This is a genomic window from Pedobacter nototheniae, assembly GCF_004335085.1.
GTDB classification, from domain to species: domain Bacteria; phylum Bacteroidota; class Bacteroidia; order Sphingobacteriales; family Sphingobacteriaceae; genus Pedobacter; species Pedobacter nototheniae.
The window spans coordinates 173,015-227,745 of the sequence record NZ_RQRS01000005.1 but is presented as its reverse complement, the minus strand read 5'-3'; the positions used below and the strand labels follow the sequence as shown (position 1 = coordinate 227,745).

General features: G+C 34.9%; 59 protein-coding genes. 31 read left to right on the top strand and 28 right to left on the bottom strand.

Translation table 11 applies throughout. The features are described 5' to 3' along the window. Positions 1-145: 145 nt before the first annotated feature. From EHC72_RS07000 to EHC72_RS06965, 8 genes are all read right to left on the bottom strand, one after another. Complete coding sequence (locus EHC72_RS07000) at positions 146-706, bottom strand: GNAT family N-acetyltransferase (protein WP_131536956.1); 561 nt, start codon at positions 704-706, stop codon at positions 146-148. Between the two features lie 9 nt (positions 707-715). After that, a complete protein-coding gene (locus tag EHC72_RS06995) occupies positions 716-1,348 on the bottom strand; it encodes an alpha/beta hydrolase (RefSeq protein WP_131536955.1) in 633 nt (210 codons plus the stop codon). 4 nt (positions 1,349-1,352) lie between these two features. Then, positions 1,353-1,916, bottom strand: coding sequence for a YdcF family protein (locus EHC72_RS06990; protein WP_131536954.1), 564 nt, complete (start codon positions 1,914-1,916; stop codon positions 1,353-1,355). Positions 1,917-2,445: 529 nt separating this feature from the next. Next, the gene (locus EHC72_RS06985) at positions 2,446-3,054 is read right to left on the bottom strand and encodes an alpha-ketoglutarate-dependent dioxygenase AlkB family protein (protein WP_131536953.1); all 609 of its coding nucleotides are present in this window, start codon (positions 3,052-3,054) and stop codon (positions 2,446-2,448) included. After that, entirely contained in the window at positions 3,041-3,322 is a 282-nt protein-coding gene (locus tag EHC72_RS23175; protein ID WP_211660287.1) for an Ada metal-binding domain-containing protein, read from the bottom strand. Before EHC72_RS23175 ends, EHC72_RS06985 begins: the two co-directional genes overlap by 14 nt. Beyond that, positions 3,297-4,145 carry a bifunctional helix-turn-helix domain-containing protein/methylated-DNA--[protein]-cysteine S-methyltransferase gene (locus EHC72_RS06975; protein ID WP_131536951.1) on the bottom strand — a complete coding sequence of 283 codons (849 nt, stop codon included), beginning with the start codon at positions 4,143-4,145 and terminating at the stop codon, positions 3,297-3,299. Before EHC72_RS06975 ends, EHC72_RS23175 begins: the two co-directional genes overlap by 26 nt. 189 nt (positions 4,146-4,334) lie before the next feature. Next, entirely contained in the window at positions 4,335-6,191 is a 1,857-nt protein-coding gene (gene dnaK, locus EHC72_RS06970; protein WP_131536950.1) for a molecular chaperone DnaK, read from the bottom strand. Positions 6,192-6,263: 72 nt separating this feature from the next. Further along, entirely contained in the window at positions 6,264-7,520 is a 1,257-nt protein-coding gene (locus EHC72_RS06965; protein ID WP_246029390.1) for a glycosyltransferase, read from the bottom strand. A gap of 77 nt (positions 7,521-7,597) precedes the next feature. On the opposite strand from EHC72_RS06965, the gene miaE reads away from it, so the two are divergent. After that, the gene (gene miaE / locus EHC72_RS06960; RefSeq protein WP_131536949.1) at positions 7,598-8,179 is read left to right on the top strand and encodes a tRNA-(ms[2]io[6]A)-hydroxylase; all 582 of its coding nucleotides are present in this window, start codon (positions 7,598-7,600) and stop codon (positions 8,177-8,179) included. 46 nt (positions 8,180-8,225) lie between these two features. Here miaE and EHC72_RS06955 read toward each other — a convergent pair whose 3' ends face one another. Genes EHC72_RS06955 through EHC72_RS06940 form a run of 4 tightly spaced genes read right to left on the bottom strand, consistent with a single transcriptional unit; the run spans position 8,226 to position 11,299 of the window. Next, positions 8,226-9,293, bottom strand: a complete 1,068-nt coding sequence (locus EHC72_RS06955; RefSeq protein ID WP_131536948.1) for a DUF3810 domain-containing protein — start codon at positions 9,291-9,293, stop codon at positions 8,226-8,228. 39 nt (positions 9,294-9,332) lie between these two features. Further along, positions 9,333-9,692, bottom strand: a complete 360-nt coding sequence (locus EHC72_RS06950) for a type II toxin-antitoxin system VapC family toxin (RefSeq protein WP_131536947.1) — start codon at positions 9,690-9,692, stop codon at positions 9,333-9,335. After that, positions 9,677-9,931, bottom strand: a complete 255-nt coding sequence (locus EHC72_RS06945; RefSeq protein WP_131536946.1) for a DUF2281 domain-containing protein — start codon at positions 9,929-9,931, stop codon at positions 9,677-9,679. Before EHC72_RS06945 ends, EHC72_RS06950 begins: the two co-directional genes overlap by 16 nt. A gap of 33 nt (positions 9,932-9,964) precedes the next feature. After that, entirely contained in the window at positions 9,965-11,299 is a 1,335-nt protein-coding gene (locus tag EHC72_RS06940; protein WP_131536945.1) for a dihydroorotase, read from the bottom strand. Positions 11,300-11,589: 290 nt separating this feature from the next. On the opposite strand from EHC72_RS06940, the gene EHC72_RS06935 reads away from it, so the two are divergent. The 5 genes from EHC72_RS06935 (at position 11,590) to EHC72_RS06915 (ending at position 15,353) form a co-directional block, all read left to right on the top strand. Then, positions 11,590-12,936, top strand: coding sequence for a DEAD/DEAH box helicase (locus EHC72_RS06935; protein ID WP_131536944.1), 1,347 nt, complete (start codon positions 11,590-11,592; stop codon positions 12,934-12,936). Further along, entirely contained in the window at positions 12,936-13,208 is a 273-nt protein-coding gene (locus EHC72_RS06930; protein WP_131536943.1) for a hypothetical protein, read from the top strand. Before EHC72_RS06935 ends, EHC72_RS06930 begins: the two co-directional genes overlap by 1 nt. A 93-nt stretch (positions 13,209-13,301) precedes the next feature. Beyond that, positions 13,302-13,637: a gliding motility protein GldC gene (gene gldC / locus EHC72_RS06925; protein ID WP_131536942.1), complete on the top strand. Its 336-nt coding sequence runs from the start codon at positions 13,302-13,304 to the stop codon at positions 13,635-13,637. A gap of 9 nt (positions 13,638-13,646) precedes the next feature. After that, positions 13,647-14,054, top strand: a complete 408-nt coding sequence (locus EHC72_RS06920; RefSeq protein ID WP_131536941.1) for a hypothetical protein — start codon at positions 13,647-13,649, stop codon at positions 14,052-14,054. Positions 14,055-14,315: 261 nt separating this feature from the next. Then, complete coding sequence (locus EHC72_RS06915) at positions 14,316-15,353, top strand: aldo/keto reductase (protein ID WP_131536940.1); 1,038 nt, start codon at positions 14,316-14,318, stop codon at positions 15,351-15,353. Between the two features lie 21 nt (positions 15,354-15,374). Here the strand turns inward: EHC72_RS06915 and EHC72_RS06910 are convergent, their stop codons facing one another. The 11 genes from EHC72_RS06910 to EHC72_RS06865 all read right to left on the bottom strand — a co-directional run bounded on the left by EHC72_RS06910 (position 15,375) and on the right by EHC72_RS06865 (position 23,736). Then, positions 15,375-15,878 carry a lipocalin family protein gene (locus EHC72_RS06910; RefSeq protein WP_131536939.1) on the bottom strand — a complete coding sequence of 168 codons (504 nt, stop codon included), beginning with the start codon at positions 15,876-15,878 and terminating at the stop codon, positions 15,375-15,377. A gap of 57 nt (positions 15,879-15,935) precedes the next feature. Continuing rightward, positions 15,936-16,994, bottom strand: coding sequence for a hypothetical protein (locus EHC72_RS06905; RefSeq protein ID WP_131536938.1), 1,059 nt, complete (start codon positions 16,992-16,994; stop codon positions 15,936-15,938). Next, positions 16,987-18,651, bottom strand: a complete 1,665-nt coding sequence (locus EHC72_RS06900; protein WP_246029389.1) for an NAD(P)-binding protein — start codon at positions 18,649-18,651, stop codon at positions 16,987-16,989. Before EHC72_RS06900 ends, EHC72_RS06905 begins: the two co-directional genes overlap by 8 nt. Next, the gene (locus EHC72_RS06895) at positions 18,623-20,134 is read right to left on the bottom strand and encodes a polyamine aminopropyltransferase (RefSeq protein WP_131536937.1); all 1,512 of its coding nucleotides are present in this window, start codon (positions 20,132-20,134) and stop codon (positions 18,623-18,625) included. Before EHC72_RS06895 ends, EHC72_RS06900 begins: the two co-directional genes overlap by 29 nt. Before the next feature lies 1 nt (position 20,135). Next, positions 20,136-20,360: a DUF350 domain-containing protein gene (locus EHC72_RS06890; protein ID WP_131536936.1), complete on the bottom strand. Its 225-nt coding sequence runs from the start codon at positions 20,358-20,360 to the stop codon at positions 20,136-20,138. A 6-nt stretch (positions 20,361-20,366) separates the two neighbouring features. Continuing rightward, a complete protein-coding gene (locus tag EHC72_RS22625) occupies positions 20,367-20,540 on the bottom strand; it encodes a hypothetical protein (protein ID WP_165585777.1) in 174 nt (57 codons plus the stop codon). After that, entirely contained in the window at positions 20,541-21,857 is a 1,317-nt protein-coding gene (locus EHC72_RS06885) for a DUF4178 domain-containing protein (RefSeq protein WP_131536935.1), read from the bottom strand. Then, positions 21,857-22,210 carry an S-adenosylmethionine decarboxylase family protein gene (locus tag EHC72_RS06880; protein ID WP_131536934.1) on the bottom strand — a complete coding sequence of 118 codons (354 nt, stop codon included), beginning with the start codon at positions 22,208-22,210 and terminating at the stop codon, positions 21,857-21,859. The genes EHC72_RS06885 and EHC72_RS06880 overlap by 1 nt, the downstream gene beginning before the upstream one ends. Before the next feature lie 102 nt (positions 22,211-22,312). Then, positions 22,313-22,687 (bottom strand): cupin domain-containing protein, encoded by a 375-nt coding sequence (locus tag EHC72_RS06875; protein ID WP_131536933.1) that lies wholly within the window; start codon positions 22,685-22,687, stop codon positions 22,313-22,315. A gap of 44 nt (positions 22,688-22,731) precedes the next feature. After that, on the bottom strand, positions 22,732-23,247 hold the full coding sequence (locus EHC72_RS06870) for a DUF421 domain-containing protein (RefSeq protein WP_131536932.1): 516 nt from the start codon (positions 23,245-23,247) through the stop codon (positions 22,732-22,734). 3 nt (positions 23,248-23,250) lie between these two features. Beyond that, entirely contained in the window at positions 23,251-23,736 is a 486-nt protein-coding gene (locus EHC72_RS06865; protein WP_131536931.1) for a methylated-DNA--[protein]-cysteine S-methyltransferase, read from the bottom strand. 161 nt (positions 23,737-23,897) lie between these two features. Between EHC72_RS06865 and EHC72_RS06860 the strand changes: the two genes are divergently transcribed. The 4 genes from EHC72_RS06860 (at position 23,898) to EHC72_RS06845 (ending at position 27,201) form a co-directional block, all read left to right on the top strand. Further along, positions 23,898-24,563, top strand: a complete 666-nt coding sequence (locus EHC72_RS06860) for a heme exporter protein CcmB (RefSeq protein WP_131536930.1) — start codon at positions 23,898-23,900, stop codon at positions 24,561-24,563. Between the two features lie 142 nt (positions 24,564-24,705). After that, on the top strand, positions 24,706-25,368 hold the full coding sequence (ccsA, locus tag EHC72_RS06855; RefSeq protein WP_131536929.1) for a cytochrome c biogenesis protein CcsA: 663 nt from the start codon (positions 24,706-24,708) through the stop codon (positions 25,366-25,368). Positions 25,369-25,427: 59 nt separating this feature from the next. Continuing rightward, positions 25,428-25,646 carry a CcmD family protein gene (locus EHC72_RS06850; protein WP_165585776.1) on the top strand — a complete coding sequence of 73 codons (219 nt, stop codon included), beginning with the start codon at positions 25,428-25,430 and terminating at the stop codon, positions 25,644-25,646. A gap of 133 nt (positions 25,647-25,779) precedes the next feature. Then, complete coding sequence (locus EHC72_RS06845; RefSeq protein WP_131536928.1) at positions 25,780-27,201, top strand: Glu/Leu/Phe/Val family dehydrogenase; 1,422 nt, start codon at positions 25,780-25,782, stop codon at positions 27,199-27,201. Between the two features lie 283 nt (positions 27,202-27,484). On the opposite strand, the gene EHC72_RS06840 is transcribed toward EHC72_RS06845, so the two are convergent. The 4 genes from EHC72_RS06840 to EHC72_RS06825 all read right to left on the bottom strand — a co-directional run bounded on the left by EHC72_RS06840 (position 27,485) and on the right by EHC72_RS06825 (position 33,398). Next, positions 27,485-29,095, bottom strand: coding sequence for a Na+/H+ antiporter (locus EHC72_RS06840; RefSeq protein ID WP_131536927.1), 1,611 nt, complete (start codon positions 29,093-29,095; stop codon positions 27,485-27,487). 126 nt (positions 29,096-29,221) lie between these two features. Beyond that, positions 29,222-30,574, bottom strand: coding sequence for a hypothetical protein (locus tag EHC72_RS06835; protein WP_131536926.1), 1,353 nt, complete (start codon positions 30,572-30,574; stop codon positions 29,222-29,224). A 60-nt stretch (positions 30,575-30,634) separates the two neighbouring features. Then, on the bottom strand, positions 30,635-32,662 hold the full coding sequence (locus EHC72_RS06830; protein ID WP_131536925.1) for a hypothetical protein: 2,028 nt from the start codon (positions 32,660-32,662) through the stop codon (positions 30,635-30,637). Between the two features lie 55 nt (positions 32,663-32,717). Continuing rightward, positions 32,718-33,398: a hypothetical protein gene (locus EHC72_RS06825; protein WP_131536924.1), complete on the bottom strand. Its 681-nt coding sequence runs from the start codon at positions 33,396-33,398 to the stop codon at positions 32,718-32,720. Positions 33,399-33,712: 314 nt separating this feature from the next. Between EHC72_RS06825 and EHC72_RS06820 the strand changes: the two genes are divergently transcribed. From EHC72_RS06820 to EHC72_RS06775, 10 genes are all read left to right on the top strand, one after another. Beyond that, a complete protein-coding gene (locus tag EHC72_RS06820; RefSeq protein ID WP_131536923.1) occupies positions 33,713-34,150 on the top strand; it encodes a cytochrome c maturation protein CcmE domain-containing protein in 438 nt (145 codons plus the stop codon). Positions 34,151-34,155: 5 nt separating this feature from the next. Next, entirely contained in the window at positions 34,156-36,621 is a 2,466-nt protein-coding gene (locus tag EHC72_RS06815; protein ID WP_131536922.1) for a heme lyase CcmF/NrfE family subunit, read from the top strand. Between the two features lies 1 nt (position 36,622). Continuing rightward, the gene (locus tag EHC72_RS06810; RefSeq protein ID WP_131536921.1) at positions 36,623-37,387 is read left to right on the top strand and encodes a Rossmann-like and DUF2520 domain-containing protein; all 765 of its coding nucleotides are present in this window, start codon (positions 36,623-36,625) and stop codon (positions 37,385-37,387) included. Between the two features lie 39 nt (positions 37,388-37,426). Then, complete coding sequence (locus tag EHC72_RS06805; RefSeq protein WP_131536920.1) at positions 37,427-37,759, top strand: 2Fe-2S iron-sulfur cluster-binding protein; 333 nt, start codon at positions 37,427-37,429, stop codon at positions 37,757-37,759. Between the two features lie 65 nt (positions 37,760-37,824). Continuing rightward, on the top strand, positions 37,825-38,067 hold the full coding sequence (iscX, locus tag EHC72_RS06800) for a Fe-S cluster assembly protein IscX (protein ID WP_131536919.1): 243 nt from the start codon (positions 37,825-37,827) through the stop codon (positions 38,065-38,067). Positions 38,068-38,154: 87 nt separating this feature from the next. Continuing rightward, positions 38,155-38,682 (top strand): KdsC family phosphatase, encoded by a 528-nt coding sequence (locus EHC72_RS06795; RefSeq protein WP_131536918.1) that lies wholly within the window; start codon positions 38,155-38,157, stop codon positions 38,680-38,682. A 494-nt stretch (positions 38,683-39,176) separates the two neighbouring features. Continuing rightward, positions 39,177-40,007, top strand: coding sequence for a universal stress protein (locus tag EHC72_RS06790; RefSeq protein ID WP_131536917.1), 831 nt, complete (start codon positions 39,177-39,179; stop codon positions 40,005-40,007). A gap of 127 nt (positions 40,008-40,134) precedes the next feature. Then, complete coding sequence (locus EHC72_RS06785; protein ID WP_131536916.1) at positions 40,135-40,518, top strand: hypothetical protein; 384 nt, start codon at positions 40,135-40,137, stop codon at positions 40,516-40,518. 79 nt (positions 40,519-40,597) lie between these two features. After that, positions 40,598-41,167: a Maf family protein gene (locus EHC72_RS06780; protein WP_131536915.1), complete on the top strand. Its 570-nt coding sequence runs from the start codon at positions 40,598-40,600 to the stop codon at positions 41,165-41,167. Positions 41,168-41,274: 107 nt separating this feature from the next. Beyond that, positions 41,275-41,946 (top strand): peptidase associated/transthyretin-like domain-containing protein, encoded by a 672-nt coding sequence (locus EHC72_RS06775; RefSeq protein ID WP_199158823.1) that lies wholly within the window; start codon positions 41,275-41,277, stop codon positions 41,944-41,946. Positions 41,947-41,950: 4 nt separating this feature from the next. On the opposite strand, the gene EHC72_RS06770 is transcribed toward EHC72_RS06775, so the two are convergent. Beyond that, the gene (locus EHC72_RS06770) at positions 41,951-42,814 is read right to left on the bottom strand and encodes an AraC family transcriptional regulator (protein ID WP_131536913.1); all 864 of its coding nucleotides are present in this window, start codon (positions 42,812-42,814) and stop codon (positions 41,951-41,953) included. A gap of 165 nt (positions 42,815-42,979) precedes the next feature. Between EHC72_RS06770 and EHC72_RS06765 the strand changes: the two genes are divergently transcribed. The 11 genes from EHC72_RS06765 (at position 42,980) to EHC72_RS06715 (ending at position 54,666) form a co-directional block, all read left to right on the top strand. Next, positions 42,980-43,714, top strand: coding sequence for a (Fe-S)-binding protein (locus EHC72_RS06765; RefSeq protein ID WP_131536912.1), 735 nt, complete (start codon positions 42,980-42,982; stop codon positions 43,712-43,714). 1 nt (position 43,715) lies between these two features. Then, entirely contained in the window at positions 43,716-45,089 is a 1,374-nt protein-coding gene (locus EHC72_RS06760; RefSeq protein ID WP_131536911.1) for a lactate utilization protein B, read from the top strand. Continuing rightward, positions 45,082-45,681, top strand: coding sequence for a LutC/YkgG family protein (locus EHC72_RS06755; protein WP_131536910.1), 600 nt, complete (start codon positions 45,082-45,084; stop codon positions 45,679-45,681). Before EHC72_RS06760 ends, EHC72_RS06755 begins: the two co-directional genes overlap by 8 nt. Positions 45,682-45,704: 23 nt before the next feature. Beyond that, positions 45,705-46,988 (top strand): L-fucose:H+ symporter permease, encoded by a 1,284-nt coding sequence (gene fucP / locus EHC72_RS06750; RefSeq protein ID WP_131536909.1) that lies wholly within the window; start codon positions 45,705-45,707, stop codon positions 46,986-46,988. A 6-nt stretch (positions 46,989-46,994) separates the two neighbouring features. Then, positions 46,995-48,632 (top strand): UxaA family hydrolase, encoded by a 1,638-nt coding sequence (locus EHC72_RS06745; RefSeq protein WP_131536908.1) that lies wholly within the window; start codon positions 46,995-46,997, stop codon positions 48,630-48,632. Positions 48,633-48,647: 15 nt separating this feature from the next. Further along, complete coding sequence (locus tag EHC72_RS06740) at positions 48,648-49,412, top strand: SDR family NAD(P)-dependent oxidoreductase (protein ID WP_131536907.1); 765 nt, start codon at positions 48,648-48,650, stop codon at positions 49,410-49,412. 11 nt (positions 49,413-49,423) lie between these two features. Continuing rightward, positions 49,424-51,772 carry a glycoside hydrolase family 95 protein gene (locus EHC72_RS06735; RefSeq protein WP_211660286.1) on the top strand — a complete coding sequence of 783 codons (2,349 nt, stop codon included), beginning with the start codon at positions 49,424-49,426 and terminating at the stop codon, positions 51,770-51,772. Further along, complete coding sequence (locus EHC72_RS06730; protein ID WP_131536906.1) at positions 51,769-52,617, top strand: fumarylacetoacetate hydrolase family protein; 849 nt, start codon at positions 51,769-51,771, stop codon at positions 52,615-52,617. The genes EHC72_RS06735 and EHC72_RS06730 overlap by 4 nt, the downstream gene beginning before the upstream one ends. Positions 52,618-52,620: 3 nt before the next feature. Further along, complete coding sequence (locus tag EHC72_RS06725) at positions 52,621-52,950, top strand: L-rhamnose mutarotase (protein ID WP_131536905.1); 330 nt, start codon at positions 52,621-52,623, stop codon at positions 52,948-52,950. Between the two features lie 103 nt (positions 52,951-53,053). Further along, a complete protein-coding gene (locus EHC72_RS06720; protein ID WP_170311717.1) occupies positions 53,054-53,878 on the top strand; it encodes an amidohydrolase family protein in 825 nt (274 codons plus the stop codon). A gap of 5 nt (positions 53,879-53,883) precedes the next feature. After that, a complete protein-coding gene (locus EHC72_RS06715) occupies positions 53,884-54,666 on the top strand; it encodes an L-fucose dehydrogenase (RefSeq protein WP_131536904.1) in 783 nt (260 codons plus the stop codon). Positions 54,667-54,731: the final 65 nt, after the last annotated feature.

The window sequence follows — 54,731 nt, the reverse complement described above, 5'->3', positions numbered from 1 at the left end:
CTTGTATTTATTAATCATAGAAATGGATGGATAAATCCTGTGACTGGATGGAAAATTATGCAAGCACAAATTGCTATATTTTTTGAGGACAGATTTAATCAATGACACAGTTTATTGAACAGACCCTAATAGAACCTACTGAAGCTTAAATATTACGCCAGTCCCACAGTACCATGCTCCACTCGATTCCATCGGGAGCCACAAACCTATAAATTTCTTTAAAGCCTATTCTGTTATGTGCCTTCATCGACCTTAGGTTTTTGGTTGCAACCTCCGTAATAGCGAAATCAAATTTATTTTGATATTGTTTTTTGTAAGCGTGATATACTTCATCAAAAATTCCTTGCCCACGATAATCTTTATCTACGCAAACCTGCCCAACAACAAGGTAATTATAATCCGTAATAAGCTTGTTTTGATAAGAAATTGAGGCAAACATCTCAAACATGGGAATTAAAATAGGAAGATCGAACTTAGATTCAGCCGTCATGGTTAAAACATATGCCGCAACCTTATCACCATCCTTGGCAACTACATGTGGTTCAATATTATTAAGCTTATTTAACTGGGCTAGGGTATGGTAGGCAGTAACAAAACCTTGCTCCATTGCCTCTTCGGCAGTTAAATTAGTCCCTAAATTTGCCTTTTGTAAATCTAAAATCGCTAAAAGCTCCTGTTCCGTGTTGGCTGTTTTATACTGTATCACGCTGTATTGTTATTTGTAGTTTTGCTTTGCCCATTGCATGGCGGGCAACATCCACTCTTTCATAGGTTTAAATAAAAAGCCATGCTTTAGCCCTGTATTTAACTCAATTTCTTTAAAATTATTGATCTTAAGGTTAGTCGTTTCTTTTCTTTTTATAGCAGAAACACCAAATTCATCTGTTTTTTCATAAATGGTTAAAATATTACCGCAATAGTTAATTCCAGGAAAAGCAGTAAGGTCTTTATCACGGTAGCAACCAATAAAAACGAAGTTAACATCAGGGTTTTTTAAATTGCTGGAAACATACTGAGCAATGTAACCACCCTTTGATGTGCCAATTACTGTAATATGATTGGGTTTTACCCCAAGTTTTAATAAACTATCTATTTGGGCAACAACTTTCTTACTGTAAGCGCCAACATCGGTATTTATAGCTCTTTTTTCACTAATCACTTGAAAACCATTTGCCTTAAATTCATTTAAAATCTCCAGGTATTCTGTTTTTCCATATTCAGGATGAGCATCAGAAAGGGGATGATCTTCTGCAAATTTATTGTGTAAAAAGAAGATATAATTCTGTGCAGAACTATAAAAAGAGCAGGCAATAAGGAGTAACAGTAATAAAGATTTTTTGATGTTCATGGTTTTAAATTAGTTCTTTGTAATACGCTGCAAACTCACGAATTAAGGAGTATAAATCTCGCCATTCGAAATATTTTGGACTAGCACTGCCCAAGTTATTAAAACCATTCTTTCTAAAAAGCATTTTAATTCTGCTAATGTGGTAATATTGAGAAACCACAATTACGCTATTAAAGTGAAGCTTGCCTCTTAAAGCCAATGTGTTTTGTACTGTTTTTAAGGTATTATCACCATAGTTATCAACCGTAATAACAGCAGCTGGTACATTGTGGGTTATTAAAAATGCCTTCATCTTTTCTGCCTCATAAAATCCCTCTTTTCCTAATCCACCACTTACAATAATGCTTTTAACCTGTTTGGCTTTGTAAAGTGCCAACCCACAGTTCATTCTTTCCATTAACCGGTTAGAAAGTGTACCATCAGTATTTACTTTATTCCCTAATATTACGGCTACATCTGCCTTGTTATTCGAGTGTTTAAGGCCATCAACAATTGTAAAAACAATATGCAATACAAACCACGATAACAGAAGTATAAAAATTGTTTTAAATAGCTTTTTGGCTTTCATTACAGTTTGCTTTCGGTTAGGTAAAGTTAAAACATCTAGGCATAAATAAAACCAGCCTGCCAATTGCTAGGGTCAAATAAAAAGTTGAGGAGCATAATTATCTAATAGCTGCTGTTCCTTACCCTAAGTTTTGCCTGTTCTCGCCAAGGAGCTGATTATTTTTGTTAATTATTAGAATTTGGAAATGAACGCTTCGGTGTATATGGCAATTGAAGCCACGCTTTACACTATATCCCGATAGAAAAATCGGGATGCCGTTTCAATCCTGTTTAGATACAAAGCTGGTGCCCTTTGATTTGACAAATTTCTTGCTGTTCTTGTTAAATAAACCAGACCGACAGCGTATCCCCGATTTTTTTATCGGGATTTAGCAAAGGGCGAGCCTGCATGAGCCAAAAGCTACTGACATTGGTTTCCAAAAAAATAACTCGTTTCTAACCTTAGTTTCAATAAGGGTTTCAATCCTGTTTAGATTAGGAAATTTTTCACATCATAGCGCCTCCCTAAAAAAAATGACCTTACACAATTGCTAGCCCACAATTGTTCTGAAAGTTAGGTTAATTCTAGGCTTATTAATTGTTTTAGTGGGGGGTAAACGATGTAGCCAATGGGTTTGTGTAGTACCCTTCATTACCAATAAACTTCCATGCTCTAACACTAATGAAATGGTTTTTTTATTCACTTTATGTTTAAAAGCAAACTTACGCTCAGCACCAAAACTTACTGAACCAATGGCACCATTTTTCTTTAAATCTTTTTCTCCATCACTATGCCACGCCATTCCTTCATCACCACTGTGGTATAAATTAAGCAGGCAAGAGTTAAAGGTTTCACCAGTTCGCTGCTCAATTTTTAATTTTAATTCAAGCAATTCATTAGTCCACGGTAAGGCCTGTTTTGTAGTGTTGGAGTAGGTATATTCAAAAGGCTTTTCGCCATACCAAGCCACCTTGCGTTTGGTTAAAATGTGCTTACCAAAAATAATTGCCTCATCGTTTTTCCATTCAATTGAGCTTAGCAAAACATCATAATAATGATTGGCTTCTGCTATATTAAACAACCTGCCGTAGTAATTTACAGTACCATCCTCTGGCAGCAGGTTAATATCTTCAGTTTTGTTGTTGTTAAATAAATCCATTCTTCCAATTTTGATATTTTGCAGGCATACAGTTACCGCAAGGGCGAAATCCATTTTGAAGTGCTTCCGTTTCTGATGAAAAGAAAACCCTATTTAACATATTCATTCTCTTGCCCGATTTGCAATGCAAAGTTCCGTAAATCTTTAATTTTAAATTTCCACCATAGCAAATCTGTTTTCGCTTAATGGCATTTTGTAATTCTATTGCAGAGATTTTTTTGTGTAAAATCACGATCAAGCACTTAAATTGATGGTAACGTTTGTGCATTTTCCCATCCTATAATGGCGGTTTTTCGGGTATTACCCCACATATAACCACCAAAATGACCTGTAGATTGTATAACCCTGTGGCATGGAATTAAAAAAGCAATAGGATTGCTGCCTATAGCCGTACCAACAGCCCGTGATGCATTTGGGTTATCTAACTTTTTAGCAATTGATCCATAAGTAGAAAGCCTACCCATAGGGATTTTTAATAGCGTTTCCCAAACCTTAAGCTGAAAATCAGTTCCTTTTAAATGGAGCTTTACTTCATGCAACTTACTCCAGTCGTTCTGAAAAATAAACAAGGCATTTTGCTGTAGCAGGTCGAGTTTTCTATTAAATGAAGCATTAGGGAATTTCATTTTTAAATCTTCCAGGCCTCGTTCTTCAAATTCGTTAAAAGCCATATAACAAATGCCTTTACTGGTAGCTGCTACAATTATATTTCCAAAAGGACTTTCGGCATAACTGTAATTTATACTCAGGTTTTTGCCTCCGTTTTTATATTCAGCAGGGGTCATGCCTTCAATATTTACAAAAAGATCATGCAATCTACTCGTACCCGAAAGTCCGGTTTCATAAGCAGTATCAAATAAGGTACTTTGTGTATCGCTTAAAATTTTCTTAGCATGCTCTACACTAATATATTGAAGAAATTTTTTGGGGCTTGTACCTGCCCATTCACTAAATAAACGCTGAAAGTGAAAAGGACTGAGGTGTACTTTTTCAGCAACCTCATCTAAATTAGGTTGCGCTTTAAAGTTTGTTTTAATATAATCGATGGCACTTGCAATGCGATTGTAATTAATTTGTTCCTGCTCATTCATTAGCTTAAATTTTATAGTACAAATATCTGCAGTGCAGGGCAGCTATAAAATCCGAAACTTGCTGATAATTTCCTCAAAGGGAATAATTATCATTTATAGGAACGGAGCAATTTTATAACGACGGATTTTACTTTCTAACGCTTTAAAATTGCCTCGTACCTTATAATAACGACCCTCTTCTTAAGGATTTTATTCTATTTTCTTGCCCTTCATAGCGGTAGATATGGCTGCATCCATAACACGCTCAGCAAAAGGACGGGTAAATTCATTTAATTCATCCGCTTTTTTAAGGATATTATCTTTTTCGGCAGTTGCCAAAGCTGTTCTAAGCGACTCTATATGGGTTTTGGTATCCGTAATTTCTGCTTCTGTTAAGTGTTCAGCATGTTTTTCTATAAAGCGCTCTGCGGTGTAAAGCAATTGCTCGCCTTCGCTACGCGCTTCAATCAGCATACGTTGCTCTACGTCGCTTTTTGCGTGTGTAATGCTATCAATTAACATTTTTTCTACCGTATCATCACTTAAACCGTAGCTTGGTGTAATTTCAATTTCCTGTTTTACACCTGAGCGAAGTTCAATTGCCTGTACAGTTAAAATGCCATCTGCATTAAGTAAAAAGTTAATATCTACTTTAGGTAAGCCGGCAGGCATCGCAGGAATGCCTTTTAAATCAAACTCCGCAAGTTTACGGTTCTCCTTTACCAAATCTCGCTCCCCTTGAAAAACAGAAATTTTCATGTTTACTTGTCCATCAATAGAAGTGGTATATTGCCTGCCAGCCTTAGTTGGTACTTTACTGTTTCTGGCAATAATGGTATCCATTAAGCCACCCATAGTTTCAATACCTAAAGAAAGTGGTGTAACATCAAGCAATAAAATATCAGAACGGTTTCCTGCTAAAACATCAGCCTGAATTGCAGCACCAAGGGCAACAACTTCATCAGGATTGATATTATCCTGAGGTTTTTTACCAAAGAAATTTTCTACCTGTTGCTTAACAAAAGGCGTACGGGTAGAGCCGCCAACTAAAATTACTTCATCTATATCAGTAGCACTTAAACCAGCATCAGTTAAAGCATTTTTACAAGCGGTAATGGTTTCTTCTACCTTGGCAGAAATTAATTGCTCAAAGGTTTGTTTATCTAGCGTGCACCATATTTCGCCAACTTGCTCATTGTATAAGTTTTGTGTTGATAACGCTTTTTTTGCGGCTTCTGCTTGTAAGCGCAATGTTTGCATTAAAATATTGTTTTGGGCAACTTCAGATGCATTTAGGTTATTTTTATCAAACCAGTAGTTTAAAATAGCCCTATCAAAATCATCACCACCTAAATAGGTATTACCATTGGTAGCTAAAACTTCGAAGATTCCATTTTGAATTTGAAGAATAGAAACATCAAAAGTACCGCCACCTAAATCGTATACGGCAATTGTTTTTTGTTGTGATGGATCTAAACCAATTCCATAAGCTAAACTTGCTGCTGTTGGCTCGTTAACAATCCGCATTACATCTAAACCGGCAAGCTTACCAGCATCACGTGTGGCTTGGCGTTGGCTATCATTAAAGTAAGCAGGCACGGTAATTACTGCACGGTTTACAGGTGTTTTTAGGGCATGCTCTGCTCTAGCTTTTAATTCTTTTAAAATTTCTGCTGAAAGCTCAATAGGTGTGTAGAAACGATTTCCGGCTTGAATTTTTACAAGGGCATCGGTATCGTCATCAATTATTTTATAAGAGAAAATGTCTTTATGTTCTGCAACGTCTTTATAAGAACGACCTAGCAAACGCTTTACAGAGAAAATTGTATTGGCAGGGTCTGTTGTTAAAAACTCTTTGGCTTCGTTACCAACAATGGCTTCACTTTGGCTGTTAAAATATACCACCGAAGGCACTAAAAGCCCTTTACCGGTATCGTTTATCACTTGTGGGTTTTTATCCGGATTGATAAAAGCCACCAAACTATTGGTTGTACCTAAATCTATACCGACTATAATTTCTTCTTTTTGAAACGAACCTGTGGCCAGGTTGATTGATATTTTTGCCATAGGTGGCAAATTTACAACATTGTTATAAGGTTTTAAGGGGTAGAATGTTGTAATGTTGTCAGGATTGAAGATTTACTTGTTTTTATTCTTTTCTTCAATCCATAGCGACATATATTTTGTGCTTTGCAAGCTGTGGTGTTGTAATATTTGCCCAATAAAATTATGCTGGCGGTGGTTGTTTAAGTTATGCATTAAAGCCTGAACCTTTTCTGCAAATAGGTTTTCAAATTTTCCTTTAGCATAATGTTCGTTTAGCAGTTTAATACCATTTTGTTGTGCTTGTAGCCAGCTGTTTTTATTTTGATACAGCTCTACAGCTTGCTGAATAAAAAGTTCAGGATCATCTTCAATAAATCCATTCCAATCTAAATTCTCTCTCATTGCCTCGGCACCAACTGTTGTAGTAATAGATGGGGTACCAACTTGCATAGCATCAACAAATTTGCCTTTTACACCAGCACCAAACTGAATAGGGGCAAGCAATACTTTATGTTTTGAAATAGTTGCTCTAGCATCTTCGGCACGACCGTGTACGTAAAACTTATCCTGCTTATTATTTAGCTGAAGTACTTTTTGAGATGGGTAAGCACCATAAATATTCATGGTTACACCAGGAAGCTTTTTCTTTAATTGAGGCCAAATTTGCGTTTTGATAAACTGAACGGTATGCCAATTCGGTTCGTGCAAAAAGTTGCCGATAAATACAAAACCTTCACGATCTTCAAATGCTTTCCAACTTTTAGTGCTTTCCGGTGTAAGCTCTTCCTCCAAAAATGGAAGGTAATAAATTAAGGATGGATCAACATTAAATTGATTTAAAAGGATGTCCATCTCAACTTTAGAGATTATTAAAGATAAATCGCAACGCAATATGGAAGCAATTTCACGCTTCGCCATATCTGTAAATATATTTATTGGTTTTGTTTCGTTTTTCTTCGCCTGTTCTTGTCGGGCGTGCCTTAAAGCATGTAAATCTTCTGTATCCAATAGTTTTAAAGCATCTGGGCATTCCTGCTGTACCCTCCAGCCGTATTGTTCTTCAATCATAAAACGATCAAACATCACTATTTGCGGGTTAATCTCTTTTAAAAAAGTATTAAAGCTTTCGTCGTTTAGTTTAATTTCTCTTTCCGTTACGCCAATACTTTTTAGATTAAAACTAAAATCACTTTTAGAAGCCGCTGATGCAAATACAATTTCGAAACCTGCGGATAAGAATAAATTAATTAGCTGAATCATTCTGGTTCCAGCTGCCGATGATGTTGGTTCGGGCCAAACTAATCCAATTATTAATATTCTTTTAGGGTTCATGCTTAAAAATTTCTGCAAAATAAGCTGTTTTTAGCACACAATTTTAAAAGCGTGCCGATTATTTCTAATTTTGGACTTTGAATTTTTAAATAACCATGCTAGGATTAAAATTATTAACAGACCCGCGTTGGGCAAATATTGCTGAATCTAACTTAGAAGAAATTTTATCCGATCATGCATGGTGTGAACAAAAGGCGGCAAGCAATGCTATTACTTTAATTACGCAAAATTCTGAACATCAGGATTTAGTTGATGAACTAACGGCGATTGCCATTGAGGAAATGCAGCATTTTCAAATGGTTATTGAAATTATAAAGCAACGTGGTTATACTTTGAGCCGCGAGCGTAAAGATGATTATGTTGGGCGCCTGGTTAAGTTTAGTAAGAAGGATGGAAGCCGCAATATGGCTTTTATTGATAGACTTTTATTTGCAGCAATGATTGAAGCCAGAAGCTGCGAGCGTTTCAGGGTATTATCGTTAAATATTAAAGATCAGGAACTGGCTAAATTTTATCATGAACTAATGGTATCCGAAGCTGGACATTATACTACATTTTTAAACTTTGCCCGTAAATATAGTACTGATGTTGATGTGGATAAACGTTGGAAGGAGTGGTTGGATTTTGAAGGAGAATTAATTCAGAGTTTCGGCACTAAAGAAGCCATTCATGGTTAATTAGGGTTTTCAGTTAAAAGTTTTTAGTTTGCAGTTATTTAAACGGCTAATTAACAACTGTTAACTTTTTACTGTGTATGTTCCAAAGCCAAATTACAATATCCTGGTAGCTATCAATCCCTTTTTTCTGGTTGTTGAGTTTTAAAAAACGATCGAATGCGGCATCCATATAACCGAACATTTCGCCATTGTATTTACGCCAAAATTCTTTTTCTGTTTTAAAATCGGCTAAAACCTGTGGCAAAAGTTTGTTGTAAAGTGCTTTATAATCTTCAGGAGATTTCATCCTGATTTCGAATAAAATATAACGTAACATTTCGTAATTGGCAGAGTACTGGAAATTTAAATCCGGACTATGGGCTGCGGTTAAATAGCCTAATAAATTGGCTTCATCTTCATAAGCTATACCCAGTTGATGACCAATTTCATGGCAGGTAACATAAGGTTTAACAAAATCTGGAAGACTTGTGTTAATATTTGCTTCGCCAGATAACGGCGCATAATAACCTTCAACACCCATTTTGCTGGTTAACCACGAACTTAAAACGGCCTTAACAGAAGGGTTTTGGTAGTTGAAAACTTTATTTCTATTCTCCATCAAGGCATAAGCGGCTGCAGATTTTGTTGCTAAATCTTTTACCGTGTAAGTAGGGGTTTTGGTTGTTTGTAGTTTTAATGCATTTGTTTTCTTTATGAAGTAATTGCCAAGTAAAACCAATTCTTTAACATTATACTTCTTATTTCCAATGCCTAATTCTTGTGCTACACTTGGGCGACTGTAATTAAGCCCCCAAACAATTTTGAAGAGAATATAAAGAATCAGAAAAAAGTTAAGTACTTTCAGTGGAACTATAAACCTGTTTTGACCTTTTAGTCTCTTCCTGTTTTTAAAGAATTTAACAATTTTATAAACTGCAAATCCAATAAGTAAGGCGTAAATAATATCGCCTATGGCAAAAGGAAATATGGAAGATATAAATCTTAACGCCGAAGATATGTATGGATAAAAACCTGTAGAGTAATATTTTTGGACGAGTGAAGGAGATAAACCGAATAAAAAGATTAGTAGAGTGAGTACAAATGTTATTATTGACTTTGTGAAAATGGACTTCATAACTAATCAACATTGAGTAATTTCAAGTCTTCAATATTATTAAAATGTTTTTGATTTAGGGTATCGAAAGTTAAAATTATGATTTACGGCAATTGCAGCAATAAATAAATCGGCCTTATCAATAACTTTTCTTAATTTTTTTAATTTGTTTTGAATTTTCACTGCAACTAATGCAGCATCACTATCAAATGGAAAAGTTATAAAATTGGATAACATCATTTTCCAAAAATCCAGTTGTTCGCCACTTGCACCAGTATAAATTTCAAATTCTGTTATGCTCGAAATGCATAAGTTTTCAAATTTTTGGGATAAACTAAAGAGCTTAGTTTTTGATTTGTCTTTTTTACGAAAGTAATCTATCAATATAGACGTATCAACCATTATTATTTGGTTCGCCATTTATTTATTGATTTCCTTGTTTCTTCAATGGTTTGAATTTGCTCGTCAGAAAAGACTGGACCGTTTAATAAAATATCAGAAAATTTAGAAGTATAAGCAACCATTGGTTCTTCTACCAAATTTTCTGATACTCTTTTTTGCTTAGATTTTTGTTTTAAAAACTCGACAAAATCAGAAACTTCCTCTTTTAAATTTGAAGGCAGAGATGAAATATCTAAATATAATTTTAAGTCTTTCATTTTTAATTTGTTAATCTAAGTAAATGTAACAAATTATCTCGTAAATGCCAATCGTTTCCCAATTTGATCTGTAGTGAAACGACCATTTAAATAAGCTAAATTACCCGATACAAATGTGTGCGTAATACTGGCTTGAAAAGTTTGCCCATCAAACGGACTCCAGCCACATTTATAAAAATTATTAAGCTTTATTACTTTCCAGGGATCATTAAGATTAACCAAAACTAAATCTGCCCAATAACCTTCTCTAATAAAACCGCGTTTTTCAATATCAAAACAAATAGCGAGGTTATGCGCTGTTTTCTCTACAATTTTTTCGAGGGAAATTTTGCCTTGTAAATGCATTTCTAATAAAGCAGGTAGAGCATGTTGCACCAATGGCCCACCAGATGGAGCTTGTGAATATGGTTGCTGTTTTTCTTCCAAAGTATGCGGAGCGTGGTCTGTTGCAATTACATCTATATGGTTATCTAAAACGCCCTGTAAAACTCCAGCCTGATCTGCCGCTGTTTTTACCGCAGGATTCCATTTGATAAAGTTTCCCTTTTCGGCATAATCACTATCATTAAACCAAAGGTGATGAACGCAAGCCTCGGCGGTAATTTTTTTATCCTTTAAATCGGTTTTGTTATCAAATAAGGCAATTTCCTTCGCGGTAGAAATGTGTAAAATGTGTAAACGAGTTTGATAGCTTTTAGCTAGTTCAACAGCCAATGAAGAAGATTTGTAGCAAGCCTCGGCACTTCTAATTAGCGGGTGCATATCAATAGTTAAATCCTCTCCATATTTTGCCTTAAACTCTGCCAGGTTATGGCGAATAGTAGCTTCATCTTCACAGTGTGTGGCTACTAAAATAGGTGCTTTACTAAAAATATTCTCTAAAGTTTTTTCATTATCTACCAGCATATTTCCGGTTGATGAGCCCATAAAAACCTTAATGCCGCAAACGTTTTTAGCATCTGTTTTTAATACTTCTTCAATATTATCATTGCTGGCGCCCATGTAAAACGAGTAATTTGCTAATGATGTGTGAGAAGCAATATCATACTTATCCTTTAATAATTCTTGAGTTAAAGTGTTAGGAACCGTATTTGGCATTTCCATAAATGAGGTAATTCCTCCGGCAACAGCCGCCATACTTTCTGTAAAAATATCAGCTTTATGGGTTAATCCTGGTTCGCGGAAATGAACCTGATCGTCAATCATTCCAGGTAATAGGTATTGTCCTTCAGCATTTATTTCCTGAGCACCATTTGCAGATAAATTTTGCCCTATTTTGGCAATAATTCCATCTTTAATTAAAACATCAGCAATATATTTTTGGCCTTCATTTACTATTGTAGCCGCTTTTATCAGATAAGTGTTCATAGTTTCAAAGGTAGTAAATTAGTATTAAGTAGGGAGAAACAAGTATCAAGATTTAAGCAGATTAAAACTGTGAAATAGGTTTTTAGTTGTTGCTTTATTAAGTTAAATAAACCTGATAGTAGCGAGCACTGAGTGTAACGAGGTAAAGCAAATAGCAGGACTTTCGAAACCGATAACCACTGAAATTGCTTTACTAATAATTATTTAATGCCGATTTTCCTTTACGCTAAAGCTTAAACGTTCATCTCATGGCTTCAAACCCTCAACCTTAATCACTATCTTTGTACGCTATGGCAAAATCGTTCGAAGAATTTAAATTAAACAGGCAAATATTAAATGCAGTAGCCGAAGCGGGTTATACCGTTGCAACGCCGATACAGGAAAAAGCAATAGCACCAGTTTTATCAGGACAGGATATTTTCGGGATAGCCGAAACCGGAACAGGAAAAACTGCCGCGTTTGTGTTGCCTATGTTAATGCAATTAAAATATGCGCAGGGCGAAAACCCCAGAGCATTAATTTTATCGCCAACCCGAGAGCTTGCCATGCAAATTGCTGAAGAAGTGAAACGTTTTTCGGTTTATACAGATATTCGTTCGGTTGTAATTTTTGGAGGAGTTGGTCCTAAAACCCAGAAAGAACAAATTGCAAAAGGCGTTGATATTATTATTGCAACGCCTGGGCGCTTTTTAGATTTATATTTATCAGGAGATATAAATACCCAAAGTCTTAAATTTTTAGTGCTGGATGAAGCCGATAAAATGATGGATATGGGTTTTATAGGTTCTATTCACAGGATACTGGAAATTGTACCACGCAAACGCCAAAACTTGCTTTTTTCTGCAACGATGAGCGAACTGGTACAAAAAATTGCTGGCGATTTCTTGAAAAATCCAACCATAATAGAAACTTCGCAACAGGCTACACCAGCAGCAAACGTAACACAAACGCTGTATTATGTGCCAAACTTTAAAACCAAAATCAACTTATTACAGCACCTGCTAAAAAACGATGAAGCGTTTAATCGCTTAATTATTTTCTGCAAAACCAAAACGGTAGCCGATAATATTTACAGCTTCATTGAGCGTAGGTATGGTGCAGCAAATGTGCGTGTTATTCATGCTAATAAAGGTCAAAACACGAGAATTAACTCTATTAACAGCTTTAAAGAAGGTAATATTAGAGTTTTGGTTGCAACTGATGTGGCCAGTAGAGGTATAGATGTAAGTGATGTGAGCCATGTAATTAACTTTGATGTGCCAATTATCATCGAAGATTATGTACACCGTATTGGGCGTACAGGTAGAGCTTTTGCAAAAGGTGATGCCATTACATTTGCTACCGATGCCGAGAAATATTATATCCGCAAAATTGAAAAATTAATCCGTCAGTATATTCCTGTAGCCGAAATTCCAGAAGGCGTTTATATTGATGAAACCCCATACGAAGAACGTCAACACATTGCTAAAGAAATAGATTTGCAAAAACGTAAGGAAGATCCTGATTTTAAAGGTGCTTTCCACGAAAAGAAACATGCCAAAGCTATTGAACAAAAAGAACGGGATAAAGCGAAGGCAAAAGCAGGAAAAACGATTAAGACATTTAAAAAGGGTAAACGTTTCGATAAGAAAAAGTAATGAAACTTCGAATTACACCATTAAATATTGTTGGGGCAGCAAGTTTAGGTTTAGTTGTAGTAAATCTATTCTCAACCAATGAGCACGCAGCAAAACGAGTAGATTTTAGTAGTTTTTACTTACTTATTTTGGGTTGTTTGATTGTAGTTACTTTTATAACTGATTTAATTTTTCGCTTTACGCTAAAAGATTTGAAAAGGATTTGGATTGTAGAATTGGTATTTATTTTTATTGCAGCAATTCTGATGTTAATTTTACAAAAAGTAACTTAATGCCAAATAGAAATACCTTTTAAATTAAGCATATTTGCAGCCGTAAAATACAGAAGAAAAGGAATCCCTTAAAACGGTGAAATCAATTTTAAAATGAGAAAAGCAGAAATAAAAATAACTGTAGAGTTAGATGATAATAACATGCCAGAGAATATTCTTTGGGAAAGTACTGATGCAAAAACAACAGATCAGGTGCCTGTAAAATCAATGATTTTGGCACTTTGGGATCATAATTATAAAAATTCAATGCGTATTGATCTTTGGACAAAAGATATGCCCGTTGATGAAATGAAACGCTTTTTCTACGAAACCCTTCAAACCATGGGCGATAGCTTTTTAAAGGCTACAGGAGAAAATTTAATTGTTGAAGATTTACGAGATTATTGTGCTCATTTTGCTGATAAAATGGGTATCGACATGAAAAAATAAAATATTAATATGTTGGTTTTAAATAAATTTTATGCTTGGTTAGGGATTTTACTTTGTGTAATTGCAGGGTTTTGCCCAATGTTAAAAGTGCCCATAAAAGGCAACTGGAATCTGTATCAGTCTGATGCCCGCTTGTTTTTTATTACCTACGCAATAATTGCAATTTCTGTACTTATCCTATTTATAAGAAAGGTTGGCGCATTTAAATTTATGAGTTTTGTAATGGCAATTTGGTACATTTTAGCCGTTATTGCTGTTTATTTTACAGCGCATAATTATACCAAGTATGGTTTCGCCAATAAACTAATTGGTAAAGTGGTTCACTTTCAATGGGGGTGGATTGTGCTTTTGGTGGGCGTATTATTTATGCTTTTTAGCACATCCAAACTAAAACCTGCCAAACAGGAAAGTTTATAAAAAAAAATAATTGAAAGGGCTAATATTAATTTATTAGCCCTTTTTCATTTAATTATAAATTAGCCAATAATTCATTTATTTAGATGTTTTAATACCTAATCTGCTGGTAATTTCTCATAAAAGCTAATTGTCTTTTCCTTATCCTTTTTTCAATTAATTTTAATTTAAAGAAACTTAGTTGGCATTTTTAATCATCTCAATCGTTATAAATGTGATTGATAAATAATTTGAATTACCCAATTAAACAAAAAGAATTATAATATGGAATACAGACAATTAGGTGCCTCGGGACTTTTTGTGCCCGCATTAACATTTGGAACCGCAACCTTTGGTGGAAGCAATGAGTTTTTTAAAGCATGGGGTAGTACACAAGCTGATGAAGCCACGCAGATGGTTAACCTTTGCCTTGATGCAGGAGTGAATCTTTTTGATACTGCAGATATTTATTCGGATGGCTTATCCGAAGAAATTTTAGGAAAGGCAATTGCCGGACGTAGAGATAAAGTTTTAATTTCAACCAAAGCAACTTTTACATTTGGCGAAGGACCAAACAATCAAGGTTCATCCCGTTTTCATCTTTTAAAACAACTGGAAGGAAGTTTAAAACGATTAAATACCGATTATATTGATATTTACCATATGCACGGTTTTGATGGTAATACCCCTGTTGAAGAAACCCTAAGAACGCTTGATGATATGATAGAAAGCGGAAAGGTTAGATATATTGCCTGTTCAAATTTTTCGGGCTGGGGATTGATGAAATCTTTAGCGATTTCTGAAAAATACGGCTGGAATAAATATGTAGCGCACCAAGTTTATTATTCGCTTGCAAATAGAGAATATGAGTGGGAACTAATGCCTTTAGGTATAGATCAAAATGTAGGTGCATTTATTTGGAGTCCTTTAGCTGCAGGCCGTTTAGGTGGTAAATATGGTAGAAATAAACCTGTTCCTCAAGATGGTAGGATAGCACAGGGTGGAAGTCCGGTACCTGAAGCTGCCTTTAACGAAGAAGTATTTTACAATATTACCGATGCTTTAGATGAAATTGCCGAAGAAACAGGCAAAACAGTAGCTCAGGTTTCGTTGAATTGGTTACTGCAGCGCCCAACAGTTTCAAGTATTATTATTGGAGCCAGAAATGAAGAGCAACTAAAACAAAATTTAGGTGCTGTAGGTTGGAATTTAACCACAGAACAGATTAAAAAGCTCGATGCAGCCAGCGAAGTGCCAACCATTTATCCATACTGGCACCAGCGCCAAAATACCAGCTTAAATCCCCTACCAAAATTTTATTAAGGTTTAAAGCCGTTTTAAAATCTACGGAGTAAACTGAGCGGTAAGCTTGTTTACTTCGTAACCTTTTGCTTTACACCTTAAGGCAATTTCTTCGTATTTCTTCTTATCTATTTTAGGCGTTCTGCTCATAATAAATAAAAATTTCCTGTCGGGATGACCAACTACCACATAAGAATAATCTTCTGCAAGCTCAATAATCCAGTAGTCAACTTTAATGGGCCAAATAAATTGCGCTTTTAACTCGGCAGGATGATTAACATCCGTAGGGAAAATTTTGGAGCTCATGGAATGAATTTCCTCATCCCCTGGTTTTTTATAAGTGGTAATTACATTATAATATCCATCCTTATTTAAGGTATATTTTGTGGTTGTTTCGCGACTGCCTTTATCAAATACAGTTGGAATGGAATATAAAGAATACCAAGTGCCTGCATATTTTTTTAAATCTACTTTTGCCACCGGAACATTTTTGTCCATTGGTAAAAGACTTAATACAACAAAAAATAGGCTGCAAAGAATTTTCATAACATCATTTTAGGTTGATGTTATTTACGATATGTAGTAAAGTATGGTTTTTAAAAATTAAAAATGACGGTTCTTACGCCAAATAAAGCCATCTAAAACATAATGGGTAGATTGGGGCAAGGCAAGTAATGGAATAATAAGAGCCAGCAGATATTGATTGTTAATTTGCGGTAAACCAGCAAAAATACTGAATACAGTTTGATGTTCTTTCCATATAAAACCATCCCACAAACCTTCCTCGAGATAAGCAAATGCAATTAAAATAATTATGAAATAAAACAAACCATATTTGCCAAAAGAAAGCTGCACAATTTTACTCCTTTCAGTGAGGGTGCCGTTCTTCTTTTTCTCAAAAAACCATATCAGCGCCATATAAGGAATGCCATGTGAAATTACGTTAATGGTTGTAAACGCAAAATCTCCGTTAAAATATACAATGCCGAAATACCAGGATAAAAAAGTGCCAAATACGAGAAAATTGCGTGGAATATTAAACTTTCTTTCTTTAAGGATTAGTATAATTTCTTTAACAAGATAGATAGTAATAATTGCAAAGTATATATAAGTACTGATTTGAAGTAAGAGATCATTTTTAAAGCTTAAAAAATCACCTTCTACAAACCAATTAAAATTTCGGCTTCCTTTTAAATGCCAAAAAATTAAAGGATAAACAGTTGCTGTGTAAATACTTATCAAGTCAATTGTTTTAAAGTACTTGGGTAAACGCTCATTACGGGAATACAATCTCATAAAACCATATTGCTGTTTGATGAAATGGTAAACAGCCAAATAGGCTAGCAAACGCCAAAAAAGTAAACCATCATATGAATAAACCAGTACGCCGGCTATATAACATAATATTGGGATAGCAGTAAGCAATACATATTCCTTTTTTAAATTTCTAGTGTTGAAATAAGTGCGGTAAAGCGTACTGTAAACATGCGCTACATCGATAAAAACGATTAAAAATAACCAGTGCACAACAGGAATGCCTTCTGCTTTTTGAAACTGACCAGGGAAAACTAAAATTAAAAGCAAGGAGAAAAATGGAGGCGATAAGATGAAAATAGAATCACTTATTGCAGAATTTAACCACGGTTGCCTTTGTTTATCCATTTTTTGTTAAAACTTCTTTAGCTGCTCTTACTCCCTGGTGGAAAGCTTCTTCAAAAATAGATATTCCACTCAAATCAGTATGAGCGAAGAAAATTTTATTATCAATGGAGCGTCTGGCAGTTTGTAAATTCTCGCTCCAAATAAAGTCCGTTACTGGCGATATCATTCCATGTCCCCATACCCAAAGGTCTATATTTTCAATTGCTTTTGTAATTTCTGGATGGATATATTCTAATTCTGGTAAAATAATATCCAACCACTGATTGTAACTTCTGGAGTAGGCTGCAAGCCTGGCCACTGCAGGTTCAAATTTACACAGCGGGAGATAGTAAGTAATTACCTTTTTATCTTCTGATAAACTAATATGCTGTTGATTTGCATTTACATAACCAACCGAAGGAGTGTTATAAGCCACATTGTCCCAACATAAGGTTAAACCTTTGGCATCTGGAAGCTGATTAATTGTAATGTTCGCAACCAGCCAAGGCGCATAATTAAATTTACTATAATCGATTTTCGGCCTGTTTATATTTTTTAAAATTTTATTATTTACAAATTGCGGGCTACTTAAAATAACCTTCTCCGCAATTATTGTTTCCGTTAATTTTTTCTCAGGATGATAAACGGTAACTTCTACATTTCCGGCAGCTGTAATCTCTAAATTGGTACACATAGCGCCTGTAGTAATATGATTTTTAAGGCGCTCAGAAAGATTTTTCATTAACCAACCGTTGCCTTCAGGCCATGTAAGTACGGCATTATTTTCTGCATTGGCAGCTTTTCCCCTTCGGGAGGCAAAATAATGCAAGCCAGCCCACGCAGATATTTTATCAATTTCCTGCCCATAATCATCCTTGCAAGAATAATTTAAGTACCAAAGAAGGTAAGGCGAAGTGTAATTATTTTTTTCAAGATAAGATTTGAAAGAAATCTGATCTAATTTTTTATAGTTTTCATCTGAAGAACAGGAACTAATTGGAATATTAAAAATATACTTCCCATCATCACCAACGGTTAATTTAAGTTTTTCAGCTTCAGCTAAAAATCTTTTAATTTGAAGTTTGTCAGCTACGGGCACACCAAATTCCGGGATTAAACCCTCTTGCCATTCTCCATTAATTAAAAGTCGTTCTTCTGGATCAAACGTTAAATAATAATCATTATAATAAGGCAAGCCTTTTTCGAAATGAGTAATGACATTAATTTCTTTTAAAAAATCAATAAGTAAATCATCGTCATTATTGGCAATAGTAACGTAATGAGCGGCTAAGGGGTAAGAAGAAATTTTATTTGTTCCAAAGTATGAGTTTCCACCAGCATGATTTTCTAGTTCCAGAATCTCAAAATCAGTTTCTCCTTCTTTTTTTAACCATCTTCCGGCAGATAAACCAGAAATACCACTCCCAATAATTAGAGTTTTAACCTTTCTGCTTGATGATGCTTTTTCAATTACAGTTTTATTACGAAGGATGTGCCCGGCTTTTACATTTGGACCTAATAATTTTCCCGGAAAATTATATGTTCCAGCTTTAATTTTTTTATAACAACCGTTTAAAAAAATACCGCCAGTAATTAAGCCCACTCGAAGTAAGAAGGAACGCCTTTGAATGTAGTTTGAAAAATTATCTTTATAAGACATTTGCCCATTCTTCTTCAAAATACTTAACCAGTATTTGATTGTTAAGTTTATTTACTTCAGTTTCTACCTTCGCCATATCTTTAGGGAAATAAAGCATTAAATCTAAACTCTCTTTAGACATAAACCTTAAGCCTGGTAAATAGTGTACTGGTTTTTTATAGATATTATCTGGATTTGTAGCCATTATATATCCCCATTCGCCAAAAGATGGCACATAATTATGATATGGTATGGTTTTTAAACCAACACTTTCCAAGGTTTTATTAACGGTCCAAAAAGATTTTGGTGCAACATAAGGAGAGGTAGATTGAATAACCATTAATCCGTTTGGAGCCAAAATATTTTTAACAAGATTATAAAAGGAGTTGGTATACAGCTTACCTACAGCATAATTGGAAGGATCCGGAAAGTCAATTACAATAAAATCGAATTTTCTTTTCTCTGCTTTAACCCAGCTAAAAGCATCGGCATTAACAATCTTTACCTTTGGCGAAAGTAATGAGCCTTTATTTAAACCCAGCAAAATTTTGTTGGATTGAAAAAGAGAAGTCATTCCCTTATCCAAATCAACCAAGGTTACGGTTTCTACCTGAGGATATTTTAAGATTTCGCGAACAGCCAAACCATCACCACCACCCATTACCAAAATGTTTTTCGCATTGGGCAGTTCCTGTAAACCTGGATGGACTAATGCTTCATGATAACGATATTCATCATCAGAACTAAATTGTAGGTTTCCATTTAGGAAAAGCCTTAATACTTTCCCCTTTTTTGTTAATATAATACGTTGGTATGGAGTGCTTTTTGAATAAATAATGGTATCGCTATAGGTGAGGCTTTCTGAGAAACTTGTTATTTTATTAGCGTAAATAAAGCCTATAATTAATGCAACAATACTTACAAATGAGGCTGTTTGAAGGTAAAGTGCTGCTTTAATTTCTTTTTTAAAATTAACACAAACAATTAATGCGACTGCAACATTTAGCAATCCAAATAAATAGGCTGTTTTAACTAAACCGAGGTGCGGAATTAAGACCAACGGGAAGATTAAAGAAGCGAGTAAAGCACCAATATAATCGAATGTAAATACTTTGGAAACAAGGTCTTTAAATTCAAATCTATCTTTTAGGATACGCATTAACAAAGGAATTTCAAGGCCAACTAAAATTCCTGTTAAACTAACCAGGCCATAAAGCACAATTCGGAAAGAGGCTATGTTTTCAAACACCAGAAATAAAATGGTAGAACTAAAACCGCCAACCAAGCCTACCAAAATTTCGATTTGGATAAACCAGGATAGGATATTTTTATCGAAATACTTGGAAATCCAGGAGCCAATACCCATTGAAAACAGATAAACACCTATTATAGTAGAAAACTGGGTAACAGAATCTCCCAATAAATAACTAGCTAGAGTACCCGCAATAAGTTCGTAAATCAGACCACAGGTTGCAACTACAAAAACTGAAATCAGCAATAAAGCTGGTAATCTTTTATTCATTTTAACTGTGTATGGCCGAGCTTATAATCATGGCGATTGCGATAATAAAGGCTGCAAAAACAATTGCTAGAGCTATATTTTTCTTTTCTAAAATCTCCTTCCAAAGGTTTTCAGGAGTAATTCTTTCTATGATCCAAAAAGAGAGGAAAAGAACAATAATTCCAATCAGTGAGAAAACAACAGAGGCAATAATGTACTTGATGTTAATTAATTCGTTTAAGCTCATGTTTCTTTATTTATGATAAAATCTGTTTGTATAACCAGAATGGACTCTATTTCCATTAAATTCAGTGTTTTTTTCTACCTTATCCGTATAGTAAGCAATGCCATTTAAACCAGCATAACTGTAAAAACCGATAATAATGACGAGTATAATCAGGTAGAATTTAATAGGTTTTAATTTCATTTAATCCGCATTTACAAAAGGTGAATAATCGCTGTTTGACCAACGGTTTTTTTCAAAATTTCTCATCATATACCAGCAAAATGCAGGGTATAAAAGCAATGCAAGCATGGTTAAAATAATATTTCGCCACATGGTTACATTGGCTACAGCTTTAATGTAAAGATTATTTCTATTGGCATCACCCGATGATGGGTAAACATTTAAGTGGTATTTTCCAGATGGTATGCCTGATAAAATTATCGATTCTTTGGTAGAGCCTTCTGACCATGATTCTCCATCCTCATAACCATGATAATATTCAATTCCTTTACTTACTTCCCATGTGCGGTTGCTTTTTTCATTAACCAAAATAATACTCGTTTCCAACCAATTATTATCTACTGCTGATGCAATTTCAAACTCTACATTGGAAGAGTAATCCTCTAAGGTAAATGATGGCGTTACAAAAGATTTAAAAGCATTATCAGTACTGCCAGCAATTGACGAAATCAGAAAATCATCATTAATTAACTCCTTTTCAGGTTTTATTTGATTAAACACCAATTGCAACATTAAAATTAAAATAATTGCAATACTTGTAATCTGGTAGGAGCTTGTCCAACGATCATAGTGCTTGGATGGCTGAATAGCGCCAATGCCAACTTTAGAAGGAAATAAAGTTTCGTTTAAATTAAAGGCGCTGGCAATTTCATTTATTTCAATGTATTCACCTATAAAATAATCTGTTATCAGAACCGAATTATTAATGATCTCCTTTACAATCATAAAGGGAGGGGCGATAAATTCTGTTGTTTTAACCTTTTCATTTACTACATCCCAATCCAGTTCGCCCATCATTGCGGTTACAATAGGTGTATATTTATTAAATAATCTGTATGGTACATCTTTAAATGATACACTATCGCCGTAAGAGAAAGGGGTTTTAAAATCAGGATAAAAATTATGATCAACAATAAAACTCCAGTGCCCATCAAATTCTGCCAAAGTTACGTACCCCTTTTTATAGCTGTATAAAATATATTCACGCCAGTTATAGGTAGTGCCTAATTCTTTTTTCTCCAGATAAGCTATAACTTTAAATTCTTCATTTTTTACAATTCCTTTACTGCCAATTTTTAAGAGAGGTTGAAGTACCGGAGCTTGTAATTTTTTATAGGTTCGGTTGGGTTCATTTCTAAATAATTGTAAATAAGAAAGGCAGTTTCTACATACCGCATATTCACTGCCTGCGGGATCATAAAGTACAACTTCCTGTTGGCATTTGGGGCATGCAGTTGTGCCTGATAACGGGAAAGAGATATTATTTATCGTTGCCATTACCTAACAATTTCTGTTTTTTGTTTCTCGGTGCCTTCAAAAAAGTTCAGTACAGCATTATAAATATCCTTAACTTTTTGAGTGTTATCTTTCTGATAATTGGATAGAAAAATATCAAAAGTTGCCAAATTATATTCAGGCCAGGTATGGATGGACAAATGTGATTCTGTTAAACAAATTACAGCAGTAAATCCGCCATTTGGGAAATCATGGTATACTTCGCCAACTTTTTCTAACCCATTAATGGTAATTAAATCATTAAATAAATCTTTTGCGTAAGAGAAAGAAGAAAGTTGTTGTGTACGATTGGTTGTAAATTCAGAGAGAATGTGTAATCCAGGATTGTAATTCATTGAGCGTTTAGTAGTCCTTATCTATCAAAAATATAAATTATTTTAAAATTAGAATGTATTTCCCATAGTTTTTGAAGATAAAAATGCTTTACCCGATTATCTTTAATCTGCAATAAAATAATCTTCCGCATTTTCTTCCAATGGGATATAAATACGTTGCCATTCCTCACCATCAATAAGCTCCCAGCTATGACCAGGACCGGCTGTATCTGCAGCAATTAAAACAATGCCTGGTTCTACAATAAAAGTTTCGCCATTGCTTACCCGAAACCTTAATTTGCCCTTAAGCGTTATTACATATTGCCTGCGTGGCGCAGGATGCGGGATTTTCTCGTAAGCATCAACTGCAGTTTGAGCAAAAAAGTAATTTACATTTATATGTTGCCTAACCGGAATTTTACCTACCTCAAATGCACATTGTTCATCTTCTATATTTATTAAGCGAATTGCTTTTAAGTAACCGTTATCATTTATCATGAAGGAATTGTCTTGATTAAAAAGGAGCGTAAATTATTAAGGTTTCAATTGTTTAAACCTAATGTTTTATGCTGGCGTTTTCTTTTCCAGTGTGTTTGTTTTAAGGTTTTGTCGCCAGTTATAATACTAATATTGCCATCTACTTCCAACATAGCCAATTTAACATCTCTAAAATGATCTACACCATGCTCTCTCATGGCTTCCTGCAATTCTTCATTAGAAATGCCAAGCTTGCTGAGCATGGTGAAATCCATTTTCCCATCGTGAATTAAAATTTCAGGCTTATCATAAATTAAATCGCGAAGTTTCTGACTTTTAAACAGAAATTTTTTCAAAATGTAATTGAGTATAAAAAGCACGGCAGCTGCAGCAATCCCACCTAAAAGACTAGTATCTTGACCAACCATTGCATTTTGAACGGCATTACTAATCAATAATATTAAAACCACATCGGTGGTGTTTAGCTGCGAAAGTTCTTTTTTGCCAGTAAGTCTTATAGCTACAAGCATAAAAACATAAACTGCAGCACTGCGTAAAGCGATATCTAAAAATGGATTCATGTTTTAAAACTTTAATTCTGTTTGTCCTGTTTTGGTCACTTCTCTTTCATGTTGTAAAAGCCATTGTTTGCGCCACAAGCCACCCGCGTAGCCAACCAATTTGCCGCTACTACCAATCACTCTGTGGCAAGGTACAACAATGGCTAAGTCGTTTTTGCCATTTGCAGATGCAATTGCCCGTATGGCTAAAGGCTTGTGTTCAGAAAATTTTGCATATGAAATTGTTGTACCATATGGAATTTTTAAAAGGTTTTGCCACACTTCCTGTTGAAATTCGGTGCCATTTTGCTTTATTGGAAAATCGAAAGTTTGCAGATTACCATCAAAATAAGCTTTTAACTGTTGAGCCACCTCAAGGGTTAGTGTATTTTCTGAAAGTGATTCAATATCTTTTTCAGAAAAGGTAATTTCGTACACCGCTTCATCATCAGCCAGTATGGTTAATTTGCCTACAGGCGAATCAATAACCGAAGCATACCTATTTTCCATAATACAATATTAGTCATTTACATGGAACTGCAGTACCGAAACTCCAATTTCATGATAGCACAATTTCGCGATTAATCAGTTTCTACTTTCTGGTTAAAAACATTACAACAATTCAACACTACAACATTAAACAATTAAACAATAAAAGTATCTTTGCGGTTATGCAATTGGCCAAAGAGGTTAAATATTTAATCCACAAGGAAGTACTGTTAGAATGGCGTTCTAAATACACCATTAACGGCGTTTTATTATATGTGGTTTCCACTATTTTTACTTGTTATTTATCATTTGTAAGCCTTGGCGATAAGCTAACCTGGAATGCTCTATTTTGGGTAATTATGCTTTTTGCATCTATCAATGGCGTATCTAAAAGTTTTTTACAAGAGAATAAGGGCCAACAATTATACAGTTATATTTTAGCAAGCCCAGCGGCTATTCTTATCTCAAAAACAATTTACAATACCTTATTAATGCTGGTGCTAACCACTATTGCTTTAGGTTTTTATACTTTAGTTTTCGATACCTTTACCCCACCAGATTTGGTGATGTATTATATTGCCGTAATTTTAGGTGCCATTAGCTTTTCAACAGTTTTTACAATGGTTTCTGCTATTGCAAGTAAAGCTGGAAATGGAGGCATGTTAATGGCTATTTTAAGTTTCCCAATTATTATTCCCGTATTAATACTACTAATTAAACTGGCTAAAAATGCAGTTGATGGTTTACCATGGGAAAATAGTTTGGATGATATTGGAATGCTAGTAATTGTTAACGTAATGACTGTTGCGGCGTCGTTATTGTTATTTCCTTACCTTTGGAGAGATTAAAATAATAGAATTAGTGAATTGAGATTGATTGAATTAATGAATAGACAATTTTAAAAAAATGAATTGTTAAAAGTTATAAGGTGATAGAAAAGCAAATATTCACTCATTCAAAAATCACTCACTCAAAATTAAATAAATATATATGCGTAAAACTTGGTGGAAAATTTTAGGTTCGGTTTTAGTGGTTTACACCGCAATTGCAGGCTTACTTTTAGGCGTACCACATCTAGCCATTTTAAATGAAACAATCAGGAATTTATATTTCCATGTACCCATGTGGTTTGCCATGATTGTACTTTTCTCTATCTCTGTATTTTACAGTGTGAAATCATTAAGCAGCAAAAGTGAAATAGATGATTTAAAAGCCGTAGAAAGTGTAAATGCCGGTATTATATTCGGTATTTTAGGTTTAATTACCGGTGCAATATGGGCTAAATATACCTGGGGGCAGTTTTGGAGTTTTGATCCAAAGCAAAACTTTGCAGCAATTTCAATCTTATTGTATTTTGCTTACTTAATTCTTCGCAATGCGATAGATGAAGAGCAAAAAAGAGCCAAGCTATCTGCTATTTACAACATTTTCGCTTTCCCGATGATGGTGGTTTTGTTATTCGTTTTACCAAGACTAAAAGATTCTTTGCACCCAGGGAATGGAGGTAATCCAGGTTTTAATAGCTACGATTTAGATAGCCGTATGCGCATGGTATTTTATCCGGCGTGCTTAGGATGGATTTTAATCGGATATTGGGTATACACAATTCGTTTTAGAATACGCACTTTAGAAAATAAACAACAACAAAACTAAAAACAATTGATGCACTATATGCGCTGTAGATTTATAACAGTGTAGAAATAAATAAAACAATGAAAAAAATTACTTTCTCCTTAATCCTAATGATGGCAACATTGCAGTTATTTGCACAAGATAATGGTGTAGAAATGGCTGATGCCTTACGTAGCAACGGCAAAATTTATGTTGTAGTGATCTGTATTGTGATTATTTTGATCGGTTTAATCCTATATCTATTCTCGTTGGATAAAAGATTAAAAAAAATTGAAAAAGAAAATACGACTAAAAACTAAGTTTAAACCATTTAAACGTGTTTTTCGCTTAAACTCACAAATGTGTTAGCTGTACACTAAGTCTTTTTTGATTTGCATATATGCGGTTTTTTTAGGCAATTTTGCAGCATACTAAATTCATAAAAATTATATAATGGCTAATCTAGCAGACGAGAACAAGTTTTTTGCAGATGTTTGTAAAAACTTTGACAGTGCGGCTCAATTTACCAACCATCCAGAAGGTTTATTGAACCAGATTAAAACATGTAACAGTGTATATCGTTTCCAATTTCCTATTCGCCGTGGAAATGGTTTTGAAGTAATTGATGCATGGCGTGTGGAGCACTCACACCATATGAGTCCTACAAAAGGTGGTATCCGTTATAGTGAAATGGTTAATGAAGATGAGGTTATGGCCTTAGCTGCATTAATGACTTATAAATGTGCGATTGTAAACGTTCCTTTTGGCGGTGCAAAAGGTGGTATCAAAATCAACACAAAACAATATAGTGTTGCCGAATTAGAAACCATTACCCGTCGTTATACTACAGAATTAATTAAGAAAAACTTTATCGGTCCTGGTATCGACGTTCCTGCACCAGATTATGGATCAGGTGAACGCGAAATGAGTTGGATTGCCGATACATATATGACCATGAATCCTGGTCAGTTAGATGCTTTAGGATGTGTTACTGGTAAGCCAATTGCTTTACACGGTATCCGTGGCCGTAAAGAAGCTACAGGTCGTGGTGTTGCTTATGCAGTACGTGAATGCGTTGAAGTTGCTGAAGATATGGCTAAATTAGGCTTTAAAGCTGGTTTAGGTGATAAAAGAGTAATTGTTCAAGGTTTAGGTAACGTAGGTTACCACTCAGCTAAATTCTTAGCAGAATTTGGTGCAACAATTGTTGGTTTATGCGAGTACGAGGGTGCCATTTATAATCCAAACGGATTAAATGTTGATGAGGTTTTTGCTCACCGCAAAAATACTGGTTCAATTTTAGGTTTCCCTGGAGCTACAGATTTCAAAAACTCAATGGAAGGTTTGGAGCAAGATTGTGATATCATCGTTCCTGCTGCATTAGAAAACCAGTTTACTGAAGCTAATATCCGTAACATTAAGGCAAAAATTATTGCTGAAGGTGCAAACGGACCAACTACTCCTGAAGCGGAAACTATCTTTACTGAAATGGGAGGGATTATTATTCCTGATATGTATTGTAATGCTGGTGGTGTAACTGTATCATATTTTGAGTGGTTAAAAAACCTTTCGCACGTAGCTTTTGGCCGTATGGAAAACCGTTACGCAGCAAACTCAAATGCAAACTTAATTGCAACTTTAGAAAACTTAACTGGTAAAACCATTTTACCTGAACACCGCTTAATGATTGTTAAAGGTGCATCAGAAATGGAGTTGGTAAACTCTGGTTTAGAAGATACCATGATTCATTCTTACCACGAAATTAGAGAAACTTTGAAAAATAAACCAGCAACTCAAACCTTGAGAACCGCTGCATTTGTTAATTCAATTGATAAAATTGCTGTTTCTTACATGAACTTAGGTGTTTGGCCTTAATCAAGAAAAGAAGTGTAAAACTAAACCCTTGCAGATAAAATTTGCAAGGGTTTTTTTATTTAAATTAACCCTTTCGCATGTCAAATGAAAAGGTTACGGAGCGTAATTAAAGAGCAGCGGCTGAGTATTCTAGCTCCCGCAGTTAGTATTCTTGCCTCTCGCTACCGCAAGCGGCGGGGCTGCATTAGCCAAAAGCTACTGACAATGGTTTCCAAAATAATTCGCTTCTAACCTTAGTTAAAATAATGGTTGAAGAAAAATTAGAATTTTATCCTAGCACTTATTAATCAGATGAAGAAATACTTAGTTCTTCCAAATCTAAACGCCATTCTTCTTTCCTTATCACATCATCATCATAATTTTTATTGCTTTTAAGATGGTGTAATTCATCACGCTGTGTTTGTATTAGGGCCAGCATAATTTCATGATAAGCCTTTAAATCCTGTTGATCTATTTCGCCAGTTTTTATAGCCTGTAAAGTATCTTTTTGTTCTACTAGTGAATGCTGAAGTTCGGCCTTTAAATTTACCATAAGTTCATTATGAGTGCATTGATATTGATAATCAGCCTTTAATTTATCTAATGAAAGATCTATTAATTTTAACTTAATCTGTGTGGCCTGTTCCTGCTCAGAAAGTCTGTGCTTTATTACCGGAATTTTTAATAATTTAATAACAAGCGGTAAAGATAGTCCCTGGATAACCAGTGTAACCAATATAACCACGAAGGTGATAAATAGGATTAGATTTCTTAAAGGAAAAGCCAATTGATCTGAAATCATAATTGGAATAGAAAGTGCTGCAGCTAATGAAACCACGCCACGCATACCCGCCCAAACTACAACAATTGATGAGTGCCATGTGATGCCCTGATAACGCACTCTGGTTCTTTTATTTACTAAGCTGGTTAATCTGCTTGTAGAAAATATCCAGAAGAAACGTACAAATAATGCTAAAATACTTATTCCAACACCATAACCAATCGCTGTAGGTAGTGGATATTCTGGCCCCAAGCCATGTACAATATCAGGAAGTGCTAAACCTATTAAGATAAAAACGACACCATTTAGCATAAAGGTAACGGCAGACCATACCGAAACGGCTTTAACCCTTGAGCTTGATGTTAAAATTACATGCGATTGGCTGGAAAGGAGTAGGCCACCAGATACCACTGCCATTACACCAGAAGCCTTAAAATGTTCGGCTACGATATACATAAAGTAAGGAGTGAGTAGGGTTAACACGGTATCAATGTTTTCCGTAGTGGGCATCCACCGGTGTATTGCATAAAATATACCGCCAATACCTAAACCTATTAAAATACCAAGCCCAGCTACAGAAACAAAATCTATTGCAGCATCTTGAAAAACAAAAGTTCCGGATACTACGGCAACTAAGGCAAATTTGAATACAATTAAACTGGAAGCATCGTTTACTAAACTTTCGCCCTCTAAAAGCGCACTAACCGTTTTAGGTATTTTTATACCTTTCAATATAGAGGCTGCGGCAATGGCATCAGGCGGTGAAATAATACCACCCAATAAAAAGCCAAGTGCTAATGTAAAACCTGGAATAAATGCAACAGAGGCATATGCTACAGCTAACGATGTGATTAATACCAAACCAACAGCCATTAAAAAGATTGCACCCTTATATTCCCAAAAATCTTTCCAGGAAGTAAACCAGGCAGCTTCATACAGTAGTGGAGGCAAAAAGAGTAGAAAAACAATTTCAGGATCGACCTTAATGCGTGGAATACCCGGAATAAAGCCGATGAGTAAACCTGCAAGTACCAAAAATATTGGATAAGAGATTTTTAGCTTCTGCCCAATCATAACCAAAAAGGTTACACCAAGCAATAAAACCAGAACTAAAATAAGATTGTCGTGCAGCATTTATAGATGTTTGATAGATTAACGTATCAAATATAATTTACAGCCACTGAAAGTAAAAACCAAGTTACATTAAATGTTCAATCAACTGTTGTAAGCACTCAATCAAAACTTAAAATAACGTTTACTCTAAAAAAGTTTTAGCAATTGGTACAACGAATTTATGTTTTGGTTGTTGAATGTTAGTTCTCCTTCAACTTTCACTTTATTAGTTCCTATAGTTTTTCCCTTTATTTCTAGTGTTTTAAAAGCTTTTGCTTGATTACCAATAAACGGAAGACTTATTTGCTGGTTTAGTTTAGAAAAATTAATATTCAAATAGAAAAAATCCGAAGTTTGCTCAGATTTGAAATTAAGCTTTTTATTTTTTTGCGTGCTAAGAACCAAGTTTTCCTTTTCATTATTAACAAATAACTTATAAAGTGGAAACACGGCTTTATTAACAACATTACTATCCGCTATAATAAAGTTTTGTTGCTGTAAATAGTGTTTTAATCCGCTTGCGTTTGCTGCAATATTGATAGAAAAATTAGGGACATTGCGTTTTTGTAAGCTTATTTTTTCCACCTTTTCAAAATCATCATTATAGTCGTATGTAATAATAGAATCTACTTGTTGCGTAGAATTTGTCCACTCCACATCCAAATAGCCATTGTAATATTTTGAAATGCTATCGCGATCAAGCGAAAAATCCTTTAGTTTAAATAATTTATTCTCAGTTTTTTCCAATTTAGCATTAAGCCAAATATTCATTGTGTTTTCTGGATTAAAGGTTCTGTGTGAGGGCTTTTCTGCAGGGATAAATATTTTGGAAGCAAACTCATAACTAATGTTTATGTTGCCAGCGTTAAAATTTAGCTTGGCAAGGTTATCACGATCTGTAAAAAGTAAAACATGATCATTATATTGATTAGCCTCGCTAAAATTGCTTTCGCTTACCTTAACGAAATTCTTTTCATTCAGAATATCTAATAATACGCGGTCCGAATCTTCATTACGTAATGTGTAGGAGAGGGCAACGGAAGTTTTATTGTAAAAAATGGTTAAACGATTATCCTTAGAAATGGCCGAATAAACTCCCTTCGCAACATTTTTTACGGGATTTAAGCTTAATGTTTGTGTAATAAAATTTTTAAATGCAACGGAATCCTTAATGTTTAAACGAGTAAAAAGAAGATCTTTAGATTTTCCTTCAATAGTATAAAAATAGATTGCAGCAGGTACATCCAAACCGCTATCATACTTTTTCACTTCAACTTTACTTCTTTTCTTTTGGGTAGGATTTAAATAATAACCCAGGTTAGCAATCACATTTATACCAATGGTTTTATAAATTTCATCGGTATTAATTCTGATAAGACTAGATGCATTTGCAGGTATCAGCATGCGGTTGGCTTTGTATTGCCTGAATTTAAAGGTGCCGACAAAAAAAATAAGCAGCAATACGAATATTGCTGCTGTTATTTTTAAAAATTTCTTCATATCAATTGTGCTTAACTATTTCAATTGGTTAAATCGATCAATTGTAATTTTAGAATTAAATTATTTCGTTGCATTTTCTATTAATGAAAATAGGTATTTCAAGGCATTTTCATGTCCATTAGGAATTTCAGCACTAATCTCTCCAGAAACTATATTCCCTTTAATAGGATTAGATTTCATGTAAACATCGCCCATTTTACTTAAGGTATCATTAAATTTTTCTGCAGTTTCTGCACCACCAATTTCTTCTGAAGGAATTTTCCCAATTAAATTTTTAGGATTAAAAAACATGCTGAAATTATTTTTTGCCAATAAATCTTTATGTTTTTTGCTAATGGTAGCGTTAAACTGGTTGTTGTAAATATTTTGCATTTCAGTTAATGAATTGCCAAAAAATACAATGCCATCCTTAATCATAAAATAAACATCAATAGGGCTTTTACTTTCTTTAAACTTATAAATTCCTTGCTGTGGCGTAACATAGTTTTTGTTAATACCGTATTTAATTAGCTTTTGAAACAACTTGGTATCTTCTGATGAAAACATGAAAAGGAAATCAGGGAGGGTTTCTTTTTTTGTTTTCTTAACCTCAACACGGTTATAATCATCATCATAATCATAACCCGTATATTCTACATCTTTTGTATTTAAACCATTAATTACAAAAAGAGCATCGCCTTTAACCACTTTACTTACAGCTTCTTCATCTAATAAAAGAGAAAATAAATCAGTTCCCAATTCAATTTCTTCATCCATTTTGCCACCTAAAATAGAGCCATAAGTTTGTTTCATTAATTTAGGAAATTCTTCAAGGTAAGCTTTAGTATCTATTGAATAGCTCATAAACCCTACCGCTTTCTCACTATTTACATATTTAAGAAAGTTTTTATTCAACTTTCTATTCATAATTTTTTTATAAGAATCGGCCTGTTCCTTTGCAAGTTCTAATTCGGCAGAAATGCGGAAACTTTGCTTATCCATAAACAATTTTGAACTTAAGCTACCATAACCCTTCATTATGCCCGATTTGCTGTAAGGGCTGTAGGTACTTAATTCAGGCGTTAGCATATTATAAACATCTTGCAAGCTTGATACCCAAACGCTTGCAATTGCTTTATCATCAAGGCTATTTGTGTATGATTTGTTACTGCTGATGGATTCATAATTACCATTGAAAATCATATCTGCCTGTGCCGTCATCCATACAAAGGCCAATCTTTTCTTCTTATCTTCTTGTTCTTTGCGCTCCCCTTGGTATTCATCATATCGATCATATGGGGTTGCTCCTATAGCAACCATTGCAGAATCTAATTCTTCTGTTGTTTTTGGCGGTTCTTCATCAATAATTATGGTTTCTCTTTTTTTCTTTGGAGCAACTTTCCCTTTAGAAGATTTTTTCTTTGAACCTTTTTTAACTATTTGTTTTTTAGCTGTTTTTTTCTTTTGAATAGTCTTTTTTACAGGCATATCTGTATCATCATATGCCGGGGCAGCTGTTGCAGCGGCATCCATAACGTAGGTAGAGTCTACAGCCACGGCAGCACTATCTGCTACTGTATCATAATTGTTTTGATATCTGATATCTTTTATTCCATATTTTGCAGCCTTTAAAGAATCAGCAAAAAATGAACTTCTTATGCTGCCAGTAACAAAATACATCATGCTTTTATTCCACATGAGCAAGCTTGTACTATCAGATAAGATCAAGGTATTTACATCACCTTTTGTGGTAATTTTAGGATCTTTTACCAGGCTTTCAAATTTTGTAGCATCTTTTAAAGGAATTAAAAAGCAGTTGTAATAAATACTATCCGTAAACTGGTTGAAGTAATACATGCTTTTTTCAAGATTTATACCGAAGTCTTCAATGCTGGTAAAATCTTTTTCCATTGATTTAGAAGTTTCTGCTAAAAGCTTCTTGCCCAAAAAAGATTCGTTAAAATCTTTAACAAACATGAGCTTAAAAACATTATCACCTTTTATTGTGGCGACGGTAAACGCGTTGGCTGGTATTTTTTTTACTAAATCTTGTGCCGATACCGTTTTTATTAGTAGGAGGAATGAGATTGCAATTAGAATTTTTTTCATTATGTTTTTTTTAGATGTTAATGAACTGCGCATTTTATTTGTTGCACAATCAATTTTATTTAGATAGTTGTATTTGATTAGAAACGTTTGTTTTTCCATTAATTAAATCCATAATGGAACTTTTTAACATTACTGCTTTTTTTGATTTAGAAATATTTGCCGCCGGATTGCTTACCGTTTCCACAAACTTATCAAAACGATAGATGCTGGTATAACTAGCTGTGTTAAAAACAGCTTTATCCTGAGATTTTAATTTGTTAAATTCTGTTTTTGCAGTGCCAGCAGCCTGGTATTTTCTGCTAAATAAACCAGTTGCCTTATTATAACTATAGGATGAACTGTTGGTAGCCTTAATTTTATGCTGTGTTAATATGTTTTTAGTAATGTTGTTAATGTTCGAAACATCCTTAAAAGAAAAGCTGATTGTAGCAATATAATTATTAAAATCAGTAGTGCTTTTTACATTACTAATTCCTTCCGATTTTCTTAAATAAACCACTGCTTCATTCAATTCCTGTTGTATTTTTTGTTTGCTAGGCACTTTATAGCCTTGTACACTATCTAAAAGCATTACCGAAGCTACCTTAGTTTTGCTTTGACTTAAGTTTATAGTAAGTACAACATCACCAGTACCATCGTTTCTCATGGTAATTTCTTCAATAACTTGAAAACAAGAACTTAGTGTCGGAATTAAAAAAATAAATAATAAAAGTGCATAGAACTGCTTAAGGCTCATGTTAATTTAGGATTATGTTTTACGATTAGGTATGTATCTGCAGGTCAAACTTAGCAATTTAACACGGAATTTTGAGTGTCAAATCTTTTTACAGTAAACATTGTTGCATAACATTACTCAAACAACAAACTTGGACAAAAATTGTTATCCGAAACCGATTTTTTTATAGAACAATTATAAATTGCTGTCAGGTTTATTTTTTTTGTGTCAAAACTATCAGTTAATTGTCAATATAAAGACAAGAAAAATGTAAAATAGGCTCTGCTATACCTAATTTTCTATCTTTGTTGCCAGCTTTTACAATTAATATAAACATGAAGAAAAGTGCAATCATTGGGCTAATCACAATAGCAATTTCCGTAGGAATTTTATTCAGCTTAAATGCGAATACAGATACTTACTCTAATTTTACTCAAGCCTCTAAATCTAATAAAGAGGAGCATGTAATGGGCTACTGGGAAAAATCTCAGGGAATGTACTACGACGCTGTTAAAGACGCCAATCATTTTTCTTTCCACATGAAGGATGAGAAAGGCGAAGTACGTAAAGTAGTTTACAGCGGAACGAAACCTCAAGACTTTGAACGTTCAGAAAAATTAGTTCTGATCGGTAAAATGGATAAAGACATTTTCTACGCTTCGAAAATTTTAATGAAGTGCCCTTCTAAATATAACGATAACCTTGTTGAAGTAAATAAAGACGGTAAGGTAGAATCAGTAGGAAAAGACGGAGAGGTTAAAAAATATAATTAATTTTAATGGATATTCAATTTGTAGGCGAAAACCTGTTGCCGGGTAAAATCGGACAGTTTTTTATTGTATTGGCATTTAGTGCATCATTGCTATCAACCATAGCATATTTTTATGCCAGTAAAGATAAAAATTTAGAAGATAAATCATGGCGAAACCTTGGTCGTATAGGCTTTTTGGTTAACTGGTTTAGTATTATTGGTATTGGTGCCATTCTATTTTATTTAATATTAGGTCATTATAACGAATACAATTACGTTTATTTTCACTCATCAAAACAACTTCCTGTTTATTATATTATTTCTGCCTTTTGGGAAGGACAGGAGGGTAGTTTTTGGCTTTGGGCATTCTGGCAATCACTTTTAGGCGCTATATTAATTTGGAAAGCCAAAACTTGGGAAAAGCCAGTAATGACTGTTGTTGCTTTTTCTCAGGTGTTTTTAACCTCAATGATGTTGGGTGTTGAAATTTTTGGCGAGCGTATCGGTAGTTCACCATTCATCCTTTTAAGAGATGCTGTTGATTTAAAAGCAATGGCTCCAGTAGTTTTTGCTAACCCTGAAAATTTTAAAGATTACCTTAAATTTATTACCGATGGACGTGGTTTAAATCCATTATTACAAAACTATTGGATGGTTATACACCCTCCAACATTGTTTTTAGGTTTTGCTAGTATGGTTGTTCCTTTTGCCTATGGTATTGCTGCACTTTGGCAAAAAAGGTATAAAGAATGGATTAAACCAGCTATGCCATGGACGCTTTTTGCCGTAATGGTTTTAGGAACAGGTATTATCATGGGCTCTTTTTGGGCGTATGAAGCCTTAAACTTTGGTGGTTTCTGGGCTTGGGATCCTGTAGAAAATGCATCATTAATTCCATGGTTAACCTTAATTGGTGCCGTTCACGTAATGATTGCCTATAAAAATACTGGTCATGCTTACTTTACTGCAATTGCACTTGTTTTTTTAAGTTTCTTATTGGTATTGTACGCATCTTTTTTAACGCGAAGTGGTATTTTAGGCGATACATCGGTACACTCATTTACCGATATGGGGATGTTTGGTCACCTCATTTTATATAATGTAGTATTTGCTGCATTAGCCATTTACCTTATTGTTATCCGTTGGAAAGATTTACCGATTACCAGTAAGGATGAAGAAACTTATTCACGTGAGTTTTGGATGTTTATTGGTGCCTTAGTGGTAACTATTGCATGTATTCAGGTTATTTTCTCTACATCGGTTCCAGTATTTAATAAAGCTTTTGGCACCAAGTTTTCGCCTCCAATTGATGCTGTAAAATATTATAACCAATGGCAAGCGCCATTTGCGGTACTGATAACTTTAATTTCAGGATTTTCTCAATATTTAAAATATAAAAGAACAGATCCACGTAAATTCTACAGCAGCTTGGTTTCGGCCATTATTTTCTCAGTAGTATTAACGGCAGGTTTGGTATATGTGGCTGATATTTATACAAATACCATGTATATTTTAATCACATTTAGCTGTTTGTTTGCCATTTTATCAAATGCTACCATTTTGTATCAGGCATTTGGAGGTAAGGCTAAATTAGCTGGTTCGGCTATTGCGCACATCGGTTTTGCCCTTTTAATATTAGGAGCCTTAATTTCTGCAGCAACAAATAAACCAATTTCGCTTAATGCAAATAACTTTATTCCTGTAAAGGATTTTGAAAAAACAGAAAAACCAGGCGAAAACATTATGCTGTATAAAAACGAGCCTAAAAAAATGGGTAAGTATACCGTAACTTATGTTAGCGATACAACCGTTGCGCCAAATACAACATACGAGCTTAACTTTAAGGTTTATGACGAAAGCGGAAAAGTTAAGGAAGATTTTAACCTGCACCCACACGTACAGGATAACGAGAAAATGGGCTTAATTGCTTCCCCTGATACCAAGCATTACTTAACTTATGATGTGTACACGCACATTACAAGTGCTGCTATTAAAAAAGCCGATCACGAAGATCATGAAGGGCACTCAGATGATGAAAATTATAAAGAACCTCGTATTGTAAAAGTTTCCGCAGGAGATACCATCCATACATCAAGTGGTATTATTACCGTTAAAGCACTAAATAATAAGCCAGCTGCCAAAGATTTAGTTTTAGCACAAGGTGATTTTGCTGTTGGTTTACCCTTGGAAATTAATTCGGCAGGTAAAATTTATAACACCGAACCTATTTTCTTAATTAAAGGAAATAATACTTTCGATTTTGCTCGTAAAGTAGAAGAGTTGGATTTAAAAGTTCGTTTTTCTAAAGTATTACCTGAAGAGAAAAAAGTAGAGCTACAAATTTTTGAGAAACCACAGCAAGCTAAAGATTGGGTTGTTTTCAAAGCGATAGAATTCCCTTTCATTAACTTATATTGGGCAGGTACAATTGTAATGGTTGTTGGTTTCTTACTTTCTATTTTCAGAAGAAGAAAAGAAGCTAAAACCGCATAAAATGAAGATTGTTTTATTAGGATCAGGAAATGTAGCCACGCACTTAGCCATAGCTTTAAAAGCCAACGGAGAAGATATTGTACAGGTTTACAGTCCTAACTTAATAAACGCCACCAGTCTTGCCGAAAGAATTGGATCTGCTGCTGTTCATCAATTATCAATAATAGATAAGCAGGCAGATTTATACATAATTGCCGTAAAAGATGATGCCATTGAACAAGTTGCCGCTAGTTTAAAAAATGTAAGTGGTTTAGTGGTTCACACATCTGGAACAACAGATATTAAACTACTTTCGGCATATGTTACCCATGCAGGTGTATTTTATCCGCTGCAAACATTTTCAAAAAATAAAGCAGTAGATTTTAAAAATATTCCTCTTTGTATTGAGGCAACTAATCAACAACAACTGGATATTTTAAAACAGTTGGCTAATAAACTAAGTGATAAAGTTTACCAGCTTAATGGCGATAAACGTAAGGTTTTACACCTTGCAGCCGTTTTTGCCTGCAACTTTACCAATCACTTATATACTTTAGCAAACGAAATTTTATCCGCCAATAATTTAGATTTCGACATCATTAGACCTTTAATTGCAGAAACTGCAGATAAAATTAAAGACAACTTACCCGAAACTGTACAAACGGGGCCGGCGGTAAGGCATGATGAAAGTACAATAAAAGCACATTTGAGCAGGTTAGAAAGCATGCCCGAATTGCATAACATTTATGAAACATTGAGCGATAGCATTAAATTAACTTATAAATAGTATAATTGCCGCTTTTGCTTATTACTTTTGCAACATATTATGAGTATTTATAAACTAAAAATAAATTTTGAAGAAGCAGATCACGACCCTGTAGAATTACCTATAGCCGCCGGAGAATCTGTTTTAGATGTTTGCCTGGATAACGGCATCGAGTTACAGCATAATTGTGGTGGCGTTTGCGGTTGCAGTACCTGCCATGTTTATGTAACCAAAGGAATGGATAACATTCAGGAAATTTCAGATAAGGAAGAAGATTTTATTGATAGAGCCGTTCGTCCAAAAATTACTTCACGCTTAGGTTGCCAATGCGTAGTTATAAACGGAGATATTGAAGTAACTATTCCAGATCAATCAGGCTTTATGGGCCACTAAGAAATTCTTAATTCCTAAGTCGTCAGTCTGAAACCAAACATTATACATTAAACCAACAACAAAACATGAATAACGATAAATTTGCTTTACCCATTCACTGGAACGATTATGAAGATATTGCAATGTCTTTATATGAAAAGTTTGGTGATGATTTTTCTGAAACTAAAATCTATCGCATCCGTTTTACTGAATTATTAGAATGGGTTTTAGAATTACCAAACTTTAAAGGTACCCGTGAGGAAAGCTCAGAAGGACATTTAGAGCAAATTCAATCTGCCTGGGTTTACGAGTGGAGAGATAATCAGTAATTATATAATTAAGAATTTGGAGTTAAACATTATAAGTTAACTCCAAATTCTAAATAATAAATTTCCAATTCAAAACCCCCAGCTCAAATGTTTCTCGAAAAACTTAAAGAAATAACAACCTTTATTTTTGATGTTGATGGTGTGCTAACTGATGGTACAGTGCAGGCAACCGATAATGGGCAAGCACTTCGCACCTTTAACATTAAAGATGGCTATGCATTACAATTAGCCGTTAAAAAAGGCTATCACGTTTGCATTATTTCTGGCGGAAAGGGCTTGGCTATGGAAAAACGCTTAGAAAATTTGGGCATTACTGATGTTTATTTAGGCGCAGGTGATAAAGTTCAAATTTTTAAACAATATCTTTTGGATAAAAGAATATCAGCCACCAACGTATTATATATGGGTGATGATATTCCTGATTTAAAAGTGATGAAACTGGTTGGCTTAGCCACTTGCCCTGCAGATGCAGTGGAAGAAATTAAAGCAATTTCTACATTTATTTCCCCTTATACCGGAGGCAAAACAGCTGTTAGGGATATTATCGAAAAGGTAATGAAGGTGCAACATAAGTGGAATGATGAAAATCCTAATGCCGCCGATTCAGGTAAATAACTTATAACACTTTACAAAACAATATTTTAAGTTCTTTAAGCTTTTCGTGATGTTCTGCAAGGCATCGCGAAGGATAAGTAAAACGAATTTAAAATTCGTAATTATTTTGCGTTCAGGATGCGCAAGCTAACATCCAGAACAGCGCTAAATTTCAAATTAAGCTCTTCGTGATGTTTAAGCTCTTCGTGATGTTCTGCAAGGCATCGCGAAGGATAAGTAAAACGAATTTCAAATTCGTAATTATTTTCTGTTCAGGATGCACAAGCTAACATCCAGAACAGCGCTAATATTTTAAGTTCCTTAAGCTCTTCGTGATGTTCTGCAAGGCATCGCGAAGGATAAATAAAACGAATTTCAAATTCGTAATTATGCATAAGATTATAAAATTTAGACATTAAAAACTTGCATTAAATAAGTTTATACCCGAAATTTACATACAATATTAATCAATCGATTGATTAATAAAAAATGCTTAATAATGTAATTTCACCGATATGAATACCTATTTAATACCTGTAGATTTTTCTAAAACGGCAGAACATGCTGCCAAATATGCCGCCAGATTAAGCTGGACAATGACTGATTGTAAGCTTATACTATTAAATTCTTATTACGTTTCTGAATATGAAAGTATTTTACCAACTCCAGATTTAATTGTAACAACAGATGATCGCATTGCTGATGAAATAGAGGCCAGATTAAATGCGCTTAATAAGATAAAAAACAATTTATTGGAAATTAACCCGCATGCGGATATAGAAATTTCACTTTCAAGAGAAACCCTTTTGAGATCAATTGTAGATCGCGTTAACAAAGAAGAAATAGATTTAATTATAATTGGTAGCAACGGTAAGAAAGCAAAAGACGAAAGCGATATAGGTTCTAATGCCATAAAAATTTCAAAAGCGAGTCCTGTGCCCGTTTTAGTTGTACCTCCAAAGGCAGAATATCAATCTATAAGAAAAGGAATTTTGGCTTGCGATTTTAAAAAGGTAAAGGAAGTAGTACCCGTTAATGCTTTGAAGAAAATTTTGAGCAAGCATACAATTGAGTTGCTGGTATTAAATATTAATCCTGCACATACGGTTAATCCTGAAGAGGAAAATGCTTTAAGGGATATGCTGAAGGATTACAAACCACAATACCACTACTCAGATCATGAAGACACCATTAAAGGAATCGTAAAGTTTGCAAAGGCAGAAGAAGCACAAATTATTATCGCCCTGCCGAAAAAATACAGCTTTTTTGAGGGTTTATTGCATCAAAGTGTTTCACATAAACTAACAGTTAAATCTCACATCCCTGTTTTATTGTTAAAAGATTAAAGGTTTTTAACCAGCATTTTTAGTGGTTAAAACTAATTTAATTTTGCAACGGTGATGTTACATTTAAGGGTTTAAACTTTAGTCTGTTTTTGTTCTCCAACAACTATAATTCAACAAAAACAACAATATGAAAAAATTAATGATGATTTGCGCTTTGTTATTTTCAGTAATAACTTATGCAAATGCGCAACAAGGTGGCGGTCGTATGGGCGGAACACCAGAAGAACGGGCAAAAAAGATGGTTGATATGTTAGCTGAGAAGTTAAAACTTAGCGACGATCAAAAAACTAAAGTTACTGCTATTTACACCGAACAAGGAACGGCAATGGCTAAAATTAGAGAAGAAGCTAATGGCGATCGCGATGCAATGCGAGAAAAATCAATGAAGTTGAGAAAAGAAACTGATGAAAAGGTTACAGCTTTATTAACTGACGATCAAAAAACTGCTTATAAAGCTTGGCAAGAAGAACAAAGAGCAGCAATGCAAAATCGCCAGGGCGGTGGAAAATAACCAGTCTACCGGCAAAAAAAAGATTAAATAATGAAAGCGGCTTTTGGCCGCTTTTCTTATTTTAGCGAAAAATAAAATTATGCCGTTTAACTTTCCTTCAATTATTTTAGCCTCAAAATCGCCTCGTAGACAAGAACTTTTAAAGTTAATGGGGTTAAACTTTTCTATTGAATTAAAAGATGTTGATGAAAGTTATCCTGAAGGTTTAATCCCTGCAGAAATTGCAGTTTATATTTCCGAAAAAAAAGCTAAGGCTTTTCATTCTGATGATAAAATAGTAGTAACAGCAGATACAATAGTAGCTTTAAATGGCGAAATTTTGGGTAAACCCGAAAATCGAGAGCATGCACAAGAAATGTTACACAAGCTTTCGGGCAGTAAACATGAGGTTTATACAGGCGTTACATTAGCTTTGGGCGATAAAATAACTTCATTTTATGATCGTACAGAGGTGTATTGCAAAACTGTAAGCAGCGAGGAAATAGATTTTTATATAGACAACTTTAAACCATACGATAAAGCTGGAAGTTATGGAGTACAAGATTGGTGGGGAATTGTTGTGGTACAAAGAATAGAAGGTTCTTATACAAATGTTATGGGGCTGCCAACAGAAAAGCTTTATAATGAGCTTATTGAGTTTAGTAAATAATTCATTTTTTTCTCTGGATATTAAAAAGCATTATCCCATCAATAATTTTTTATACGCTTTTTATGGAATAGGTTTTCTGTTTACATCATGTATGTAAATAAGAAACAATGAAAACTACATCCATAAATATATCAATAGCCGAACCTTGTTCTCAAAATTGGGAACAAATGGAAAAACGAGAAGGACATAATTTTTGTGAAGCCTGCAGTAAATGTGTAGTTGATTTTTCTACCTATACAAATGCAGAAATTATTAAAACTTTATCAGAATCTTCATCTGAAGTTTGCGGAAGATTAAGTCAGAAACAGTTGAACCAACTTTCTTATCATTTAGTAGTTGCCCCAAACCAAAGAAACTGGATGAAATATTTAGGTGCTTTAACAATTAGCGCTAGTATTTTTTTGCAAAATGCCCAGGTAATGGCTTCATCAAAAGTAGAAACTACAATATCCACGTTTAAAGGTATTACCGACGATCCTAAAACGGAGCCTGTTAAAATAATATATGGTTACGTGCTTAATGCAAATAATAAACCGGCTGCGCAAGGTATTAGAGTAGCGATTGAAAATACCAATATGTTTGCCTTTACAGATGCCAAAGGTAGATATGAAATTAAGTTGGAGAAGGGTTTTGATTATAAAAACAACCGTTTAATTGTAACATATAACAGAAATCAATCTGCTTTAAAAATTGATTTTTCTGGTTCTAAACAAAAAGATATGGTTTTAATTCAATATGAACCAATGATAATGGGCAAAATAATTATCAAGAAAAACTAAAAGGCTACATAAACTCCTGCTGATACTTTAATGGACTTTTACCCATAATATCTTTAAAACATTTATGAAAGCTGGCGAAATTATTAAAGCCGCTTTCATAACATATTTCTTTAACACTCATTTGGTTTTCGATAAGTAATTTGCAAGCCTGCCCAATTCTAATCTCGTTTGTAAACTGAGTATAAGTTTTTCGGCTTCTTGATTTAAAGAATTTACAAAATGAATTAGGGCTGATTTTAGCAATTTCCGCAATCTCCTTTAGATCTATTTTCTTTTTATAATTTGTTAATGTATAGTTGTATATCGCCTGTATTCGGTCTTTTTCAGTATCCTGAAAGTTCGATTGAAAACCTAAAGAAACAAGGTAATTGATTTCCTTACAATGACTTATCTCTATTAAAGCCTCTAAAAGTGAAAGGATCTTTTTTGTACCCGTAGCTTCTACAATATCTACAATAAGGTTGCCAATTGTGGCTTTAGAATTTCCGGTAATCTGCATGCCCTGTTTAGATTGTTCTATAACCTTCTTGATCTCCGTATTTTCCGGAAGATCTAAAAAACTACTTCCCCAAAAATTCTCTTCAAAATGCACTACATAAATATCGGCAGTTGTTTGACCTGAGTTTTCAAAATATTCGCTATCAAATCGCCAGTAATGCGGTAAATTTCGCCCCACTAAAACAACATCGCCATCACTAAAATTTTTGATATTATCTCCAATAAACTGGGTTCCTCTACCTCTTTTGAAATAAATCAATTCAAGCGCAGAGTGGTAATGCCATCTGTTATTAACATCGGGCATCATATCTCTTCTGGCACTAAAAGATTGTGCCGATGTAGGAGACACTTTTAATAGATGAGGTTTCATTTTTAAGAAATACTTGGTTAAAATTTAATCCAATTTGCAATAAAGATCGTTAAAAGTAATATATATTCCAATATCGCTTAATAATTAGGCAATGAAGTAAAGTTTTAAATATGCTATAAAAGTTTTATTTGTATGTTCAATAGCATCTAGCCATTTACAGTTTTTATGAGAGTTGGATTATTCATACCATGTTACATCGATCAGTTTTATCCCCAGGTGGGAATTGCAACTTTGCAATTACTAGAAAAATTTGGTGTGGATGTTTACTATCCCGAAAAGCAAACTTGCTGTGGTCAGCCGCTAGCAAATTCAGGTTATGAGCACCTTACGCAGCCCATAAATAATTGCTTTATAGAAAATTTTACTGGTTTTGATTATGTTGTTTCCCCATCGGGAAGCTGTGTTTTGCATATTAAAGAGCATTTGCATGGATCGGGCAAAGCCGAAGAAACTCAACAAATACGCAATAACGTTTATGAACTGGTTGAATTTTTAACAGATGTTTTAAAAATAGAAAACCTAACCGCCAATTTCCCTTATAAGGTTGGCCTACATCAAAGCTGCCACGGGCAACGTGGATTACGTTTAGCAAGCATGTCAGAGTTAAACGAAACTCAGTTTTCGAAACCCGAAACTTTACTGAAAATGGTTAAGGGGTTGGATTTAATTGATTTGAAAAGAAAAGATGAGTGCTGTGGCTTTGGTGGAACATTTTGTGTAACCGAAGAAGCAGTTTCTTTTAAAATGGGAAAAGATAGAATTAAAGATCATATAGATAACAGCGCCGAATACATCACAGCAGCAGATATGTCGTGCTTAATGCATATGGAAGGGATTTTAAAGCGTGCTAATAGCAAAGTTAAGGTAATCCACATTGCAGAAATACTTAACGCCGAATAGAATGAAAGATCACGCAGCACTGGCAAATATTTTTAATAAAGATGAAGAACGCGTATCCTGGCATGATGATACATTGTGGTTTGTGCGTGAAAAACGTGATAAGGTAAGTAAAGAGATAAAAGATTGGGAAGCATTGCGCAATGCAGCATCTCAGATAAAAGATAACGTACTATCCCAATTAGATCATTATTTAATTCAGTTTGAAAAAAATGCACTGCAAAATGGTGTAAAGGTACATTGGGCCGCTAATGCGGAGGAACATAATAGAATTGTACTTTCTCTACTAAAAAAGGCTGAAGTTAAAAGTATGGTTAAAAGTAAATCCATGCTTACCGAAGAATGTCACTTAAATGAATTTCTATTAGAAAATGGTATTGAAGTAATTGATACCGATTTGGGCGAAAGGATTGTTCAGCTCGCTAATGAAGCACCAAGTCACATCGTTTTGCCATGCATTCACAAAAAGAAAGAGGAAATAGGCGAAATTTTTCATGAGTTTTTGGGTACGCCAGAAGGTCTTTCTGATCCTCAGCAACTTACGGAAGCGGCAAGACAGCATTTACGTGAAAAGTTCCTAACGCGTAAAGCGGCATTAACAGGGGTTAACTTCGCTATTGCAGAAACTGGAGAGTTTGTTGTGTGTACCAACGAGGGAAATGCAGATATGGGTGCTCATTTGGCAGATATTCACATTGCTAGTATGGGTTTTGAAAAAATTATTCCTGAAAGAAAACATTTAGGTGTATTTTTAAGATTACTTGCCCGAAGTGCAACCGGGCAACCTATTACTACATATTCAAGCCATTTTAAAAGCCCACTAAAAAATAAAGAAATCCATATTGTTATCGTAAATAATGGTAGAACAACACAACTAGGGCGTGAAGATTTTAGAAATTCTCTAAAATGCATTCGTTGTGGTGCCTGCATGAATACCTGTCCGGTTTATAGAAGGAGTGGAGGGCATAGTTATCATACCGCCATTGCTGGCCCTATTGGGTCTATTTTGGCACCCAATCTTGATATGGAAAAGTATAAAGACTTACCTTTTGCATCTACTTTATGTGGTTCATGCACCAATGTTTGTCCAGTAAAAATTGATATTCACCAGCAACTATATAAATGGCGACAAGTGATTGTTAAAAATGGTTATACCGATGGTAGTAAAACACTGGCAATGAAAGGAATGGCTTTTACGCTATCATCATCAAGCAAGTTTGATTTTGTGGGCAAAGCCATGCGCTTAACATTAAAGTATGCTCCTTTTGCTATAAACAATAAATTAAACCCATGGTATAAAAATAGAGAAATGCCCGAAGTACCGAAACAATCCTTTAAAAAATGGTATCATCAAAATAGAAAGAATAGTGATGGATAGCAGAACAAGTATTTTAGAAGGCATTGCCGCAAATAAACCGACAACTGTTGTACCCTTACCAGATTTAAATTTTGATAATGGTGCTGAGCTTGGCCTCTATAAGTTTATCGCTGCGGCATCATTAAACGGAAGTAGAATTTATAGGATAGCAAACTTAGCGGAACTGAGAAAGCATGTAAAAGAAAATTTTGCACTATCTGATCGTATTTTAACTACTATTCCGGAGCTAAAAGATATAGGTGAAAAGCAAATTGAGTTTAGTGAAAATGATGACCCACATGGATTAGAGAATATAGAACTGAGTATTTTGGAAGCACACTTCGGAGTGGCAGAAAATGGTGCTTTATGGCTAACAGAAGAACTTTTAATTCATCGGGTTTTACCTTTTATAACACAACACCTCATTCTTATATTAAATGAAAACGAAATAGTACCTTCAATGAACCATGCCTATCAAAAAATAGGTAGGCAAGATTATAACTATGGTGTTTTTATTTCAGGCCCCTCTAAAACTGCCGATATTGAGCAATCTTTAGTGATTGGGGCGCACGGGGCAAGAAGTCTTGAAATATTTATGCTGAAAAAAAACTAACCAAAACATAACCAAACTAACCAATGAGCCAACCAATAACAGAACAATTCAACTTATCCCCAAACCAAAAGCAGCCCAGAAACTATTTGTTTCCATTAATACTTGTTACCAGTTTATTTTTCTTTTGGGGTTTTGTGCATAATTTAGATCCTATTTTAATTCCACATCTGCGTAAGGCGTTCAAATTAAATGATTTGGAATCTTCTTTTGTAGATTTTTCTATATTTATTGCCTATTTCGCTATGGCGCTGCCAGCAGGTTACGTAATGAAAAGATGGGGTTATAAAAGCGGAATAATTTTAGGTTTAGTTTTATTTGCAATCGGTTCATTTTTATTTATTCCCGCTGCTGATACTAAAGTTTACATCTACTTTTTAGGCGCATTGTTTATTATTGCTTGTGGTTTAGCCTTTTTAGAAACCGCTGCAAATCCATATGTAACTATTTTAGGTCCTTCAGATACAGCCACACAACGTTTAAATTTTTCACAATCTTTTAATGGTTTGGCAGCGTTTGTAGCACCAATTATTGGTTATAAGTTTTTTTCAACAGGTTCTGTAGAAACAGAAGCACAAATTAAAGCGATGACGCCTGCCGCTTACAATGCATATGTTACAGCGGAAGCAGCAAGTGTTAAAGGACCTTATACTTTTATTGGATTCGCTATTGTACTGGTGATTATCTTATTTGCCTTTACGAAACTACCAGATATAAAATCAAACGAAATTGAAGAAAAATCAAGTATTGCTGATGCGCTAAAATTTAAACAACTGCGTTGGGGCATCGTTGCACAATTTTTTTATGTAGGCGCACAGGTATGCGTACTTAGTTTTTTTGCTCGTTTTATTGGGGTTTCAGCCGGAATAAATTTAGAATCTGCATCCTGGTACTCAGGTGCTGCAGGTTTAGCTTTTATGCTTGGTAGGTTTGCGGGCACATTTTTTATGCGTTTTATGGCACCCAATAAATTACTGATGCTATATGCAGTAATTTGCACGTTGCTTACACTTGTATCTATTTTCGCCCAGGGGTTAATAACCGTTTATGCATTAATAGGCGTTGCATTTTTTATGTCGATTATGTTTCCAACCATATTTTCATTAGGCATTTTTGGGCTTGGAAAAGATACTAAAATAGCCTCCTCATTAATCGTCATGTCTATTGTTGGCGGAGCTTTCTTACCGCTTGCACTTGGCTATATTTCCGATATAACAGGAAGTATACAATATGGGTATGCGGTACCTTTAGTATGCTTTTTAGTCGTTTTCTACTTTGGTAAATCTGGATATAAGCCAGTGCAAAATTAACTTTATATGAACACAGTACTTAAAATAAATAACCAGGATAATGTTTTGGTTGCCCTAACAAATTTAGCCAAGGGCGATGTAGTGCATTATAATGGCATAAATTATACTTTACAAAATGATGTGCCCGCCAAGCACAAATTCTTTACTCAGGAAATGCATCAAGGCTCGGAGGTTTTTATGTATGGCGTTTTAGTAGGTAAAACACAATATGATTTATCTGCCGGAAGCATTATGAATACCGAAAATACTAAACATGCTGCAGAACCTTATTCTTATCGAAATGTAAATTATAAGTGGCAGGCTCCAGACATTAGTAATTTCAAAAATCGCACCTTTAAAGGCTATCATCGTAGTAATGGGCAAGTTGGAACTGCCAATTATTGGTTGTTTATTCCAACGGTATTTTGCGAAAACAGAAACCTTGATATTATAAAAGATGCACTTTACAATGCATTAGGTTACGCCGTTGATGAAAAATATAAACATTATGCCAACCAATTGGCAGATGCTTTAAAGAATGGCGAAGACATTAAAAATGTATCCTTTGAGCCTTTAAATGATGCAAAGGCTTTACGTGTTTTCAAAAACGTTGATGGAATTAAATTTCTAAACCATAATGGTGGCTGCGGTGGCACCAGACAAGATGCCGATGTTTTAAGTCATTTACTGGCTGCATATGCAGATCATCCAAATGTAGCCGGAATTACGCTTTTAAGTTTGGGATGCCAGCATTTGCAGGTTGCCGATTTTAAAAGAGATTTATTAACCCGTAACCCTTCATTTGATAAACCTTTACTGGTTTTTGAACAGCAGCAAACACAAAGTGAAGAAGAATTGGTAAGGCAAGCCATACAACAAACTTTTGAAGGTTTAATTCACATTAATAAGATAGAAAGAAGTGATGCTCCGCTGAGCGAGCTGTGTGTGGGCGTAAAATGTGGTGGTAGTGATGGTTTCAGTGGTATTTCTGCTAATCCTGCCGTTGGGCATTGTGCGGATTTATTGGTTGGGCTTGGCGCTAAAGTTTTACTTGCCGAATTTCCTGAACTTTGTGGGGTAGAACAAGAAATGATCGATCGGTCAGTTGATCGACCTACCGCTGAAAAGTTTATTCGCTTAATGACAGAATATGATGATTTGGCGCATAAAGTTGGCTCAGGTTTTTACATGAATCCCTCTCCGGGTAATATTAAGGACGGATTAATTACGGATGCCATTAAATCTGCTGGTGCAGCCAAAAAAGCAGGAAGTTCTCCAGTGGTTGATGTACTGGATTATACCGAACCTGCAACTAAACCTGGTTTAAGTTTGGTTTGCACACCTGGAAATGATGTTGAGGCCACTACAGGTAAAGCCGCATCTGGTGCAACATTAATTTTATTTACAACAGGTTTAGGTACGCCAACAGGTAATCCAGTTTGTCCTACCATTAAGGTGGCTACAAATTCTGCCTTAGCAAAAAGAATGGCTGATATTATTGATATTGATACTGGGCCAGTAATTCGTGGAGAGAAAAATATTGAAGAAATGGGAGAGGATATTCTTGAATATTGTATTAAAGTAGCCAGTGGAGAAGAAATTCCTAAAGCTGTACAATTAAATCAAGATGATTTTATACCCTGGAAAAGAGGAGTAAGTTTATAATTTAATTTTTTTAAGATGTTTCAATTACAAAATAAAAAAGCGGTAATTACCGGTGGTGGAAGCGGAATTGGTCAGGCAATAGCAGTTGTTTTAGCAAAACAAGGCGCCGAAGTTCATATTATTGAACTGACGACAGAGCATGCTGCACAAACTTTACAAATGATAGAAGATGCAGGTAAAAAGGCTTATACCTATGGCTGTAACGTTGCAAACCATCAGGAGGTGGCAACGACTTTCGAAACCATTGGTGCCATTAATATTTTAGTAAATAATGCGGGTATAGCACATATTGGTAAAGCTGATACTACTGCCGAGAGTGATTTTGATCGTGTAATGCAAGTAAATGTTAAAGGTGTTTACAATTGCTTGTTTTCTGCCATTCCGCAAATGCGTAAATCTGGCGGTGGTGTAATTGTTAATATGGCATCTATTGCTGCATTAGTTGGTATTCCTGATCGTTTTGCATACAGCACAGCCAAAGGCGCTGTTAAAGCCATGACAATGAGCGTTGCAAAAGATTATATAAACGAAAATATCAGGTGTAATTCTATTTCTCCGGCAAGGGTGCATACGCCATTTGTTGATGGCTTTTTGAAGAATAATTATCCTGATAATATCCCAGAAATGTTCGATAAATTATCAAAAACACAGCCTATTGGGCGCATGGCAAAACCAGAAGAAGTTGCTGCCTTAGCTTTATACCTGTGTAGCGATGAAGCCGCTTTTATTACGGGTTGCGATTACCCGATTGATGGCGGTTTTACAACTTTAAACAATTAAATAACTAAATAATGAAGCTAAAGCCTCTGTTTACCATCTTACTTGCTCTTTTTGTAATGCAAGTTAATGCCCAGCAAACCCTAAAACTCTGGTATAATAAGCCAGCCAGTATTTGGAATGATGCTTTACCTGTTGGTAATGGAAGATTAGGCGCCATGGTTTTTGGTAAAACGGCTACCGAAAACATTCAGTTAAATGAAGAGAGTTTATGGGCCGGTAATCAAACTAATGATAACAATCCCGAGGCTTTAGCACACATTAAAGAAATTCAGCAATTGCTTATAAACGGGCGTAACAATGAGGCACACGAACTGGCAACAAAGTATCTGCTCGCTACACCTCCTAATTTCAGATCTTACCAAACATTGGGTAATTTACGTTTAGAGTTTGCCAATATAAATGATGTTAAAGATTACCAACGAAGCCTAGATTTAGCAACCGCTATCACCACTGTAAATTATACCGCTAACGGATCGAATTATAAAAGAGAAGTTTTTGCCTCGGCACCAGATAATGCCATTATTGTGCACCTTACATCTGATAAACCAAAGGGATTAAATTTTAAAGTTTCTTTATCGCGTGAGTTAGATGCTGCCATAAATGCTGTTTCAGATAATACCTTGTTAATGAGTGGGCAAATTATGGATTTACCTTCTGATGATGAGGGTAAAGGCGGTATGGATATGAAATTTAACGCTATTGTTAAGGTCATTTCCAACTCTGGTAAAACAGAGGCTGCAAATAATGGAATTATGATTACTGATGCTACAGATGTAACTATTTTGATTACTGCAGCTACCGATTATAACCTGAATAAGTTAAATTTTGATCGAACAATTGATAGCAAAAAAACTTGCGAAGATATTATTTCCAAAGCATCGGCCTATAATTATGAAACCCTATTACAAAGGCATTTAAATGATTACCAACCAATATTTAATCGGGTAAAGTTAGATTTAGGTGGAGATGATTTCTCCAGCTTACCAACTGATGTAAGAATGGATAATGTGCGTAAAGGCGCAGTTGATAAACAATTAACTTCTCTTTATTTTCAATACGGAAGATACCTTTTAATGGGAAGTTCAAGGTTTCCGGGTGTTTTGCCAGCTAATTTACAAGGCGTTTGGAATGATTTATATCAGGCACCGTGGAAATCTGATTACCATACCAACATTAATATTCAAATGAATTACTGGCCTGCTGATGTGGCAAATCTCTCTGAAACAATGATCCCTTTTGCCAATTTTGTAGATCAAAACCGCGTGCCAGGACGAGTAGCTGCTAGTGAAACTTACGGGGCAAAGGGATGGACAATTCATCACGCTACAGATATTTTTGGTAAAACAGGCATTCAGTCTGGCATACATTGGGGTACTTCGCCATTGGCATCAGCGTGGCTTTGCCTTAATCTTTGGGATCATTATCGTTTTACAGCTGATGCCGATTATCTGAAAAATAAAGCCTATCCAATTATGAAAGAAGCGGCAGAGTTTGTACAAAGCTTTTTAATTAAGGATAAAAATGGCTATTTGGTTACGGCACCATCAATGTCGCCAGAAAATACTTTTATCCTTCCAAACGGACAGAAAGATCAGATTACGTATGCTCCAACAATAGATATTGAATTAATCCAAAGTTTATTCGATGCCTGTTTAAAAGCTGGGAAACTTTTAAATGATGATCCACAATTTTTAGAGGGACTAAGTGAAACATTAACTAAATTGCCACCCATTAAAATTAGTAAGCGCAATGGAACAATTCAGGAATGGATTGAAGACTATGATGAAGCTGAGCCAGGGCATAGGCATATTTCGCACTTATTGGGCTTATATCCTGCTGAAGTGATTAATCCTTCTAAGCCAGAATTATTTGAAGCCGCAAAGAAAACCTTAGAAAGAAGATTGGCAAATGGAGGTGGACATACAGGCTGGAGCCGTGCCTGGATTATTAATTTTTATGCCCGTTTACTAGATGGAGAAAAAGCGTGGCAAAATGTACAAGCATTGTTACAAAAATCAACCCTAAATAATCTATTTGATAATCATCCACCATTTCAAATAGATGGTAACTTTGGTGGCACAGCTGGTATAGCCGAAATGCTGGTACAAAGTCAAAATGATTATATAGAACTTTTACCTGCAATACCTGCTGAGTGGAAAAAAGGTGAAGTAAGTGGCTTGTTAGCTCGTGGTGGCTTCGAAGTTAAAATGAAATGGGAAGCAGGAAAACTTATTGATGCAGAAATTTTATCAAAAAAAGGGAACAGCTGTAAAATTAAATACGGTAAAACAATAATCAGCTTAAAAACAAAAGCAAATCAAACCTATCAATTAAATAAAAAGCTTAAAATTAACATATGAAACTAATAAGATTTGGCGCAGCCGGAGAAGAAAAACCAGGTGTAATTATCAACGAAGATTATTATGACGTTTCTGCCCTGGTAAAAGATTATGATGAAGCATTTTTTGCCGGTAATGCACTCGAAGAACTTAAAGAGAAAATAAAAAATACAGATTTACCAAAAGTAAGTAAAGAAGTAAGGTTGGGCCCTGCACTTGCAAGACCTTCTAAAATTGTTTGTATCGGTTTAAATTATAAAGACCATGCTGCAGAAACCAATGCAGCTATACCAGTAGAACCAATTTTGTTTTTTAAAGCTACTTCAGCCATTGTTGGTCCTAATGATGATTTAGTTATTCCAAAAACCAGTAAAAAAACAGATTGGGAAGTTGAGCTGGCCATCGTTATTGGCAAAAAAGCAACTTATGTAGAAGAAAAAGATGCACTAAACCACATTGCAGGTTATGTTTTGCATAATGATTATAGTGAAAGGGCTTTTCAAATTGAACGTAACGGACAATGGGTTAAAGGGAAAAGTTGCGATACTTTTGCACCAATCGGGCCATTTATTGCTACTCAAGATGAAATTGAAAACATTCACAACGTAAGATTATGGTTAAAGGTAAATGATAAGTTGATGCAGGATGGAAACACCTCAAACTTAATTTTCAATATTCCTTTTCTTGTTCATTACGTAAGTCAGTTTATGACCCTTTTGCCTGGCGATGTAATTACGACAGGAACACCTGCGGGTGTAGGTTTAGGTCAAAAACCTGAACCATGGTATTTAAAAGAAGGAGATGTTGTTGAGCTGGGTATTGATGGTTTAGGGACAAGTAAACAACACGTTACAGCTTATAAATAGCATATGAAAAGGTACTGTTTGGCTTTAGATTTAATTAATGATGAAAAACTTATTGCAGAATATGAAGAACATCATAAAGCCGTTTGGCCTGAAATTCAGGAAAGTATTAAAATTTCAGGAATTGAAGCCCTTGAAATTTACAGAACAGGAAATCGTCTTTTCATGATTATGGAAGTAAAAGAATCTTTTTCCTTTGAAGCAAAAGGTGCCGCTGATGCCGCTAATCCTACTGTTCAAAAGTGGGAAACATTGATGTGGAATTATCAGCAGGCATTACCCAACGCAAAGCCTGGAGAAAAGTGGATGTTGATGGATAAAATATTTTCTTTATAAACTTGCTGAAAATAAGGGTAGAAGGACTAAAGCAACTAATATTTGCTTTAAGCTTTAGTCTTTGAGCTTTAACCTTACCTTTTACCTTAATAAAACTAACCAAATGATAATTGATGCCCACGTACATTTCTGGAACTATCATCCTGTAAAAGACAGCTGGATTACGCCTGATATGGAAGTGATTCGTAAAGATTTTCTTCCAGATGATATTGAGTCCTATTTCTCCGATCATCAGATAGACGGTTGTGTTGCGGTGCAGGCAGATCAAAGTGAAGAAGAAACTAACTTTTTGTTAGCCCATGCCGAAAATAGTAAGGTTATTAAAGCTGTTGTTGGCTGGGTTAATTTACTTGATATTGATTTGGAGGAGCGATTAAAACACTTTAGCCAGTTTGCAAAACTTAAAGGTTTCAGGCATATTGCGCAAGCTGAACCAAAAGGTTTTTTGCTGCAGCAACAATTTATTAATGGATTAGAATTACTAAACAAATATAGCTTCACTTATGATATTTTGCTCAAGGCAGATCAGCTGAGTGATGCCATAACATTGATAAATAAATTACCTAACAATGCCTTTGTTTTAGATCATTGCTGCAAACCAGATATTAAAGGTAAGGACATAAGAAATTGGAAGGATAAAATGCAGGTACTGGCTCAAAACCCCAACCTGCATTGTAAAATCTCAGGTTTAATAACAGAAGCAGACTGGAATAATTGGAATGAAGAGGAAATTTTCAATTACCTGGATGTTGTTTTTGAACAATTTGGCATTAATAGATTATTATTTGGAAGCGATTGGCCCGTTATGTTACTTGCAGGTAACTATACACGTTGGCTTCAACTTTTAAAATCGTATACTAAACAGTTTACGGAAACCGAAAGAGAAGGTTTTTTTTCGGGAAATACAAAAGCATTTTATAAAATTTAATAAAGATGGATCTTCATTTAAACGATCGCATTATTGTAGTAAGTGGCGGTGCCAAAGGTATTGGCGAAGCCATTGTTAAAGCTTTGGCAGCAGAAAAAGCATTTCCGATTATTGTTGGTCGTAGCAAAGCTGATAATGAAAAATTGCTTACAGAAATAAAAACAATGGGTTTAAATGCTGATTATATTACAGCAGAACTTACACAGCCCGAAGCCTGCAAAAAAGTAATCGAGCAGGTGATTGAAAAATACGGACGGATAGATGGTTTGGTAAATAATGCAGGCGTAAATGATGGCGTAGGTTTGGAAAGTGGAACTTATGAAAGCTTTATGGAATCTTTACATAAAAATCTCGTTCATTATTATTTATTGGCTCAACATGCTTTGCCAGCCCTTAAAAAAAGCAAGGGTGCAATTGTAAATATTGGGAGTAAAACTGGCGAAACAGGGCAGGGAGGAACATCTGCCTATGCGGCGGCAAATGGTGGCAGAAATGCCTTAACCCGCGAGTGGGCTGTGGAGTTATTACCTTTCGGAATTCGTGTTAATGCGGTTATTGTTGCCGAAGCCCTAACGCCGCTCTATAAAACCTGGATCAGTACTTTTGACCATCCCGAAGAGAAGCTTAAATCCATTACCAACAAAATTCCTTTCGAAAAAAGAATGACCAAAGTGGAAGAAATTGCAGATATGGTTACCTTTTTACTTTCAGATCGTTCTAGCCATACCACCGGGCAATTAATTCATGTAGATGGTGGTTACGTTCATTTAGATAGAGCTATTGAGTAGATAACCCATCTTTAAATAAAAGATTTTACTGTTAAACTTGAGTTGCCGGATATGAAGCAATCTTA

Excerpts from the sequence above, each read along its gene's own strand:
- EHC72_RS06995 (WP_131536955.1), bottom strand. The coding sequence starts at position 1,348 with ATGAACATCAAAAAATCTTTATTACTGTTACTCCTTATTGCCTGCTCT.
- EHC72_RS06990 (WP_131536954.1), bottom strand. The coding sequence starts at position 1,916 with ATGAAAGCCAAAAAGCTATTTAAAACAATTTTTATACTTCTGTTATCG.
- EHC72_RS06985 (WP_131536953.1), bottom strand. The coding sequence starts at position 3,054 with ATGGATTTATTTAACAACAACAAAACTGAAGATATTAACCTGCTGCCA.
- EHC72_RS23175 (WP_211660287.1), bottom strand. The coding sequence starts at position 3,322 with ATGCACAAACGTTACCATCAATTTAAGTGCTTGATCGTGATTTTACAC.
- EHC72_RS06975 (WP_131536951.1), bottom strand. The coding sequence starts at position 4,145 with ATGAATGAGCAGGAACAAATTAATTACAATCGCATTGCAAGTGCCATC.
- dnaK (WP_131536950.1), bottom strand. The coding sequence starts at position 6,191 with ATGGCAAAAATATCAATCAACCTGGCCACAGGTTCGTTTCAAAAAGAA.
- miaE (WP_131536949.1), top strand. The coding sequence starts at position 7,598 with ATGCTAGGATTAAAATTATTAACAGACCCGCGTTGGGCAAATATTGCT.
- EHC72_RS06955 (WP_131536948.1), bottom strand. The coding sequence starts at position 9,293 with ATGAAGTCCATTTTCACAAAGTCAATAATAACATTTGTACTCACTCTA.
- EHC72_RS06950 (WP_131536947.1), bottom strand. The coding sequence starts at position 9,692 with ATGGCGAACCAAATAATAATGGTTGATACGTCTATATTGATAGATTAC.
- EHC72_RS06945 (WP_131536946.1), bottom strand. The coding sequence starts at position 9,931 with ATGAAAGACTTAAAATTATATTTAGATATTTCATCTCTGCCTTCAAAT.
- EHC72_RS06940 (WP_131536945.1), bottom strand. The coding sequence starts at position 11,299 with ATGAACACTTATCTGATAAAAGCGGCTACAATAGTAAATGAAGGCCAA.
- EHC72_RS06935 (WP_131536944.1), top strand. The coding sequence starts at position 11,590 with ATGGCAAAATCGTTCGAAGAATTTAAATTAAACAGGCAAATATTAAAT.
- EHC72_RS06930 (WP_131536943.1), top strand. The coding sequence starts at position 12,936 with ATGAAACTTCGAATTACACCATTAAATATTGTTGGGGCAGCAAGTTTA.
- gldC (WP_131536942.1), top strand. The coding sequence starts at position 13,302 with ATGAGAAAAGCAGAAATAAAAATAACTGTAGAGTTAGATGATAATAAC.
- EHC72_RS06920 (WP_131536941.1), top strand. The coding sequence starts at position 13,647 with ATGTTGGTTTTAAATAAATTTTATGCTTGGTTAGGGATTTTACTTTGT.
- EHC72_RS06915 (WP_131536940.1), top strand. The coding sequence starts at position 14,316 with ATGGAATACAGACAATTAGGTGCCTCGGGACTTTTTGTGCCCGCATTA.
- EHC72_RS06910 (WP_131536939.1), bottom strand. The coding sequence starts at position 15,878 with ATGAAAATTCTTTGCAGCCTATTTTTTGTTGTATTAAGTCTTTTACCA.
- EHC72_RS06905 (WP_131536938.1), bottom strand. The coding sequence starts at position 16,994 with ATGGATAAACAAAGGCAACCGTGGTTAAATTCTGCAATAAGTGATTCT.
- EHC72_RS06895 (WP_131536937.1), bottom strand. The coding sequence starts at position 20,134 with ATGAATAAAAGATTACCAGCTTTATTGCTGATTTCAGTTTTTGTAGTT.
- EHC72_RS06890 (WP_131536936.1), bottom strand. The coding sequence starts at position 20,360 with ATGAGCTTAAACGAATTAATTAACATCAAGTACATTATTGCCTCTGTT.
- EHC72_RS22625 (WP_165585777.1), bottom strand. The coding sequence starts at position 20,540 with ATGAAATTAAAACCTATTAAATTCTACCTGATTATACTCGTCATTATT.
- EHC72_RS06885 (WP_131536935.1), bottom strand. The coding sequence starts at position 21,857 with ATGGCAACGATAAATAATATCTCTTTCCCGTTATCAGGCACAACTGCA.
- EHC72_RS06880 (WP_131536934.1), bottom strand. The coding sequence starts at position 22,210 with ATGAATTACAATCCTGGATTACACATTCTCTCTGAATTTACAACCAAT.
- EHC72_RS06875 (WP_131536933.1), bottom strand. The coding sequence starts at position 22,687 with ATGATAAATGATAACGGTTACTTAAAAGCAATTCGCTTAATAAATATA.
- EHC72_RS06870 (WP_131536932.1), bottom strand. The coding sequence starts at position 23,247 with ATGAATCCATTTTTAGATATCGCTTTACGCAGTGCTGCAGTTTATGTT.
- EHC72_RS06865 (WP_131536931.1), bottom strand. The coding sequence starts at position 23,736 with ATGGAAAATAGGTATGCTTCGGTTATTGATTCGCCTGTAGGCAAATTA.
- EHC72_RS06860 (WP_131536930.1), top strand. The coding sequence starts at position 23,898 with ATGCAATTGGCCAAAGAGGTTAAATATTTAATCCACAAGGAAGTACTG.
- ccsA (WP_131536929.1), top strand. The coding sequence starts at position 24,706 with ATGCGTAAAACTTGGTGGAAAATTTTAGGTTCGGTTTTAGTGGTTTAC.
- EHC72_RS06850 (WP_165585776.1), top strand. The coding sequence starts at position 25,428 with ATGAAAAAAATTACTTTCTCCTTAATCCTAATGATGGCAACATTGCAG.
- EHC72_RS06845 (WP_131536928.1), top strand. The coding sequence starts at position 25,780 with ATGGCTAATCTAGCAGACGAGAACAAGTTTTTTGCAGATGTTTGTAAA.
- EHC72_RS06840 (WP_131536927.1), bottom strand. The coding sequence starts at position 29,095 with ATGCTGCACGACAATCTTATTTTAGTTCTGGTTTTATTGCTTGGTGTA.
- EHC72_RS06835 (WP_131536926.1), bottom strand. The coding sequence starts at position 30,574 with ATGAAGAAATTTTTAAAAATAACAGCAGCAATATTCGTATTGCTGCTT.
- EHC72_RS06830 (WP_131536925.1), bottom strand. The coding sequence starts at position 32,662 with ATGAAAAAAATTCTAATTGCAATCTCATTCCTCCTACTAATAAAAACG.
- EHC72_RS06825 (WP_131536924.1), bottom strand. The coding sequence starts at position 33,398 with ATGAGCCTTAAGCAGTTCTATGCACTTTTATTATTTATTTTTTTAATT.
- EHC72_RS06820 (WP_131536923.1), top strand. The coding sequence starts at position 33,713 with ATGAAGAAAAGTGCAATCATTGGGCTAATCACAATAGCAATTTCCGTA.
- EHC72_RS06815 (WP_131536922.1), top strand. The coding sequence starts at position 34,156 with ATGGATATTCAATTTGTAGGCGAAAACCTGTTGCCGGGTAAAATCGGA.
- EHC72_RS06810 (WP_131536921.1), top strand. The coding sequence starts at position 36,623 with ATGAAGATTGTTTTATTAGGATCAGGAAATGTAGCCACGCACTTAGCC.
- EHC72_RS06805 (WP_131536920.1), top strand. The coding sequence starts at position 37,427 with ATGAGTATTTATAAACTAAAAATAAATTTTGAAGAAGCAGATCACGAC.
- iscX (WP_131536919.1), top strand. The coding sequence starts at position 37,825 with ATGAATAACGATAAATTTGCTTTACCCATTCACTGGAACGATTATGAA.
- EHC72_RS06795 (WP_131536918.1), top strand. The coding sequence starts at position 38,155 with ATGTTTCTCGAAAAACTTAAAGAAATAACAACCTTTATTTTTGATGTT.
- EHC72_RS06790 (WP_131536917.1), top strand. The coding sequence starts at position 39,177 with ATGAATACCTATTTAATACCTGTAGATTTTTCTAAAACGGCAGAACAT.
- EHC72_RS06785 (WP_131536916.1), top strand. The coding sequence starts at position 40,135 with ATGAAAAAATTAATGATGATTTGCGCTTTGTTATTTTCAGTAATAACT.
- EHC72_RS06780 (WP_131536915.1), top strand. The coding sequence starts at position 40,598 with ATGCCGTTTAACTTTCCTTCAATTATTTTAGCCTCAAAATCGCCTCGT.
- EHC72_RS06775 (WP_199158823.1), top strand. The coding sequence starts at position 41,275 with ATGAAAACTACATCCATAAATATATCAATAGCCGAACCTTGTTCTCAA.
- EHC72_RS06770 (WP_131536913.1), bottom strand. The coding sequence starts at position 42,814 with ATGAAACCTCATCTATTAAAAGTGTCTCCTACATCGGCACAATCTTTT.
- EHC72_RS06765 (WP_131536912.1), top strand. The coding sequence starts at position 42,980 with ATGAGAGTTGGATTATTCATACCATGTTACATCGATCAGTTTTATCCC.
- EHC72_RS06760 (WP_131536911.1), top strand. The coding sequence starts at position 43,716 with ATGAAAGATCACGCAGCACTGGCAAATATTTTTAATAAAGATGAAGAA.
- EHC72_RS06755 (WP_131536910.1), top strand. The coding sequence starts at position 45,082 with ATGGATAGCAGAACAAGTATTTTAGAAGGCATTGCCGCAAATAAACCG.
- fucP (WP_131536909.1), top strand. The coding sequence starts at position 45,705 with ATGAGCCAACCAATAACAGAACAATTCAACTTATCCCCAAACCAAAAG.
- EHC72_RS06745 (WP_131536908.1), top strand. The coding sequence starts at position 46,995 with ATGAACACAGTACTTAAAATAAATAACCAGGATAATGTTTTGGTTGCC.
- EHC72_RS06740 (WP_131536907.1), top strand. The coding sequence starts at position 48,648 with ATGTTTCAATTACAAAATAAAAAAGCGGTAATTACCGGTGGTGGAAGC.
- EHC72_RS06735 (WP_211660286.1), top strand. The coding sequence starts at position 49,424 with ATGAAGCTAAAGCCTCTGTTTACCATCTTACTTGCTCTTTTTGTAATG.
- EHC72_RS06730 (WP_131536906.1), top strand. The coding sequence starts at position 51,769 with ATGAAACTAATAAGATTTGGCGCAGCCGGAGAAGAAAAACCAGGTGTA.
- EHC72_RS06725 (WP_131536905.1), top strand. The coding sequence starts at position 52,621 with ATGAAAAGGTACTGTTTGGCTTTAGATTTAATTAATGATGAAAAACTT.
- EHC72_RS06720 (WP_170311717.1), top strand. The coding sequence starts at position 53,054 with ATGATAATTGATGCCCACGTACATTTCTGGAACTATCATCCTGTAAAA.
- EHC72_RS06715 (WP_131536904.1), top strand. The coding sequence starts at position 53,884 with ATGGATCTTCATTTAAACGATCGCATTATTGTAGTAAGTGGCGGTGCC.